Source organism: Nocardioides sp. (assembly GCF_030150155.1).
Taxonomy (GTDB): Bacteria; Actinomycetota; Actinomycetes; order Propionibacteriales; family Nocardioidaceae; genus Nocardioides.
The window spans coordinates 1-55114 of sequence record NZ_JASLGR010000032.1; the positions used below are offsets into that span (position 1 = coordinate 1).

Here is a 55114-nt window from a genome sequence, read left to right on the forward strand (position 1 = left end):
AACCTGATCCCGGCCGTGCTCGGCACCCGGGGCGAGGTCGTGGACCTGGGCCGGACCACACGGCTGTTCACCACCGGACAGGTCAAGGCACTCCGACTCCGACACCCCCACTGCCAGGGCCACGGCTGTGACAGACCAGCCTCACACTGCGAAGCCCACCACCATCACAGGTGGCTCGACGGCGGCCCGACCGACCTGACCAACGCCCTGTTGCTGTGCAGCAGGTGCCACCACCGCGCCCACGACCCCCGCCTCACCACCGAGGTCACCGACAACGGCGAGGTCCACTTCACCCCACGCGGCGGCCCGCCATGACGGGTGTGACCGGGCCACCGAGGAGGCGGCCCGGCCAGAGGATCGCCCGGCGGATCTGCCGATGGCTCGACCACTCGGTCGTCCGGTGGATCTGCCGACGGCCCGGCCAGCGGGTCGGCGTACGACGTCCGTCAGACGCCGAGGTCGAGGGCGCTGCTCAGCGTGCCCAGGACCGCGTCCAGGTCGGCGGACGTCGTGGTGGCGGCGACGTAGTAGTCGGGGCGCAGGATCAGGTGGTCGGCGCCGGTGTCGTCGAACCAGGCGGCGTAGGTGCCGTCCACGTCGATCACGTCGGCACCGGAGCCCGCGGCCCCGATCGTGACGGCGATCCCGTCGAGTCCCTTGAGCTGACGGCGGTGCTCCTCGGTGACGGCGGCACCGGCCTCGACCCGGGACAGCAACGCCCAGCCGCGGCCCACCACGTCGTCCCAGCGGCCGGTCGCGCCGTCGTGGGTGACGGTGCCCTGGCGACCGGGCAGCCCGCCGTTCTCCCCGACCCAGGCGCCCGGACCGAGCGGGTTGTCCTTCGGCCACAGCGGGCCGTCGGCCTTGATCGCGTCCCACTCCGCGGTCATCCGGGCATCGCGCTCGGCGGCGGCCTCGGGGTCGGTCACGCAGATCACCTCGCCCATCCCGACGGAGAACTCGATGAAGCCCTTCGCGTGCGGCTGCCGCTCGGAGCCGTAGCCCTCCAGCGCCGCCTCGCCGACCTTTCCGGTCAGGGCCAGGTCGAGGCGCCAGGTCAGGTTCATCACGTCACGCAGGCCCGCGCACATCCCCTCACCGGCGAACGGAGGCATCAGGTGGGCGGCGTCACCGGCGATGAACCAGCGGCCCGAGCGCCACCGCTCGGCGTACTTCGCCTGGAAGCGCCACACCACCGAGCGGTGGATCTCGGAGTTCTCCGGAGTGATGTCGAACGGAGCCAGCAGCGGCCACACCGAGTCGGGGTCGGCCCACTGCTCGGGGGTCTCCCCGGGCAGCAGCATGAACTCCCAGCGGCGGCGGTCCGGGCCGCCGCCGGGCACGACGGTGGTCGGCCGGGCGGGGTCGCAGATCTGGTAATGCACCGGGTCGTAGGCGCGCTCCTCGTGCAGGATCATGTCGGTGACGATCCAGTCGTAGTAGAACTCCAGGTCGGTCAGCTCCAGGCCGAGCGAGGTGCGCACGAAGCTGTTGGCGCCGTCGCTGCCCAGGCCGTAGCGGGCCGTGACGTGCAGGGCGTCGGCCGGGTCGAGGGCGCCGCCGGCGAAGCGGTGGAAGGTGGCCTCGACGCCGTTGTCGTCCTGGCTGATCGCGACAGCCTCGTAGCCGGCGACGAGGGTGACGCCGGGCGTGGCAGCGGCGATCTGGCGGAGACGGTCCTCCAGGAGCGGCTGGTAGAACCAGTACCGGTTGCGGAAGCCGTCGGGGTTGCGGCTGATCCAGTCGACCTCCTGGAGGGTCCGGCCGTCGGCGGTGATCATCGGGTAGCGGTCCTCGTACCAGACGATCGACGGGTCGGTTTCGGGGTCGATCCCGATGCCGTTGAGGATGCGCGCGATCTCGTGGTCGAAGGTGACGGCGCGCGGCAGCGGGAATGGCTGCGGGTGGCGCTCGACCCCGACGACGGTGTGGCCGGCCCGGCCGAGGTTGATCGCTGCGAGGAGGCCGACGGGGCCGAGCCCGACGATGACGACGTCGGCGTTGAGGTGGTCACTCATGGTGGTCTTCCCATCTGAAAAATGAACTAGTCGTCATCGGTGAATGATGATTCACTAGTGACGTGCACCACATAGTGAACGATGGTTCGGGTTTGTGCAACCATCAGGACATGGATCGCCGTACCCGCAAAGCAGAAGCCACTCGCGCCCGTCTGATCGACGCGGCGCGGCGGCTGGTGGCCGAGCACGGCCCTGATGCGGTGACGATCGCGCAGATCACGGCGGCGGCCGACCTGGGCACCGGCACGTTCTACAACTACTTCTCGACCCGCGAGGAGATCATCACCGGCGTCATCACCGACACCCTGGAGTCGATGGGTCAGCGCCTCGACGCGATGACGGCGCAGATGGCCGATCCTGCCGAGGTGTTCGCCTCCTCGTTGCGTCATCTGATGGGTACGGCGGCCTCCGACCCGGTCTGGGCCTGGTTCGTGGTCCGGATCGGTGCCGCCCACCCCGCCCTCATCGAGGTGCTCGGTCCGCGGTGCAGCCGCGACCTCCAGCGCGGCCTGGACGAGGGCCGCTTCCAGATCGACAACCTTGCGATGGCCGCCGACATGGTCTTCGGCTCCCTGCTGGCGGCGATCCACTCCTACCTCAACTCCGACCGCAGCGGTGATCAGCCCGCGCAGTACGCCGAGCTCAACCTGCGGATGGCGGGCCTCACCCCGGCCGACGCCGCCGAGGTCTGTGCCCGCCCGCTGCCGGACCTCCCGGTCCTGACGGACCTGACCGCCGCTGCCGGGACGGCACCGACCGAGACGGCGGTGGCGCCGACACCAGTGGGGGTGGGGACATGACCGACGTCCCGGAGAGCGCCAACGTCTTCTCCACCCGGGCCCTGCCCGAGGAGAACCGGGTCGCGCTGTGGGAGGACCACAACCTGCACGAGCTGATCACGCTGCGCTGTCGCACGCTCGGCGGGGGAGCGCTCGAGGCCACGATGGTCAACCGCCAGGTCGGCGAGTTCCACCTCGCCCGGGTGGAGGGCAACGCCCACGTGATCGAGCGGACCCCCGAGCTGGTCCGCACCCAGCCCTCGGACGCGATCGCGATCTACCTGACCCTCTTCGGGGAGGCGTTCTTCTATCACGAGGACGCGGTCCGCACCGTCCGTCCCGGCCAGCTCCTGATCTGCGACGTCGACCGCCCCTTCATGCGCGGCTTCTCCCAGGGCCTCGAGGAGCTGGCGATCAAGGTGCCCCGGGAGGCGTTCCGCTCCCTGACGGGGCAGGCCACCGTCGGCGTACCGCAGCTGATGGACTTCGCCCAGGGCAGCACCGAGGCCCGGACCCTGGCTCGGCTGGTCGGCCGCGCCGTCCGCTCGACCGATCCCCGCCCGATCGACGAGGGCGTGATCGGCAACCTGATCGCCGACGTCCTGACCGGCAAGCCCGCCGACACCGGCACGGTCCTGCTGGTCACCGCCCAGGCCTTCATCGACGAGCACGCCACCGAGGCCAACCTCACCGCGGCCCGGGTCGCCGACGCGGTGGGCATCTCCGAGCGCCACCTGTCACGGGTCTTCGCCACCTCGGGCGGCACGCTGCCGCAGTACATCCTCACCCGGCGCCTGGAGCGGGCCCGTTCGCTGCTGATGACCGAGCCCGAGATCACCGTCGCCGAGGTGGCGGTGCGGACCGGGTTCGGCTCGGCGACCTACTTCTCCCACGCCTTCCGTGACCGCTACGGCGAGCGGGCCACCGACGTACGTCGTCAGGCGCGGGCCCGACGGCGCTGAACCCTTGCGATCCTCCGCCAAAGGTTCGTGGATCGGCCATCTCCACCGCTGACCTCACCGCTGCGGGTGACCGCTGTCACATACTTTCGAGACAGGCAGCAACGGGGCTACCGCTACGGGAGGTGTGACGAGATGGCAGTGTTCAACGACGGGATCGTCGAGACGGAGATCCCTCAGGGCTCGATCGTCGAGACGGACGTCCTCATCGTCGGCTCCGGGCCCGCAGGATCGGCCGCCGCGCTGTTCCTCAGCGAGCTCGGCGTCGCCAACATCATGATCACGAAGTACCGCTGGACCGCGAACACGCCGCGGGCCCACATCACCAACCAGCGGGCGATGGAGATCTTCCGCGACATGGGGCTGGAGGACGAGGTTCTCGCCGACGCCACGCCGCACGAGCTGATCGGCGACACCGTCTTCTGCACCTCGATCGCGGGCGAGGAGATCGGCCGGATCCTGACCTGGGGGACCCGCCCGGACCGCGAGGCCGACTACCGGCTGGCCTCGCCGTGTCTCACGGTCGACATCCCGCAGACCTACCTGGAGCCGATCCTGGTCCGCGGTGCCACCGAGCGCGGCACCCAGACCCGGTTCTCCACCGAGTACCTCTCCCACACCCAGGACGCCGACGGGGTCACCGTCGAGTGCCGGGACCGGCTGACCGGCCACGAGTACCAGATCCGGGCCAAGTATCTGATCGGCGCCGACGGTGCCCGCTCCCAGGTCGCCGCCGACATCGACCTGCCCTACGAGGGCGCGATGGACATCGCCGGCTCGATGAACATCACCTTCAAGGCCGACATCTCCGCGCTCGTCGACAACCGCCCCTCGGTGCTCTACTGGGTGATCCAGCCCGGCTCCAACGTCGGCGGCATCGGCACCGGCCTGGTCCGGATGGTCAGGCCGTGGGACGAGTGGCTGATCGTGTGGGGCTACGACATCAACGGCCCCGAGCCGGTGCTCGACGACGAGATGGCGAAGGGGATCGTGCGGGACCTGCTCGGCATGCCCGACCTCGAGCCCGAGATCACCGGCCACTCGCTGTGGGGCGTCAACGAGATGTACGCGACCACCCTGCAGAAGGGCCGCGTCTTCTGTGCCGGCGACGCGATCCACCGGCACCCGCCGAGCAACGGCCTGGGCTCGAACACCTCGGTGCAGGACTCCTACAACCTGGCCTGGAAGCTCGCCGCGGTGTTGCGCGGCCAGGCCGGTCCGTCGCTGCTCGACACCTACACCGTCGAGCGCGCCCCGATCGCGAAGCAGATCGTCACCCGGGCCAACCGGTCGGCGCGCGAGTTCGGCGACATCTTCGAGGCGCTCGGCGTCGTCGGCCTGAGCGGTGACGAGATGGCTGCGGCGATCGAGGAGCGCAAGGCCAACACCCCCGCAGGGGAGGCCAAGCGGGCCGCACTGGTCACGGCGATGGAGACCAAGAACTACGAGTTCAACGCCCACGGCGTCGAGCTGGGCCAGTTCTACGAGTCCTCGGCCGTCGTCTCCGACGGCACCCGGCCGGTCCGTCCGGCGGGGCGTGAGGACGCCGACCTGTACTACGTCGCCTCGACCTCGCCCGGCGCGCACCTGCCGCACGCGTGGGTGGGCAACAACGTCGACCGGTTCGCCCTGATGGACCTGGCGCCCTACCGGCAGTGGACCCTGTTCACCGGGGTCGCGGGCGAGGCCTGGGCCGACGCCGCCGCGTCGGTCGCCGCCGAGCTCGGCGTACCCCTGGAGACGGTCGTGATCGGCCCCGGTCACGAGATCACCGACCTGTACTACGACTGGGCCAAGCAGCGTGAGGTCGCCGAGTCCGGCGCCGTCCTGGTCCGCCCGGACAAGTACGTCGCCTGGCGTTCTGACACGCTGGCCTCCGACCCCGTCGCGGCACTGCGCGACGCACTCACCACTGTGCTCGGGAGGGCATGACATGCAGTTCACGCACGAGACGCTGCCGCAGCGGCTCGTCTTCGCCACCGCTGACGCCGCGGCCGCGGTCAAGGCCGAGGTCGACGCCCTCGGTGGCACCCGGGTGATGCTGATCGCCTCGGACCGGGAGGCCTCGCTGGCCGACCCGATCGCATCGCAGGTGCCGGTCGTGCTGCGCTACGACGAGGTCGTCATGCACGTCCCGGTCGAGGTCGCCGAGCGCGCCCGCGCCGCTGCGGCCGAGGCCGAGGTCGACCTCCTGATCAGCGTCGGCGGCGGCTCGACCACCGGACTGGCCAAGGCGATCGCGCTGACCAGCGGGCTCCCCATCATCGCCGTGCCGACGACGTACGCCGGCTCCGAGGCGACCAACGTGTGGGGCCTGACCGAGGGCGAGACCAAGACCACCGGGGTCGACCCGAAGGTGCTGCCGGCCTCGATCGTCTACGACGCGTCGCTGCTGGTCAGCCTGCCCGCGGACCTGGTCGTGGCCAGCGGCCTCAACGCGATGGCGCACTGCATCGACGCGATGTGGGGCCCGCGGGTCGACCCGATCGACCAGGCGCTGGCCCAGGAGGGCATCCGCGGTCTGGCCGAGGGGCTGACCCGGATCTCGCAGACGACGGCCGGCGAGGCCAGCATCGAGGGCATCGAGCAGACCCTGTACGGCGCCTACCTGGCCGCCGGGGCGTTCTCCTCGGCCGGCTCGGGGATGCACCACAAGATCTGTCACGTGCTCGGCGGCATGTTCAACCTGCCGCACGCCCAGACCCACGCGGTGGTGCTGCCGTACGTGCTCGCCTTCAACGCGCCGAACGCCCCCGAGGCAGAGGCCCGGATCGCGACCGCGTTCGGCACCTCGACCGCGGTCGAGGGACTGGCGACGCTGCGCGAGCGCCTCGACGCGCCCCGGGCGCTGAAGGACTACGGCATGCCCGAGGACGGCATCGCCAAGGCCGTGCCCGCCATCCGGGCGGCGATCCCGGCCAACAACCCCACCCCGGTGACCGACGAGAATCTGACGGCGCTGCTGCGTGCCGCCTGGTCGGGCGCCCCCGCATCGGCCCCCACTGAGAACGAGAAGTCTGGAGAACTGGCATGAGCGCGAACGGTGTGCGGTCCTGGGAGGCCGTCAGCGAGGAGCAGACCGAGGTCGAGGCCAAGCTGGTCGAGACGGTGATCGCCTCGTTCGACCACTGCGAGGACGAGCGGCTGCACCAGATCATGGTGTCGCTGGTGCGCCACCTGCACTCCTTCATCCGCGACGTGCGGCTCACCGAGGAGGAGTGGGGTGCCGGGATCGAGTTCCTCACCCAGGCCGGTCACATCACCGACGACGTCCGCCAGGAGTTCATCCTGCTCTCGGACACCCTCGGTGCGTCGATGCAGACGATCAACGTCAACAACGCCGCCTACGAGGACGCCACCGAGGCCACCGTCTTCGGCCCGTTCTTCGTCGAGGACGCCCCCGAGATCGAGCTCGGCGGCGACATCGCCTTCGGTGCTCCCGGTGAGCCGTGCTGGGTCGAGGGCACCGTCACCGACACCGACGGGAACCCGCTGGCCGGGGCCCGGATCGAGGTCTGGGAGGCCGACGAGGACGGTCTCTACGACGTCCAGTACGACGCCGGCAAGCGTGCCGGTCGCGCGCACCTGTTCAGCGACGCCGAGGGACGCTACCGGTTCTGGGGCCTCACCCCGACGCCGTACCCGATCCCGAACGACGGCCCCGTCGGCAAGATGCTCGACGCCGTCGGCCGCTCGCCCCTGCGGGCCTCGCACCTGCACTTCATGGTCTCGGCCGAGGGCCGGCGCACGCTGGTGACGCACATCTTCCCGCAGGGCGACGCGATCTTGTGGAACGACTCCGTCTTCGGGGTCAAGGAGTCCCTGATCAAGGAGTTCGTGCCGCAGCCCGCCGGCACCGCCACCCCCGACGGCCGCGAGGTCGACGGCACCTGGAGCCAGGTCCGGTTCGACATCGTGCTCGCCCCGGCCGGGGCATGAGCCTGGTCGACTCCGTCCGCGACGCCGAGGTCGCCCGCAGTACGGCGATGGCCGCGGGCGACCTCGACGCGCTGGCCGACCTGCTCCACGAGGACCTGCGCTACGGCCACGCCAGCGGCCTGTGGGACACCAAGGCGGAGTACCTGGCCAAGCTCGCCGGCGGCACCCTGGTCTACCCGGCGATGACCTCGACCGAGACCGGGGTGCTGGAGGCCGACGGCCTGGTGCTGCTCTGGGTCGAGGTCGACGCCGAGGTGATCACCCCGGCCGGGCAGCGGCACATGCACAACGCCTCGCTGACGGTGTGGGACGTTCAGGGCGAGCGGCCACGGATGGTCGCCCATCAGCCGACGGTGCTGGCCTGAGCCACCTAGGCTGTGCGCATGGCGCGGGTGCTGCTGGTCGAGGACGACGACGCGATCCGCGGCACGCTGGCGCACAGCCTGAGTGAGCTCGGCCACGAGGTGACCCCGGTCGCCACCGGGGCCGACGCGATCGCGAGCTTCACCTCCGAGCCGCCCGAGGTGCTGGTGCTCGACCTCGGGCTGCCCGACACCGACGGTGCCAACGTGCTGGCGATGAGTCGGGTGATCGACGCCGTCCCGGTGATCGTGGCGACGGCGCGTGACGACGACCGCGACGTCGTACGACTGCTCGATGCCGGTGCCGACGACTACCTGATCAAGCCCTTCTCCGCGGCGCAGATGGACGCCCGGATCCGGGCCGTGCTGCGGCGTACCCACGGCAATGGCAACGGCGCCGGGGGCTCGGCCGCGGAGGTCGACGAGACCATCGCGGTCGGCGCGCTGCGGCTCGACCCGCTGCGCCACACCGTGCACCTGGACGGCGACGAGCTCGACCTGAGCCGCAAGGAGTTCGACCTGCTGCACGTCCTGATGCGTCACCCGGGCCAGGTGGTGACGAAGCAGGACCTGCTCTCCGAGGTCTGGCAGCTGCCCTGGGGCAGCGCCGACCGTACCGTCGACGTGCACCTGTCCTGGCTGCGCCGCAAGCTCGGCGAGACCGCCGCCGAGCCGCGCTTCCTGCTCACCGTGCGCGGTGTCGGGATCAAGCTCGTCGACCCGGACCGGTCATGAGCCTGCGCGCCCGGATCCTGCTGCTCGCGGTCGGCACTGCCACCCTGGTGATCGTGCTGGCCGGGGTCCCGATCGCGCTGATGCTGCGCTCGGCGGCCTACGACTCCGCCGAGCGCGACGCTCGATCGATCGCGCAGGGCACTGCCGACTACCTCTCCACCGGCACGTACGACGACGCCGTGCTGACCGAGTACCTGGAGCGCCTCAACGCCCGCGGCAGCGCCTGCGTCACCGTCGTGATGGGCGACGGCGACGTGCTCGGTGCCGCACTGCCGAAGGGCGTCCGCGCCCCGTCGAAGCCCCGCGGGGACGGCGACACCGACCACGACCAGGGCCATGCCGGGCTCGGCACCGTGACCGGGCCGACCACCGCCTCGGTCGCGGCCGGACGGGTGGTCCAGGTGCAGGCCACCAGCACCCAGGGGATCGCCACCGTCTTCGTGCTCTCACCCGACAGTGCCGTGGTCGGCACGGTGCGGTGGCGGGCGCTGGCGGTGATCGGCTCGGGGATCCTGCTGCTCGGCATCGCCACCGTCGCCGCCGAGGCGACCGCACGCAGGCTGACCCGTCCGCTGCGCCGGACGGCCGAGGCCGCGACCGCCCTGCGCTCGGGCGACCTGCTCGCCCGGGCTCCGGTCGAGGGTCCGCGCGAGGTCGCCGACGTCGCCGTCGAGCTCAACGCCCTGGCCGACCGGATCGACGAGCTGCTGGCCCACGAGCGCGAGCGCACCGCCGACCTCTCCCACCGGCTCCGCACCCCGCTGACCGCGGTCAGGCTCGGCGTCGAGGCACTGCCCGCCGGGGCGGCCCGGACGTCCCTGGAGGAGCAGATCACCGTCCTGGAGCGGGCGTTGACCCGCGGCATCCAGGACGCCCGGCGACCCCAGCGCGAAGGGCTGCACCCGCGCTGCGACGCCGTCGCGGTGGTCGCCGACCGGGTCGCGTTCTGGACCCCGCTGGCCCAGGACCAGGGCCGCGCGGTCGGGGCGCGGATGCCGTCGGGGCCGGTCGAGGTGCGGGCCGCGGCCGAGGATCTCGCGGCCGTCCTGGACGCCCTGATCGAGAACGTGATCGCCCACACCGACGAGGGCATCGGCCTGGAGGTCGCCGTCGTCGAGGTGGGCGGCGAGCCGGCCGTCGAGGTCTGGGACGAGGGGCCGGGGATCCCGCCCGAGGCGCTCTCGCGGGGCCGTAGCGACCGTGGCTCCACCGGTCTGGGCCTCGACATCGCCCGCTCGTTCGCCGTCGCCACGGGTGGGGCGCTCACCCTGGTCTCGTCCCCGGCGGCCCCGGGGCGGGCCGCTCGGCACGGCGTACGGCTGGTGCTGCGGGAGCCGTTCGAGGAGCCGTCACCGGGCTCGGCACGAGATTTGAAGAAGACTTGACGTTCCCTTGACGTAGATCTCGGGCTGCTCTCAGAGGGCCGCAGCACGATCGTCGTATGTCCAGTCGAACCCCGTCCCCCCAGTCCTCCTCGCCGATCCCGCGCAAGGCCCGGCGTTTCTTCGCTGCCTCCGTCGGTGTCGGCGCGGCGGCCTCGGTGGCCTTCGCCGTCGGAGCCGCCCAGGTCACCCCGTCGGCCGAGTCGGCCTCGGGCTCCAGTGGCTCGACGCGCTCCACGGGTACGTCGACCAGCTCGGGCACCACGAGCGGGACCGACTTCAGCCAGTACGAGGGGTACCAGGGCACTCAGGGCGGCTCGACCTCCTCGGGCTCCTCCTCGGGCTCGACGTCGGGGTCGACCTCGTCGGGCAGTGGCTCGTCCAGCACCAGCGGCTCCACCGACAGCAGCGGCTCGTCGGGCTCGTCCGGCTCGTCCGGCAGCGGCTCGTCCAGCAGCTCGGGAACGTCCCAGGGCCAGTCCGGCCAGGCGCACGGCTCGAGCCACTCCTCATGAGCACCGCCACCCGCGCCTGGCGTGACTGGTCGTGCTCGGTCTCGGTGACCGTCGCCGGCTCGGAGGCCCAGGCTGAGCGTGCCGCCGCGATCACCCGCGAGCTGATGGGCCGCGTCGACGCCGCCGTCAGCCGGTTCCGGCCCGACTCCGAGCTGGAGCGGGTCAACGACCGCCCCGGCGTGGTCGTCCCGGTCGGTGCGCTGACGCTGCACCTGGTCACGGTCGCCCTGGACGCCGCGCTCGACACCCGCGGCGCGGTCGACCCCACCCTCGGGTCGGCCCTGATCGCAGCGGGCTACGACGATCAGATCGAGACGGTCAGGGCGCGGGGCGGAGCCGCTCTCCCCGCGGAGGCAGCCGCACCGGCCGACACGTCGGCCGAAGCGCCCGGACCGTCATCACAGAACTGGCGCCGGGTCCGGGTCGACCCCACCTGGCGCCGGGTAGGAGTCCCCGAGGGCGTCCGCCTCGACCTCGGCGCGACCGCGAAGGCCTGGACCGCCGACGAGGCGGTCCGCCGGATCCAGCGACGCCTGGACGTCCCGGTCCTGGTCGCGATCGGTGGCGACCTGGCCGCCGCGGGCACGCCGGCCTCGGGGGACTGGCGGGTCGACGTCGCCGAGACCGAGGCGGCGCTCGGCACCGACCGCGCCGAGCGGATCGGCCTGAACCGCGGCGGCCTGGCGACCTCGTCGACCCTGGCCCGCCGGTGGGGCGCGCCGGGCGCCGAGGCGCACCACCTGATCGACCCGCGCACCGGTCGCCCCGCCGTCGGTGGCCTGCGGACCGCCAGCGTGTGGGCGCCGACCGCGCTGTCGGCGAACGTGATGAGCACCTGGCTGCTGGTCGACCCGGCCGGAGCCCTGGACCGTCTGCCGCGCTCGGGCTTCTCGGCCCGCCTGGTCGGCACCGACGGGGAGATCTCCCGGGTGGGCGCCTGGCCCCGTGCTGAACAGGAGGCTGCGTGATGACGATGTGGTACCTGATCCGGTCCCTGGGCTTCGTCTCCCTGATCGCCCTGACCGCGAGCACCGTGCTCGGGGCGCTGGCGACCAGCGGCGACCGCCGGATCGCCTCGATCGACGCCCGTGTCTTCCGTCAGATCCTGCACCGCTCGCTGGGCGTGCTCGGCCTGGTGGTGCTGGTCGGCCACATCGCGCTGGCGGTGGTCGACTCCTACGTCCCGCTCGGTGTGGCCGGTGCGCTGGTGCCGTTCGCCTCGGGCTACCGGCCGCTGCCGATCGCGCTCGGCGTGCTGGGGGTCTACGCCCTGATCGTGACCGCCGTCTCCGGTGCGGTGCGGCGCCAGGTGAGCGCGAGTCCCGGGGCGATCCGGTTCTGGAGGGGCGTGCACGTGGCGGCGTACGGCGGCTGGGTGCTGTCGATGGCCCACGGGATCTTCTCCGGCACCGACACCCGCGTGTGGTGGGCGATCGCGACCTACGTCGGCTGCGGCCTGGCGGTCGGTGCCGCCGTCGTCGTCCGCCTCTGCGTCCCCGCTCGCCGCACCCGCGACGTGAGCGGTCACCTCCGCCTGACAGGAGCCCTCCGATGACCACCACCCAGATCCCCGTCGCTGCTCCGGTACGCGACGACACCCCGCCGGTGCAGGGGCTCGGCGCCGCCCGGGTGCTCGCCGGGGTCCGCCCCGACCGGGCACTGCCCTACGCGCACCACCTCACCATGACCGGGGCGCTGACCCACCGCAGCCAGGAGTGGCTGGTCGAGGCCGCCCGGGAGGTCGGACTGCTCGGCCGTGGCGGTGGCGCCTTCCCGGTCGCGGTGAAGCTGGCCGCGACCCCGGCAGGGCGCTCGACCCAGGTACTGGTCAACGGCAGCGAGTCGGACCCGACCAGCTGGAAGGACCGGGTGCTGATGCGTCGCGCCCCGCACCGGGTGCTCGACGGAGCCCTGGTCGTCGCTGCCGCGCTCGGCACCCGGCACGTCACGATCGCCGCCCACGACCCCGCCTCGCTGGCCGCCCTGCAGGCGGCACGGGCCGAGCGCCGCGACGCCGCCGACGTGACGATCGTGCCGACCCCGGCCGGGTTCGTCGGCGGCGAGGCACGCTCGGTGATCCACGCCGTGGCCGGTGAGCACGCCGTCCCCGACGGCCGCCGGGTGCTGCCCACCGAGCGCGGGATCGACGGCCGACCCACCTTCGTCTCCAACGCGGAGACCTTCGCCCAGCTCGGGGTGCTGGCGCTGTCCGGCATCGCCGAGTACGCCGCTCTCGGCACGATCGGCGAGGCCGGGACCAGCCTGGTCACCCTGCTCGGCGTGCCGCACGCGGGCGTGGGGGAGGTGGTGCACGGTGCCTCGCTGGACCTGCTGACGGGGCCGCGGGCGGGGCGTCCGATGCTGCTCGGCGGGGTGCACGGTGCCTGGACGACCGCTGAGGGGCTGACCCTGGACCGGGCTTCGTTGCGCAGCCGGGGGCTCTCCTGGGGCGCGGGCGTGGTCGCCGTACTGCCCGAGAGCACGTGTGCGCTGGGTGAGGTCACCCGCGTCGCGCACTGGCTGGCAGCCTCCTCGGCGGGCCAGTGCGGGCCGTGCCTGTTCGGGCTGGCCTCGGTGGCGCGGGACCTGGTGGCGATCTACGAGGGCGGCCGGATCGACCTGGACGGGCTCCGTGCCCGGGCCGGGCTGGTCGTGGGCCGGGGTGCCTGCTCGAACCCCGACGGCACGGTGCGGTTCATCGCGACGGCCCTGGACGCCTTCGCCGACGAGGTGGAGCGGCACCGGACCGGGCACGGCTGCGGCCGTCCGATCCAGGGCTACCTGCCGGTGCCCTCGGTCTCCTCGGCGGCGTCGGGATCGCGGGTGGCGTCGTGAGCCGCCGTGCGGTGGCCGCGGAGCCGGTGCGGCTGGAGGTGGACTGGACCCGCTGCGACGGTCACGGGCTCTGCGCCCGGCTGTGGTCGGAGCGGATCGGCCTGGACCCGTGGGGCTACCCGATCCTGCCCGGTGCGGCCGGCAACCCGCCGCTCGCACTGGCCGGGGACGACCTGGAGCGTGCCAAGCAGGTGGTCAACATCTGTCCCCAGCTGGCGCTCCGTCTGACGCGGGGGTGAGGACCACCCGCTTCAGACCACGTGCCCCCGCCCTGATCGGGCGGGGGCACGTCGGTGTCGCGTGGGCGTCGGTTACTTGTCGACGCAGGTGTAGGAGCCGACCAGCGAGCCGTCGGAGTTGTGGAACTCGTACTTCACCTTCGGGTCGACGGTCACGCCGCCGGCCTTCATCGCCGGGTAGACGGCCGTCTCGCAGGAGGACTGGAGCGTCGGGTACTGCTGCTTGAGCGCCGACTCACCGGCCTTGCCGTCGATCGCCTTGGCGTAGGTGTAGCTGTAGATGATCGTGCCCGGGTCCTCGGTCTCGATCGAGATCTTGGAGTACATCCCGTCGAACGCCTTCATCAGGTTCGGGATGGACGCCTGGGCCTGCTTGGCCATCGACGTCAGCGCCTCGTGCTGCGAGCCGCTCGCGGTGGCGGTGTCGCTCGGCGTGTCGGTCGTGGTGTCGGTCGGCGTGCTGGTGGTGGAGCTGTCAGTGCTGAGCGTGCTCGACGGCGAGCTCGTGTCCGAGCTGAAGACGTCGCCCTTGGCGGAGCTGTCGCTGCTGCCGCAGCCGGTCAGCGCGACGCCGATCGCCAGCGCGGAGAAGATGGACGCGGTCGCGCGTCGTCCCGAGAAATTCACGTGATACCCCCGAAAAGTGTCCCGGAGCGCGGTCGCGCTCCGCAGGTGAACGGATTCAGGATAATCACAGGAATGTCACGGCCCCGAGCCGGCGTCCCGCTCCTCAGACCGTCGTCATCGTCCGGGCGATGCCTCGGGCCGCCATCGTCAGGGCGGTGATCAGGGTGGCGCGATGGCGGCGCAGGTCCGGGATCACCACGCCCACGGCGGCGATCACGGCGGTGTCGACGGTGACCGGGACGGCGATCGAGCAGGCGCCCAGCGTCATCTCCTCGCGGGTGGTGGCGTACCCCTCGGCGCGGACCCGGGCGAGCTGGCGGGTGAGCTGTCCCGGCGTCACGATCGTGTACGGCGTCACCGGGACCAGTCCGGCCGCGACGCGGTGCACGACGGCAGCCGGTGCGGCGGCGAGCAGCACCTTGCCGACACCGGTGGCGTACAGAGGCAGCCGCCCGCCGACCCGGCTGACCACCGGCACCGAGGCCTGCCCGGCGAGCCGGTCGAGGTAGAGCACCTCGTCGCCCTCACGGATCGCGAGGTGGACGGTGGCGCGGGTGGTGGCGTGCAGGTCGTGCAGGAACGGGGCGGCGGCGGTGCGCAGGTCGGTCTCGACGGGGGAGAGCAGCCCGAGGTGCCAGATCGTCCGCCCGATCCGGTAGCGCCGGTCGGTGCCACGGGTGAGCGCCCCACCGGCGACCAGCTCGCGCGCGATCCGCAGGGTGGTGGCCGAGGAGAGGCCCGTGCGGGCGGTCAGCTCGCTCAGGCTGAGCGTCGGGTGCTGGGCGTCGAAGGCACCCAGGACGGTCAGGGTGCGGGCTACCAGCGACGCTCCCGGCTCTGATCCGCCTGCCATCACGCTCCTCCCGCTTCTTCACTCAGTGACATTCCATCCTCGCGCCCCGGCACCGGCGGCGGCAAGGTTCGGGCCATGACGACGTACCAGAGCAGCACCCGCACCCAGGTCGCGATCGTGGGCGGGGGACCGGCCGGGCTGATGCTCTCGCGCCTGCTCCACCTGTCCGGGATCGAGTCGGTGGTGATCGACAACCGCGAGGTCGCCACCATCGAGACCACCCACCGGGCCGGGATCCTGGAGCGGGACTCGGTGCGGCTCCTGGTCGACGCCGGGATGGATCGGGTGCTGCGCGAGGGGCACCGGCACGAGGGCATCGACCTGCGCTTCGACGGGGTCAGCCACCGGATCGACTTCGAGGACCTGGTCGGCGCGAGCTGCTGGCTCTACCCGCAGACCGACGTCTTCATCGACCTGCACGCCCAGCGCAGCGCCGATCGCGCCGACCTGCGCTACGGCATCGGCGACACCGAGGTGGTCGACGTCGACACCACGACGCCCCGGGTGCGCTACACCGACGCCGACGGCGCCCGGCACGAGATCCTCGCCGACCTGGTCGTCGGCTCCGACGGCTCCCGCAGCGTCTGCCGCGCCCGGATCCCCGGTGCCACCCAGTACTTCCGCGAGTACCCGTTCGCCTGGTTCGGCATCCTGGCCGAGTCAGCGCCGAGCGCGCCGGAGCTGATCTACACCCGCTCCGAGCGCGGCTTCGCCCTGGTCAGCCAGCGCACCGACACGGTGCAGCGGCTCTACTTCCAGTGCGACCCGGCCGAGAGCACCGACGACTGGTCCGACGACCGGATCTGGGCCGAGCTGCAGGCCCGGCTCGCCGGCGAGGACGACTTCCGGCTCGTCGAGGGGCCGGTGATCGAGCGCACCGTGCTGCCCTTCCGCAGCTTCGTCCAGACCCCGATGCGGCACGGTCGGCTGCTGCTCGCCGGGGACGCCGCCCACACCGTGCCCCCGACCGGGGCCAAGGGGCTCAACCTCGCCCTGGCCGACGTCCGGGTGCTGGCCGAGGTGATCGAGCGGGCCCTGGGCCGGGGCGAGGAGGCGGCGCTGGCCGAGTACACCGACCGGGCGCTGGCGCGGGTGTGGAAGGCCCAGCACTTCTCCTACTGGATGACCACGATGCTGCACCGGATCGAGGGCGCCAGCGCGTTCGACGAGCGACGCCAGCTCGGCGAGCTGGCCGGTCTCGTCGGCTCCCGCGCCGGATCGGCGTACCTGGCCGAGGGCTACACCGGCTGGCCGCAGGGCTGAGCCGGCTCAGTCCCGCGGACCGCCGTGCATCAGACCGTCCAGACCGCCGGGCAGCGTCGCGGCCAGGGCCGGGTCGAACTCGCCGTCGACCAGCACGAAGACGACCTTCGCGGTGACGTCGCCGCGGTTGGCCCAGGCGTGGTCGGTGCCGCGCTGGACGACGATGTCGCCGGCGCCCAGGGTGACCTCGGAGTCGTCCAGGATCAGGGTGATCTCCCCCTCCAGCACGATGCCGTAGTCGATCGACGCGGTGCGGTGCACCGGCGACTGCAGGCCACGCTCGTCGAGGTGGCCGGGCTCGAACTCGTTGATCCGGATCTTGGTGCCCAGCGCCGGCGGCGGCACCGCCAGCGTGCGCTGGGTCGGCTCGTCGGCCTCCACCGCGACGATCCGCGCCGGTGCCCCCTCGGTGTTCCAGATCTCGTGGAACCGGACGCCGTCGTCGGGCAGGTGCCGGCTGACCGGGACCGGGCCGTCGGCGACGACGACGGAGACGCCCTCGGCGGTGTGGCCGGTGACGACGCGACGGGGAACGGAGGAGGAGGTGGTGTTCATGCCTGACTTTCGGGGGAGGCTTTCGGGGGAGGGAGTGCCTCCCCAGTCAGCCCGATCAGCGCCCTGGCGGCAAGGGTGTGCGGCATCGCCAGGAGCGATCACTGGCATCACCGATCAGCGCTGGTCCTCCACCGTCACGGCGACGTCGTACAGCAGCTGGCGCAGCCAGATCACGGCCGGGTCGCTCTCCCGACGCGGGTGCCAGTGCGCGGCCTCGGTGATCTCGACCGGGGCCAGCGGGGTGGTCGCCACGACCAGGTCGAGCACGTCGGCGCAGCGCCGCGCCAGCCGCGAGGGCACGAACGCGCACATGTTCGTCCCGGCCACCGCGAACGGCAGGGTGAGCAGGCTGCGCACCCGGACCAGGACGTTGCGGTCGGTCACCCCGGCCTGCTCCAGCGCCACCTCCAGCGGCCGCCGGGTGCTGCCCGCGGCGGTGAACTCGGCCACCGCGTGCGGCATCTCCTGGAGCGCCTCGGTGCTGAGCGCCCCGTCCTCCAGACGCGGGTGGTCACGTCGTACGACGCACACGAGATGGTCCGTCGAGATCGGCTGCGCGCGGCCGGGGAACTGGAACCCCAGGGGCGCGATCACCAGGTCGCGGCGCATCAGCTGGGCCTCGACCTGGTCGTGGTGCAGCTCCAACGGCTCCAGGTTGATCGAGCAGCCCGGGGCCTGCTCGGTGAGGATCCGGGTGAGCGGCTCGGCCAGGACCGTCATCGCGTACTCCGACATCGAGACGTTGAACAGCTTCGCGCTGGTCGCCGGGTCGAAGGTGCGCTGGTTGCCCAGCAGCGCCTCGGCCGCCTCGACCGCGGCGGTCACGATCGGGCGCAGTCGCTCGGCGGTCTCGGTCAGCTCGAAGCCGCGACCGGAACGCACCAGCAGCTCGTCGTCGAAGTGCTTGCGCAGCCGGGTCAGGGCGCCGCTCATCGCCGGCTGGCTGGTCAGCAGGCGCTCGCCGGCACGGGTCAGATTCCGCTCCTCCAACAGGGCGTGGAGGGAGAAGAGGAGGTTCGCGTCGACCTCGCGCAGCCGTTCGCGTGCCCCGTGCTCTCGTGTCACCATGATCATGCGATTCTAGTCGCCGCCGGTCCCGCTGACCGGACTGTGGAGGGAGGGGCGTGATGGCCCTCGGAGGAACCGATCTCAACCTGCTGCTGCCGCTCAAGGTGCTGCTGGAAGAGGGCAACGTGACCCGTGCCGGACAGCGGCTCCGGCTCAGTCAGCCGGCGATGAGCGCGGCCCTGGCGCGGCTGCGTCGCCGGTTCGACGACGAGCTGCTGGTCCGCTCGGGCCGGGAGTACGAGCTGACCCCGTTCGCCCGCGACCTGCTGCCGGAGGCACAGAACGCGGTCCGCCTGGTCGGCGTCGCGCTGGACCTGGAGGACGAGTTCGAGCCGAGCATCAGCCATCGCACGTTCCGGCTGGCGATGAGCGACTACGCGCTCTCGGCGATCCACGAGCCGCTGGTCAGGATGGTCGAGGCCGAGGCGCCCGGCGTCCGCCTCACGATCGACAACCTGGAGGCCGGGGCGCACCTGTCCGAGCGCGTCCTGGTCGACCACGACGTCGTGCTGGCGCCGATGCGGACCGGCTTCCCGGGCGTCTCCCGCCCGCTGTGGACCGACCGGATGGTGGTCCTGGTGGACCGGCGCAACCCGCGGCTGCGCGACGGCGCCCTGACCCTGGACGACCTGCGGTCGCTGCCGTACGCCGCCGGGTCCTTCGGCACCGGGATCCAGACGCCGGTCGACCGGGTCTTCGGCGAGGTCAACATCGAGCATCGTCCGGTCCTCCAGGTGTTCGGCTTCCTGCCGTTGCCGTTCGTGATCGAGGGCACCGACATGTACGCGGTCGTGCCTGAGAAGCTGGCCGCCCTGCACGCGCAGGGAGACGGCCCGCTGACGATGGTGGAGCCGCCCTTCGGGGAGGTGCTGCTCGCCGAGGGGTACTGGTTCTCCGAGCATCGCCTCGCCGATCCGGCGTACCGCTGGATCTTCGGCAGGCTCGAGGCGGCGGCCGCCGAGGTGCGCTGAGCACACCGGGTGCACCACGGCCCGGCCTGACGCTGTCAGGCCGGGCCGTGTGCTGGTGCTGTCTACTGCCAGTGGTTGGCGTTGGCGGCGCCGTCGGGTCCGGCGTGGTAGCCGACGAACATGCCGTCGGGGTCACGTTCGGCCCGGATCTGCTGCAGCCGCTCCCAGGCCTCGTCGGAGAGGAAGCGGACCTGGCGCCGGGACAGGTCGCCGTCGCCGAGGTACTGGCCGACGGTGACCGGCTGGAGGTCGGCCATCGCGCCCTCGAGCCAGGCCCGGTTCTGTTCGTCCTCGGCCGGGTCCTCCCAGACCACGTAGGCGGCCAGGTAGATCTCGGACTGCACCGAGAACGCCATCTCGGGCAGCGCCCGCAGCGGTGCCATCGAGAACCAGATGGTGAACGCCTTCGGCGTCGGAAGCGTCGTGTACGCCGCCTTCGCGGCGGGCACCACCTCGGCCGGCGTACCCGCCAGCCAGGCGTTGTCGACCACCCAGCGGTGGCCCTCCGGGTTGTCCTCGAGCTGGCGGGCACGCTGCTCGGTGATCGTGGTCGGCTGGGCGTCCTTGAACGCCAGCGCCCGCGGCAGCGCCGGGTTGTCCCGGAACGGCGCCAGCGCAGCGTCGGCCTGCTCGGCGTCGTCGACCAGTGCCAGACCGGTCACCATCAGCACCGGGTCGGGGCCGAAGGCGGGGTCGACCTTGGTCAGCGCGACGATCTCGACGGTGTCGGCGATCTCGGCGTGGATGCCCTGGAGCCAGGTCATCACCTCGTCGTACTCGTCGATGGTGAAGACCTGCGCGGTGTGTCCGAGGTACGCCGGCTCGGGCAGGGTCCGCAGGTGGAAACGGGTGACCACGCCGAAGAAGCCCGGCCCGGCACCGCGGGCGGCCCAGTACAGGTCGGAGTTCTGGGTGGCGTCGGCGCGGACCAGCTCACCGGCGGCGGTGACCACGTCGATCGCCTCGACGTACTCCGCGGCCCAGCCCCAGCCGCGGGCGTTCCAGCCCTGGCCGCCCTGGAGCAGGAAGCCGCCGATCCCGACGGTGGGGCAGTGCCCGCCGACGAAGAACCGGCCGCGCTCGGAGAGGTACGGCCCGAGCTCGGAGCCGCCCTGGACGGCGGGGGAGGCCGAGACGATCTCCGTCGCGGGGTCGTAGGAGATCTCCTTGAGCGCGCCGAGGTCGATCACCAGCGCGTCGGCGCGGACCGACCACTGTGCCCAGGAGTGACCGCCGGAGCGGACCGCGACCGTCCAGCCGCGCTGCCGGGCGAGCCTGACACCGGCGACGACGTCGGCCTCCGAGGCGACCTTGAGCACCGCCGCGGGACGGCGGTCGGCGGGCAGGCGGCGGTTGAAGACCCGGTCGACCACGGCGTCGGCGAAGCCGGGGTCGCCATCGATCAGGAGGGTGCCGTCGAAGTGCGGCAGGGCGGTGGTCGGCTGGTCGCTCATGCCGGCTCCACCAGTGCGTTGAGGGTGTCGCCCATCAGCTTGCCCGGGTTCTCGTCGGGGTCGGTGCCGGGGTTGATCTCCCAGTCGGCCAGCTTGAGGGAGTTGTCCAGGACCATCTTCACGCGGGGGTAGCGGCGCTCCATGAAGGCCGGCAGTGCGGCGTCGATCTCGTCACCCGAGGTCAGCATCTCGGCCAGGATGACGGCGTCCTCGGAGCACATCGCGGCGCCCTGGGCGATCAGCGGCGGGCAGGCGTGCGCGGCGTCGCCGATGATGATCGTGCGGCCCCGGAACCAGGGCTCGTCGACGCAGATCGCCTCGATCCACTGGTAGTTGACCATCGCGTCGTCGGCCAGGCTGTCGCGGACCTCGCCCCAGGTGCCGCCGTAGCCGGCGCCGTGCTCCTTGAACTCGCGGCCGCGCGGGCCCTCGCCGACCATCGACCGGTCGAGGTTCTCCTCGAGCAGGAAGGCGTAGCAGAGCTCGTCGGAGATCGGGGTGTAGCCGGCCTTGTACTTCGGGCCGCCGTAGTACATCTCCGAGCAGTCCATCCCGGGCGTGCGCCGGGCGACGGTGCGCCAGATGCCCATCCCGACCGGGTACGGCTCGGTGGTGATGCCCATCATCGAGCGCACCTTGGAGCGGATCCCGTCGGCGCCGACGAGCAGGTCGACGGTCTCGGTGGTGCCGTCGGAGAGGGTGACGGTGACCCCGTCGCCGTGGTCGTCGAAGGCGTCGATCGTCGTGCTCAGCCGTACGTCGACACCCGCCGCGACCACCGCGTCGGCGAGCACGTCGGCGATGTCGGAGCGGACCGCACCCATCGTCGCGGGCAGGTCGGCGCCACCCATCGGGGGCGTGGGGATCTCCACGATCAGGTCGCCGTCGGCCTGGCGCAGGCGCAGCTTGTTGAACGGGTAGGCCTTCTCCGCGAGCTGGTCGTAGACCCCCACCGAGGCGAACGCCTTGAGGGCGTTGCCCTGCACGGTGATCCCGTGACCGGCGCCGCGCAGGGTGTCGCGCTGCTCGACGAGCACGACCGCGACCCCGCGCTGGGCGAGAGCGAGTGAGAGAACGCCGCCGGTGATACCGCCGCCGACGATGAGGACCCGGCTGATGCGGGACTCGGACATAAGGCCTCCTTGTGTGTCTTGCCTCACAGGTAAGCGGTCGGGGCGCGATGGCGGAACCCATGCCGGTGTGATGCCAACCATCGCCGCCGTCGACCCCTGTGCAGACGAATGGCAGGCATCCATACAGGTTCTTTGCCCTCCCTTCAGCGGATGCGACAGCATCCCGGCGTGACGACAGTCACACGATCTCGGATGCGAAGCGGCTGCAAGGGCCGTCCGTTCACGAAGGAGCAGAAATGAGCCAGGATCTCAGCGCAGAGAGTCGCTCGGAGCAGTTCACCCGCCAGCACTCCGGCCGTCGGATCGGGAAGATCGCGGCGTTCGGTGCCGTCATCGCCCTGACCGGCTCGGCGCTCGTCGGGTGCGGCAGCTCGGACTCGTCCGGTGCCTCCGGCGGCAGCACGCCGTCGTCGGCCTCGACGATCAGCCCGGAGGCGCAGACCGCGCTGGACGCGGCGTACAAGGGCCTCGGCTCCGACCTCGCCTCCGTCCCGGCGGTGACGCCGAAGTCGGGCGTGAACTTCTACGTCATCTCCTGCGGTGAGTCGGTCTCCAGCTGCTCGGCCCCGACCGCGGCGATGATGGACGCGGCCAAGGCCGCCGGCTGGTCGGCCCACATGGCCGACGGCAAGCTCAGCCCCGACGGCTTCTCCGCCGCGATCCGCCAGGCCATCGCCGGCGGCGCCAACGTGATCGTCCCGGTCGGCTTCGACTGCATGGCCGCCCAGGCCGCCTTCAAGGAGGCCAAGGCCGCCGGCATCACCGTCGTCGGTGTGGGCGGTCCCGACGACTGCACCCCGAAGCTGTGGGCCTCGGAGCGTCTGTGGATGGACGGCTACGACTCGGAGAAGATGTGGGGCAGCTTCGGCACCCTGGGTGCCGACTGGGCCTACGGCCAGACCAACGGCTCGATGAAGGCGATCACCCTGACCGCCTCCACCAACTCCTGGGGTCCGTGGATCACCAACGGCTTCAACGCCGAGGCGAAGAAGCTCGGCGCCACGATCGTCAAGAACATCGACATCGCCGACCCCGAGACCGCTGACGGCTCCTTCACCCAGAAGGTCACCACCGCGCTGCTGGCCAACCCCGACGTCAACGTCCTCGAGGTCCCCGTCGGTGGCTGGCTCACCTCGGGTCTCTACCAGGCGATCGTGTCCTCGGGGGCAAAGAACCTGACCATCGTGGTCGCGGGCCAGACCGACAACTCGGTGATGGACCTGCTCCGCAGCGGCACCAAGAGCGGCCTCACGCTGGGCGCCGCCACCCAGGCCCAGACCTGGGGCGCGTGGGGCTCGATCGACACCGCGATCCGCGTCCTCGCGGGTCAGGACCCGATCGAGATCGGTGACCAGATCCAGGTCGTCGACGCCACCCACAACCTTCCGACCTCGGGGCCGTACGACGGCACCGTGGACTGGAAGAAGGCGCTGCTCACCTCGTGGGGCAAGGCCTGATCGTGTCCTCCGCATCACACCAGGCAGCGGCCGGGGAGACCTCCTCGGCCGCTGGCCGGCCTCACGGGGCTGACGACGTCGCACTGCGGCTGACCGGGCTCAACAAGAGCTTCGGCACCGTCCATGTGCTCAAGGACGCCTCACTGACCGTCCGCCGCGGCACCGTGCACGCCCTGCTGGGCGGCAACGGGTCGGGCAAGAGCACCACCATCAAGATCCTTGCCGGGGTCTACCCCTCCGACTCCGGCGACCTCGAGGTCCGCGGCGAGCGCTACGACCTCGACGGCTACCTGCCGGCCACCGCCGAGCGCGCCGGCCTCCGCTTCGTCCACCAGGACCTGGGGCTCTTCGACGACCTCAGCATCGAGGAGAACTTCGGCCTCGACGCCGGCTACCCGCGCACCCGCACCGGCGGCATCGACTGGCGCACCCTGCGGGCCAAGGTCGCCCGACTGCTGGAGGCCTACGGCATCGAGGGCACCCCGCAGACCCCGGTCAACCAGCTGCGTCCGGCCGACCGGACCCTGGTCGCGATCGCCCGGGCGCTCCAGGACGACGAGTCCGGTGAGTGCGTCGTCGTACTCGACGAGCCGACCGCATCGCTGGGCAAGAAGGAGTCCGAGGAGCTGCTCGGCCACGTCCGCCGTCGCGCCGACCTGGGCCAGACCTTCATCATCGTCAGCCACCGGATGGCCGAGGTGCTCTCGGTCGCCCAGGACTTCACCGTCTTCCGCGACGGGAAGGTCGTCGGCGAGTTGGTCGACGCCACCCCGACCGAGGACGAGATCATCTCGATCATGGCCGGCCGTGCCGTCGCCGCGCTGCGCCCGACCGGCTCGATCAGCCACGCCACCACCGAGCCGGTGCTGGAGATGCGCGGCATCGGTGCCGGCCCCGTCGACGCCGTCGACCTGACCGTGCACAAGGGCGAGATCGTCGGCATCGCCGGTCTGGCCGGATCGGGCCGTTCCACCCTGCTCTCGGTGGTGTTCGGCGACCGTCGTCCCGAGCGCGGCCAGATGCTGCTGGGCGGCGAGCCCTACGCCCCGCGCTCGATCGGCGCGGCGATGGAGGCCGGCGTCGCCCTGGTTCCCGAGGACCGTGGCCACGAGGCGGCCTTCGCCGACCTCACCACCGACGAGAACATCGCGATGAGCGTGCTCGACCGGCTCCGCCGCCGCGGCTGGATGCGGCGCAGCGAGTCGCGGGCCAACGCCGAGCGACTGATCGCGAAGTTCGGCGTCAAGGTCGCCGGACCCGACGCGCTCTTCTCCTCGATGTCGGGCGGCAACCAGCAGAAGGTCGTGCTGGCCCGCTGGATGCAGCGCGACCCGCGTCTGATCCTGCTCGACGAGCCCACCCAGGGCGTCGACGTGATGTCGCGCGCCGACATCTACGGGGTGATCCGGGAGGCGGCCGCCGACAACGGTGCCTGCGTCCTGATCGCCTCCAGCGACCTCAGCGAGCTGCACGCCCTGTGCGACCGGATCCTCGTCCTGGGCGAGGGCCGCCTCACGCACGAGGTCGCCGCGGCCGAGGTCAGTGTCGACGAGCTTTCCGCGTTCGTCCTGACCGCCACCACCCCCTCGATGACCACGGAAGGGTCTCCGTCATGACCGACACCTCGCTCGCCCCCGCGAGCTCCACCACGAAGCGCTTCGCCGCCGGCGACGTGCTCCGCTTCCTGGAGAGCTACGCCCTGGTCGTGATCACGCTCGCCGTGATCGTCTTCTTCTCGGTGGCCCCGTCCTCGCACGTCGCCTTCCCCACGGTGAACAACGCCAACGTGGTGCTGGGCAACAACTCGGTCGTGCTGCTGCTCGCCCTGGCCGCGCTCTTCCCGCTGGTCAGCGGCTTCTTCGACTTCTCGCTGGGGTCGACGGCGGTCTTCTCCTCGGTGCTGTGCGCCGGGCTCCAGATGAAGTCGAACATGCCGCTGTGGCTGGCGATCGTGATCCCGCTGCTGGTCTCGCTCGTGATCGGGCTGCTCAACGGCCTGTTCGTGACGAAGTTCAAGATGAGCCCGTTCGTCACCACCCTGGGCATGTCCACGCTGCTGTCGGGCATCACGATCTGGTACTGCGAGGGCCGCACCTTCGTGCTCAACGGCGACTCCGCCCTGATCTCGTTCGGCTCGGCCCGCTGGTTCAGCCTGCCGGCGGTCTTCTTCGTCGTGCTGATCGTCGCCGCCGGTGTCTGGTACTACTTCCGCCACACGCCGCACGGCCGCTCGCTCTACGCGATCGGCTCCAACGCCACCAGCGCCCGCCTGGTCGGCGTCCCGGTGGACCGCAACGTGTGGACGGCCTTCGTCACCTCGGCCCTGATCGCCGGTGCGGCCGGCATCATGCAGCTCGGTCGCCAGGGCAGCGCCACGGCCGTCGACGGGGGAGCGCTGCTCTTCCCGGCCCTGGCCGCCGTCTTCCTCGGCGCCACCGCGATCACGCCCGGCTTCTTCAACGTGATCGGCACCGTGATCAGCGCCATCTTCGTCTCCGTCGCGGTCAGCGGCCTGACCCTGATGGGCGCCTCCGGCTGGGCGACCAACGTCTTCAACGGCGCCGCCCTGCTGGTCGCGGTCGGCCTGTCGACGTACCTCGGTCGACGCAAGCTCGGCGGCAAGGACTAGCTCCGTACGCAGTGCCGTGCTGATGCCTGGCATCGCACCTGATGCGTTCCGCCGCCGCGGACTCTCGCCCTAGCGTGAAAGTCCACCCCCTCCCCCCTTTCCCCACCCTCAGGAGAACCTTCATGCCGTACGTCGTCACCGCCACCTGGACCGCTCAGCCCGGCCAGGAGGACGTCGTCCTCGACGCCATCACCAAGCTCGGCCCGCTCTCGCGTGCCGAGGAGGGCAACCAGTACTACCAGGCGTTCCAGGACCCGGCCGAGCCCAGCATCTTCCGCCTCTTCGAGGTCTACGACGACGAGGCCGCCGCGCAGGCGCACTGGGCCTCGGAGCACTTCGCGACCTACGGCGCGGGCCAGGCCATCCCCGCGCTCGCCACCCGCGAGCGTGCGTTCTACGAGACGATCGGCTGACCGTCCGATGAGGCTCGCAGCTTTCCGCCGTCCCGACGAGCCCGACGGCACCCGGCACGTCGGGCTGGTGGTCGGTGACCGCTCCCGGTGGTGGCTGCACCCGTTCGCCGAGGGCACCGACATGATCGCCCTGCTGGCCGCCCCGCTCGCCGAGCGCGAGGCGGCGGCCGACCTGGCGGCTCAGTCCGACGGCCTGCAGGCGTCCGACGTCGTGCTGCTCCCACCGGTGTACCCCACCGCGATGCGTGACTTCCTCACCTTCGAGGCCCATGTGGACGGCATGGAGCGCGGTCACGGTGGCCCGGGTGCACCGGCGGAGTGGTACGAGGCCCCGGTCTTTCTCTTCATGGCACCGCACGCCGTCACCGGTCCGTACGACGACATCGCGCTGCCCCCGGACACGCAGCGCTTCGACTTCGAGCTCGAGATCGCCGCGGTGATGTGCCGCGACGTGCGCAACGTGACCCCGGAGCAGGCCCGGGAGGCGATCGGCGGCTACTGCGTCATGAACGACTGGTCGGCGCGCGACGTCCAGGGCCGGGAGATGAAGCTCAAGCTCGGCCCCTCCAAGGGCAAGGACTTCGCCACCACGATCGGTCCGTGGATCGTCACCGCCGACGAGCTGGAGGCGTTCCGCGACCCCGAGGGCGTGCTCGACCTGGAGATGACCGTCAAGGTCAACGGCGTCGAAGTCGGCGCCGACCGCTCCGGTCACATGGGCTGGTCCTTCGAGCAGCTCGTCTCGCACGCCTCGCGGGCGTCGTGGGTCAAGGCCGGCGAGGTCTTCGGCTCGGGCACCTGCGCTTCGGGGTCCCTGGCGGAGTCCTGGGGCCGCACCGGCACGCTGCTGCCACCGCCGCTCCAGGTCGGCGACGTCGTCGAGATGTCCATCGCCCGGATCGGCACCATCACCAACACCGTCACCGCGCCCGGCGAGAGCGTCGCGCCGGTGGCACCAGCGCGTCGTCGTACGCGTGAGGAGGAATCTGCATGACCACCCCCGCCCCGGTGGTGACCCGCAACCCCGCCACCGGCGAGGTGCTGGCGACCTACCCGTCCCACGACGAGGCCGGCATCGAGGCCGCGATCGCGCAGACCCATGCGGCCTTCGCGCTCTGGTCCCGCACGCCCCTGGCCGACCGGCTGGCGCTGCTGCGCACCGTCGGTGGGCTGATCACCGAGCGTCGTACGGAGTTCGCTGCCCTGATCACCGCCGAGATGGGCAAGCCGATCTGCGAGGCGCTCGGCGAGGTCGACAAGTGCGCCTGGAACTGCGAGGTCGTCGCCGACCTCGCCCCGGGCTGGCTGGCCGACCACGAGATCGTCTCAGGCGCCTCGCGCTCGTGGCTGTCGTACGAGCCGCTCGGTGTCGTCTTCGCCGTGATGCCGTGGAACTTCCCGTTCTGGCAGGTGCTCCGGTTCGCCTCGGCCGCCCTGGCCGCCGGTGACACCGCCCTGCTCAAGCACAGTCCCGACGTGACCGGCTCCGCACTGGCGATCGAGCAGCTCTTCGCCGATGCCGCGGCCGCGCACGGCGCCCCCGCCGGGCTGTTCCGCAGCGTCGTGGTCGCCGCCGAGGACGTCGCGGAGGTCTCGCGCCGGATCGTCGAGGACGACCGGATCGCCGCGGTCACGCTCACCGGCTCCGAGCGGGCCGGTGCCGCGCTGGCGTCGACCGCCGCCGCCCAGATCAAGAAGTCGGTGCTCGAGCTCGGCGGCTCCGACCCGTTCGTGGTGCTGGCCGACGCCGACGTCGCCGCGGCCGCGACCACCGCGGTCAAGGCCCGGTTCAACAACACCGGCCAGAGCTGTGTCTGCGCCAAGCGGTTCATCGTGCACGAGTCGATCGCCGACGAGTTCGTCACCCGCTTCCTCGAAGGCGTCGCCCTGCTGCGGCTCGGCGACCCGACCGACCCCGCCACCACGATCGGCCCGATGGCGCGCGACGATCTCCGGGCTCAGATCCTGCGCCAGATCGAGGCCTCGGTCGCCGAGGGCGCCCAGCTCGTCACCGGCGGTGCCGCGATCGACGCCCCCGGCTCCTGGATCGAGCCGACCGTGCTCGACCACGTCACCCCGGGGATGACCGCCTTCGTCGAGGAGACCTTCGGCCCGGTCGCGGCGATCGCCCGCGCCCGCGACGACGCCCACGCCATCGAGCTCGCCAACGACACCACCTTCGGCCTCGGTGCCTCGGTCTGGGGCGCCACCGAGCACGCCCTGGAGGTGGGTCGCCAAATCCGCTCCGGTGCGCTCTTCGTCAACGCGATGGTCGCCTCCGACCCGCGGATCCCGTTCGGCGGGGTCGGCCGGTCCGGCTACGGCCGCGAGCTGTCGGCCGAGGGTGTGCGCGAGTTCACCAACGTCCGCACGATGGTGGTGGCCTGATGGCGACGCTGAGGTTCGACCACGTCGGCCTCACCGTCGCCGACCTGCCGGCCATGATCGAGTGGTACGCCGCCGCGTTCGACCTCCACGTCGAGTTCGAGTTCCGGCTCGACCACGTCGACTTCGCCGGCACCGTGCTGCGCTCGGCCGACGGCTGGGGGATCGAGCTGCTGCACCGCCCCGAGGGGGTGCGCGGTCTCCAGGCCGGCAACCCGGTCGAGGCGGCGCTCACCCACGGCTACGGGCACTTCGCCCTCGACGTGGTCGGCGTCGACGCCACCTACGAGCACCTGATCGGCCTCGGTGCCAGTGACCGGATGAGCCCGCGTCCCTCGCCCGAGCCCGGGGTCCGGATGGCCTACGTGGCCGACCCCGAGGGCAACCTGATCGAGCTGCTCGACCGCACCACCCCCGAACCCGCAGGAGCACACGCATGAGCACCACCACCGGTCGCCTGGCCGGCAAGATCGCCCTGATCACCGGCGTCGGCGGCGGGATGGGCGTGGCCGCGGCCCGCCGCTTCGCCGCCGAGGGCGCCCGCGTCGTCGGCTGCGACTTCAACGCCGAGGGCGCTGCGGCCACCGAAGCGCTGGTCCGCGCCGAGGGCGGCGAGATCACCGTCATGGGCGGGGTCGACCTGGGCGACGCCGAGGCGGCCCGGGCCTGGGTGGACGCTGCGGTGGCGACGTACGGCGGCATCGACGTGCTCTACAACAACGCCTCCACCCAGCGGTTCGCCCCGATCGAGAAGCTCTCGATCGAGGACTGGGACTTCACCATGCGCAACGAGCTCGACCTGGTCTTCTACACGGTCAAGGCCGCGTGGCCGCACCTCAAGGAGCACGGCGGCGGCTCGATCATCAACGTCGGCTCGATCGCCGCGATCCGCGGCGTCGAGTTCATGGCCCAGAACGCACACAGCACCGCCAAGGGCGGGGTCATCTCCCTCACCCTCCAGCTCGTCGTCGAGGGCGGCCCGCACGGCATCCGCGCCAACACGATCAGCCCCGGCATGACCGAGACCCCGAACACCGCACCGCTGCTGGCCGACCCGCCGCAGCGGATGAAGGACGTCGTCCTGGACCGCATCCCGCTGGGGCGCCACGGACAGCCCGACGACATCGTCAACGCCGCGATCTTCCTGGCCAGCGACGAGTCGTCGTGGATCAGCGGCACCAACATCATCATCGACGGCGGCGCGTCGGTCCTCGGCTGAGCACCGCCCCGCGACAGGAGAAACACCATGAGTCACCTCAACGAGCACGGCATCACCCACCTGCGCCACGTCGACCTGGCGGTGCCCGACTACGACACCCAGCGCGAGTTCTACCTCGACCTGTGGGGCCTCGACGAGATCGGCACCGACGGCGACCTGTCCTACCTGGGCACCGCCGGCTCCCCGGAGCAGTACTCGGTCCGGCTGCGCAAGGCCGCCGAGAAGCGCCTCGACCTGATCGCCTTCGGCGCGGCTTCGGCCGAGGCGGTCGACGCCCTCGCCGCCAAGCTCGGCACCGAGGGCGTCCAGCTGATCAGCGAGCCCGGCACGCTGCAGACCGCCGGTGGCGGCTACGGCTTCCGGTTCTTCGACATCGACGGCCGCACCGTCGAGATCAGCTCCGACGTGGAGACCAAGTCCTACCGCGAGATCGAGGAGGGCGAGGCCATCCCGGTCCGGATCTCGCACGCGGTGATCAACTCCGAGGACCCGGGCCGCACCCGCGACTTCTACGCCACGGCGCTCGGCTTCAAGCTCACCGACACCCTGGCCAGCGAGCACATGGGCGAGCTGATGCACTTCATGCGCTGCAATGACTGGCACCACTCCCTGGCGATCGCCCGCGGCCCGCACGCCTCGGTGCACCACGTCTCCTTCGAGATGCGTGGTCTGGACGAGTACATGCGCGGAACCGGTCGGGTGATGCGCGCCGGGATCCGCAAGATCTGGGGCCCGGGCCGGCACAACGCCGGCAACAACACCTTCACCTACTTCCTCGACCCGTCGGGGAACACGATGGAGATGACCACCGAGCTGCAGCGGCTCACCACCGACGAGTGGCACCCGAGCATCTACGACGTCGACGACCCGATGACGCAGGACGTGTGGGGCACCGCCGACCCGATGAGCGAGATCATCGCGCAGGCGTCGTTCAACGACGTCGACCGCGGTCTCTTCGTCGCTCCGCCGGTCTGAGCGCGGGCAGACGAGGGGGTACGCCGATGCGCGTGCAGGACAAGATCGTGGTCGTCACGGGCGCTGCCCGGGGCCAGGGTGCGGCCGAGGCCGTCGCCCTGGCGGCCGAGGGTGCCACCGTGATCGCCACCGACGTGCTCGAGTTCGAGGCGGTGCCCGCGGGGCTGGCCGGACGGATCGTCCAGCGTCACCTCGACGTCACCGACGCCGCGGGCTGGACCGAGCTGGCCGACTGGGTCCAGACCGAGTTCGGCCGGGTCGACGCGCTGGTGAACAACGCCGGCGTCGCGGCCCGGGAGCGGCTGCCGGAGATCTCGCTGGAGGCGTGGAACACGGTCTTCGCGATCAACGTCACCGGTCCGATGCTCGGCATCCAGGCACTGGTGCCGCTGATGCCGGCCGGATCCTCGATCGTGAACATCTGTTCCATCGCCGGCATCTCGGGCCATGCCGCGTCGGCGTACACGTCGAGCAAGTGGGCGCTGCGAGGCCTGACCCGCTCGGCCTCCCTGGAGCTGGGCACCACCCGCGGGATCAGGGTCAACGCCGTGATGCCAGGGCTGGTCGACACCCCGATGATGGCCAACGCCTCACCGGCGTTCAGCGAGGCGGCACTGGCGGAGATCCCGCTCGGCCGCCAGGGTGTGCCCGCCGACATCGCCCCGACCATCGTCTTCCTGGTCTCCGACGACTCGTCGTACTACAACGGCGCCGAGCTGGTGATCGACGGTGGCATGTCGGCCCACGTCACGCACAAGCGGATCGCCGACGCGACCCGCCCGGGCGCTCCGGGCGCCCCGGCCGCTCCGGTCACGCCGTAGCGGCCTCGCCACGCACCTGCACCCCCACCTCCCGCACCACGTCGAGCAGCCAGACCAGTCCGGCCTCGTCGGCGGTGTGGGGGTGCCAGTGGGCCGCCTCGACCAGCGGCGCCATCTGCAGGGGCGTGGTGACCGTACGCAGTCCCAGCTCGGGGCCCATCTGCTGGGCGATCCGGGCCGGGACGAAGGCGAACAGGTCGGTCCCGGACAGCAGGAACGGGATCGCCAGCAGGCCCGGTGCCTGCACCCGGCGCTGCGGCGTCACCCCCGCCATCGCCAGGGCGTCGTCGGCGGGGGTGAGCACGCCACTGCCGAACGACGCCGACAGGTAGGGCAGATCGCCCATCTCCTGCAGGGAGAGCTTCTCGGAGGTGACCGGACCGTGCTCGCTCACGACGCAGACGAACTCGTCGCGGAAGACCGTCATCCGCTGACCGGGGATGCCGCGGCGCGCCCCGCCGATGATCAGGTCGCGGCGCATCAGGTGATGGCCCAGGTCGTCGCTGGGGATGGTGTCGAAGTCGACCTCGACCCCCGGTGCCAGCGCCGTCAGCCGCTGCTCCAGGGCGGCACCGATCACGAACATCGCATAGTCCGACGTCGAGATCCGGAACCGTCGGGTGCTCGTGGCGGGGTCGAAGGCGCGCGAGGCCTCCAGGGTGCGGCGTACCTGCGCGACGGCCTCGTGCACCAGGGGCAGCAGCTCCTCGGCGACCGGCGAGAGCACGAAGCCGCGACCCACCCGGATCAGCAGCTCGTCCCCGGTGACCCGGCGCAACCGGGTCAGGGTGCTGCTCATCGCGGGCTGCGTGGTGCCGATCCGCTCGGCCGCCCGGGTGAGGTTCTGCTCGTCGAGGACCGCCTCCAGGGCCACCAGGAGGTTGAGGTCGATCCGGCGCAGGTCTACAGCCACAGCGCAGACCGTAGGCCGTCGTGGGGCCTGCGCGCTACGGGTTCTGCTGAGGAGTTCCGATGAGTCTGGCGGGCACCGACCTCAACCTGCTGGTGGCCCTCCAGGCCCTGCTGGAGGAGGGCAACGTGACCCGGGCGGGGGAGCGGATCGGGATGAGCCAGCCGGCGATGAGCGCCGCGCTGCGCAAGCTGCGCCGCCGGTTCGGCGACGAGCTGCTGATCAAGGTCGGGCGCGACCTGGAGCTCACCCCGTTGGCCCGCACCCTGCTGCCGCAGGTGCAGCACACCATGCCGATGATCGAGCAGGCCTTCGGCCTCGGGAAGCGTTTCCGGCCGACCCAGAGCCGGCGCCGGTTCGTGATCGGCGCCTCCGACTACGCGATGGTCGTGCTCGGCCCCGAGCTGCGCCGCCGGCTCCGCGACGAGGCCCCCGGGGTGGCGGTCGAGTGGCGTCCGCTGCCGCCCGACCTGATCGCCCGGCCGCAGGGGCTCCAGGACGCCGACGCCTTCATCGCCCCGCGCGGGCTCGGCCTGGAGGCCGAGTCGGTGGACCTCTTCGAGGACCACTTCGTGCTGGTGCTGGACCCCGGCCACCGGGCGCTGCGCCACGGCCGGCTCGAGGTCGACCAGCTCGCCCGGGTGACCTGGGCGCGGGCCGAGCTCGGCGTCGACCACCTCAACCCCGCCGACCGGCAGCTCTCCGAGCTCGGCCTGGAGCACGGTGCCGGGGTGACCACCCGCGGGTGGCTGCCGCTGCCGTTCCTGGTGCGCGGCACCGAGCTGGTCGCGATCATGCCCGGACGGCTGGCCCGCGCCACCGCGGGCCTGGCCGGGCTGGCGACGGTGGCGCCGCCGTTCGGCACCGTCCGGCTCCGCGAGGCGCTGTGGTGGCACGCCCGCCGCGACCACGACCCGGGGCATCGGTGGCTGCGCGCCCTGCTCGTCCAGATCGGGGCCGAGGTCGGCGTACCCATCGAATCGGAGCATGGGAGCCATGCCGATGAGTGACTTCCGTCACAGTTCGCCGGGCGTTTGGCTGTCGTTCGGTAGCAGCGGGTCAGCCCGCACCGATCGATAGGAGCCACACGCAATGCCTCTCTCCCCCCTCAGGTCCCCTCTCGGAGGGACCCGGACCTCGATCCGTTGGTCGACGACCGCCCGCGTGGCCGTCGCCGGCGCACTCGGCGGGCTCGCTCTGGGCGTTCTGCCCGTCGCCGGCGCCACCGCCGCGACGACGAGGGTCAGCTGCACCGGCAGTGGCACCGTCACGGCCGGTGTGCTCACCGTCGCCAGCGGCGAGACCTGCACGGTCTCGGCGCGGACCACCCTCGACAAGCTCGTGGTCGCCTCCGGCGGTGCGATCCAGGCCCCCGCGGGCTACGACGTCACCCTGACCGTCGACGGTGTCGAGCAGGGCCAGTCTTGGTCGAGCATCAACGACATCGCCGGGACGCTTCAGGCGGGCACGTACGTCGGCAGCGGCGACGGCGGGGTCGTGCTGAGCGTCACCACGCAGCACACCAAGGCCAGCTCGAAGATCAACTTCCCGATCCGGCAGGCCCTGTACGTCGACGCGAACGGTGTCGACGACTCGCGCTCGGTCGCCGCCAGCTGGCTGGGCGGCACCCCCGGAGCGACCAAGGCGAACAAGTTCGCCGTCACCTCCACCGGCTCGACGTTCAACGGCGTCTGGGTCGACGGTGCCACCTACGCCCTCAACCAGCCCACCATCAGTCTGACCGGCAACGGCCGCGACGACTTCGTCGGCGACGGTGCCGCCGTGGTCGGTGAGAACAAGGCCAACGTCACCCTCGACGGCGCCAAGATCACCAACAAGGGCGTGGTGCGCACCGGTGTCGTCTCCGACTCCGGCGCCAACGTCGTGGTGAAGAACTCCACGATCGACGTCGCCGGCGGCACGCTGCCCAGCGACTACGTCGCCAACGTCGACTTCGACACCATGATCGCCTCGCCCTGGATGCTCGGTCAGGCCGGAACCAACCGCGCCACCCTGCTGATGGGCGACGACTCCAAGGCGTCCTACGTCAACACCAGCATCACCGCCGCCGACTGGGGCGCGCTGTCGACCGACAAGGGCTCCGGCGTGGAGCTCAACGCGATCAACTCCCACGTCGCCACGACGAAGTCGGGCTACGGCACGTACGCCATCGGCAGCGCCACCGGCGAGTACCTCGGCACCGACTTCGACGTGGTCAGCTACCTGTCCATCTCGGCCAACGGCTCCAACGTGATCCACTTCGGCGACTCCACCGCCACCGACGTCGCCCGGGTCAACACCACCAGCAAGCTCGGCCTCACCGCCGCCGAGCTCTCCGCCCTCAAGGAGCGCAGCCCGAAGCTGACCTCCCAGCGGATCGGCTTCATGACCTGGGCCGGTGACAACACCGTCAACGTCGACGGCGGCACCGTGGTCCACACCGGCAACGCGATCTTCGAGGACAAGTCGGAGACCGGCACCACGACGTACAACGTCACCGGCACCGCCGCCGAGGCCCCGTCCCTGACGACCGACAACGGCGTCGTCGTCCAGGTGATGAACCAGGACGACCCGGGCCCGTTCCCGCCGGCCACCTACAACGACCCGACGTCGGTCACCCAGACCGCCTCGGACGCCTCCCTGGCCAACGCCTCGCTCACCGCCCGGACCAACGCCAACCTGACCGGAACCTCGGTCAAGGGTGACTTCTTCAACGGTGTCACCACCGCGAAGAACCTGGTCGTCACCCTGAACGACAGCACCGTCAAGGGCCGGATCAGCTCCACCAAGGCCGTCCACGCCGGCACCGTCAACGAGGCCAACTACGACCGCATCGGGATGGTCACCAACACCGTCCAGGCGCCGGTCAACGCCGGTGTGATCGCGTCCCTGACCAAGGGCTCGACCTGGACCGTCACCGGGACGTCGTACCTGACCAGCCTGTCGGTCGACGCCACCTCGACCCTGCGCGGCGTCGGCGGCAAGGCCGTCACCATCACTCAGGGCTCGATGACCTACACGCCGGCCCAGCTGGCCGGCCAGACCATCACCGGCACCGCCTCGGCCCCGATCGTGGTCAGCGTCGCCGACGGTGCGATCGCCTCGAAGGCCACCGTCTCGGTCGCCAACACCACCGCCGGCACCGCCGGCGTGGCGAAGGTCAAGGTCGTCGACGCCGACGGCGAGGCCGCTGTCGGCTCGGTCGCGGTCACGGTCGACGGTGCCTCCGCCGGCACCGCCACCCTGAACGCCTCAGGTGCGGCCACGGTCGCGCTGCCCGCCTCGATCGCCGCGGGTCGTCACACCGTGAAGGTCACCTACGCCGGCAGCAGCGCTGTCGCCGGCACCTCGGCCAGCACCACCTACACGGTCGCCAAGGCCGCCTCCGCCACCGCCCTCAAGGCTGCCGCGAAGGTCCGCAAGGGCACCCGGGCCAAGGTCACCGTGACCGTCTCGGCCAAGGTCAAGGCCACCGGCACGGTCCAGATCCTCAAGGGATCCAAGGTCATCGCCACCGGCACCCTGATCACCAGCTCGGCCGGCAAGGTCACCGTGACCCTGCCGCGGTTCACCAAGGCCGGCGCGGTCAAGCTCCGTGCCGTCTACACCGGCAACGGCTCCGTCGCCGGTTCGTCCAGCTCGACCGTCACGATCAAGGTCGTGAAGTGAGCCCCACCCCATGACCGTCCCCACGGTCTCCTGCCCGACCCCGGTCCGTCCCTGTGACGGGCCGGGGTCCGGCGCGTGAAAGGAACACCATGCGTCTCGCCACCCTCACCCACGCCGGCCGCACCGTCGCGGCGGTCCTTGACCCCGCCTCCGGCCTGGCCCACGAGATCCCTGACGTCGACCTCGACACCCTGATCCGCTCCGGGCTGCCTGCGGCCCTGGAGCGCGGGGCGGCGGCCCTGGCCGGTGGGACCGGGCAGACCGGGCGGGGCGTGCCGGTGGCCGACGTACGGCTGGAGCTGCCGTACCGTCCCGCCGCGATCCGTGACTTCGTCACCTTCGAGTCGCACGTGGAGGGCGTCCGGCGCTCGATCGAGGGGTCACCGGGAGTGCCCGAGGCCTGGTACGACGCTCCGACGTTCTACTTCACCAACCCGCACGCGCTCTACGGACCCGGGGTTGAGGTGCCGCGGCCGGCGTCCTCGCAGCGGCTCGACTTCGAGCTCGAGGTCGGTGTCGTGCTCGGTGCGGGCGGCTCCTCGCTCTCGGTGGCCGAGGCCGAGGCGGCGATCTTCGGCTACACGATCGTCAACGACTGGTCGGCCCGCGACCTCCAGTCCCGCGAGATGCAGGTCGGGCTGGGCCCGGCCAAGGGCAAGGACTTCGCCACCTCGATCGGGCCCTGGATCGTCACCGCCGACGAGGTCGCCGGGTACGTCGACGCCGACGGGTTCCTCTCGCTGGAGTGCTCGGTCTCCGTCAACGGCCACCGTGTCGGCGGCGACCTGCTCTCGAACATGGGCTGGACCTTCCCGCAGATGATCGCCTACGCCTCCCGCGACTCGCTGGTGGTGCCCGGCGACCTGCTCGCCTCGGGCACCACCGGGGGCGGCGGCTGCCTCGCCGAGCTCTGGGGCCGGGCGGGGGAGATGGTGCCGCCACCGCTGGAGCCCGGCGACGAGGTGACGATGGTGGTCGAGGGTCTGGGAACGCTCGCCGGGACGGTCCGGCGCGGCTAGGTCACCGTTCGTCGAAGGCAGGGGGAGTCTGGGTGATCACGCCGTACCACCCCAGTCCCTCGTAGGTCTCGTAGCCCGGGGTCAGGGAGAAGCCGACCATCGTGCCGTCCTCGAGCCGGTAGACGCCCGCCCTGTCCCCGGCACCGCGTGCCAGGTCGATCCGCTCCGTGAGCTGGCCGCGGTCGTCGGAGGCGGCCAGGACGGTGCCCCGCCGGTCCACCAGGAGGACCCGGGTGCGAGAGCGCTCCTCGGGGTCGAGGTGGGCGCCGGTGACGATGGCGTGCGCCTGGGGCGCGAAGTCGAAGAAGATCCCGAGCGCGCCGATCACCTCGCCGTTCGCGTCGGCACCGGCGCGGACGGCGGTCGAGTACGTCGCCACGGTGGCATCGCCCAGCGCCGGGACGCGGGCGACGTCCACGACGGCGAACTCCCCGCCGTTCCGGGTCTGGAGCGCCTGGGTGAACCACTCCTCGCCGGAGACGTCGCGACCGATCACGCCGCCGTAGCGGTCGGGGCGGCCGTGGGCGACCACCCGCCCGTCGGCGTCGGCGATCCACAGGTCCAGATAGACCGTGTACGACGACAGGATCACGCCCAGCCGGTCGCAGGCGTGTGCCACCCGCTCAGGGGAGGGATCGGCACAGGCCTCGACCACCGCCGCGTCGGTGGCCCACCAGCGGACGTCGCAGGAGCGCTCGTAGAGGTTGCGGTCGATCAGCTCGATCACGTGCAGGGCCAGGTCGGAGAGCCGGGTGCCGCGCACCTGCATCACCAGCAGGTCGCCGAGCTTCTTGAGTTCGTCGACGAGAGGCGCCATTTCGGTGTCGAGCTGCGCGGAGAGGGCGGCGACCTCGTCGGCGACGGCCCTGATCTCCTTGGCCACGACACCGAAGCCGGCCCCGCTGGGGCCGGCGTGGGCCGCCTCGATGGAGGCGTTGATGGCGAGCATCCGGGTGGCGGTGGCGACCCCGGCCACGCTGCCCAGCTTCTCCCGGGTCAGGCCCGAGATGTCGCTCGCGATCCGTACAACTCTTTCTGGCACAGTCTGCAAGATAGGACGAAGTCGGGGCTCGGGCCCTGACCAGCGGTGAGAATTAACGGCGCCGAAACCGCATCCCGGACCGTCCCGGGACGTGCGTCCCGCTCGACGCCGGGACCGGCCCGCTCGGGTGCCCGAGGCGGATACCACCCATCATCACGTGCCCCGTTCCCCGACCACGTGACCCACGGCACAGTGGCGGACATGTTCGAGTACTTCTCCGGTCCCAAGTACGTCTGGAACCTGGGCGTCAACGCGACGCTCAACAACGGTGGTCTGATCGACGAGGTCGATCGGGCTTGCCGGCCGGCCCAGGAGGCCGCCGACGTCGACTCGGGTTCCAAGCTCTTCATGGCCTCGTGGAAGGCCGTCGCCGACCAGCTCGCCGACCAGGCGCGTGCCTCCGAGGCCGCCGGCCACCTGCGCACCGCCGGTGCGGAGTGGTACCGCTCGGCGCTCTACGTCTGCCAGGCCGAGCGGATGCTGTCCAACTCCGACCCGGCCCGACGCGAGTTCTACCAGCAGGCGCTCGACGCCTTCGAGAAGGTCTTCGAGATCGCCGACCCGGCCACCAGCCGGGTCGCGATCCCCTACAAGGACACGACGCTGCCGGCGTACTTCTCCAACGCCTCGACCGACGGCGAGCCGGTGCCGTGCGTGATCATGTGGAACGGCCTGGACTCCACCAAGGAGCACATGTACACCTCGGGGTGGGCCCAGGAGATGCGCCAGCGCGGTGTCTCGGTGCTGATGATCGACAACCCCGGCTCCGGTGAGGCCCTGCGGTTCGGTGGCCTGACCTCCCAGATCGAGTCCGAGGAGTGGGCGAGCGCCCAGATCGACTGGCTCGAGACCCGCTCCGACGTCGACCACGCCAAGATCGGCCTGGCCGGATGGTCACTGGGCGGCTACTACGTGCCGCGCGCGGCGGCGTTCGAGAAGCGGATCGCCTTCATCGCGGTCTGGGGCGCGAACCACAACTGGGGCGAGGTGCAGAAGAAGCGGCAGCAGCGCGAGGGCGAGAACCCGGTGCCGCACTACTGGGAGCACGTCCTGTGGGTGTGGGGCTTCGACGACGTCGACTCCTTCATCGAGTACGCCGAGGGGGTCAACCTCAACGGCGTGGTCGAGAAGATCACGGTGCCGTTCCTGATCGCCCACGGCGCCAACGACCGGCAGATCTCCGTGGACTACGCCCACCAGTCCTACGACCAGGCGGTCAACAGCCCGAAGCGTGAGCTGCGGATCTTCACCGTGGAGGAGGGCGCGGCCGAGCACGTCGGCCTCGACCACATGCCGCACATCAACGCGTTCATCGCGGACTGGGTGAGCGACACCCTGGCCGAGCTCGACGCCTGAGCCGCCCTGGGCTCGGGCCGCGCACGAACGGCACCGAGCCCAGCGGCCGTCGCTCAGTCCTCGATGACCGCCTGGCCCCGCTCCCGCAGCCCGGCCAGCCCGCCGCGCATCGCGGCGATCTTCTCCGGGGCATGGCCGGTCCACCCGGTCAGCTCGCCGAGGACCCGCAGCGGCTGCCGGCTCCGATAGGACAGCGTCGGGTTGCCCTGAAACTTCTTGTCGGTGACGTTCGGGTCGTCCTCGTACTCCCCGGTCGGCTCCACCCGGTAGATCCGTCCGGGTCCCTCGCCGACGGCCAGCTCGGCGCCCCACGTCGCCGCGTCCAGGGTGGCGGTGAAGTAGATGTAGTTCATCCTCCGGCCCGCCTCGAAGTTCGACTCCCGGCCCGCGACCAGCTCGTCCCCCGGGGCCAGATCGGCCTTGGTGCCGTGCAGGAACACGCCGTCGGCGTACGGCTCGAACGGCACCGGCTCCGGCGAGGTCGCCATGACTACCGCGACACCGACGGCAGCTGGGCCGGACGGAAGGTCCAGTCGGTCGGCAGCGCGATCCCGTCCAGGCCGATCGCCTGGTAGATCAGCCGGTAGGCGTCGGGGTTCATCCGGCGCTGCTGGTCGAACATCCGGTGCAGGTTCGCCCACAGTGGGATGCTCCGCTCCGAGCCGAGGTACTCGCCTTCGCCGGTGCCGGGCAGCACGTTCGGCTGGAGCCCGGCCGCCGAGAGCAGGCGGCGCGGCCGCTCGTCCATGATCATCACGATGAAGTCGGCGCCGTTGGCCTGCGCCGCGGTGACGATGCCGTGGTACAGCGCTGCCGAGCACAACGCGGTGTTCCCCCGCGACCGCCGTACGGCGATGGTGCCGACGTCCCAGGTGCGCTCGGGATCGACCCCCGCCGCCCGGGCCGACCGCTCCCCGTCGACCTGCCACGGCTCCCGGCCGACGTCGTTGAGGGTCTTGAGCCCCGCCGGGCCGGGCGTGATGAAGCGGGTGGTGGCCAGGGCCTCGCCGGACTCGTCCAGCACCGTCATGAACCCGGTCTGGTCGGCGTACGGGCCGTATTCGGCCTCCAGCTCCTCGTCGGTGTTGCCGTAGAAGGTGAAGAAGACCTCGGCCTCGCACGCCAAGGCTGCCTCCAGCTCGGCTCCGACCGGGTTCAGCACGAACCTCAAGGGTGCAGTGGTCAACGTTCTCTCCTTCGCTCTGAGGGGGACTCCGAGGGGGACTCTGAGGGGGACTCCGGCGACGACTCGTGGCTGCGTCGGGGAGCGGGGGCCGAGACGGACCAGGCCCGCACCCACGACGCGAGCTCGGTGGCCGGCATCGGCCGGGCCAGGTGGTAGCCCTGGAGGCAGTCGATGCCGAGGTCGATCAGGACGTTCATGGTGTGGGCGTCCTCGACGCCCTCGGCGACGGTGCGCATGTCGAGGGCGTGGGCGAGCTGGATCGTCGAGGCGACGATCTTGCGGCTGCGTTCCTCGGTGGCGATGTCGCGCACCAGCGACCTGTCGATCTTGAGCTCCTGGACCGGCAGGTTCCGCAGGTGGGTCAGGGAGGAGAAGCCGGTGCCGTAGTCGTCGATCGAGATCTGCAGGCCCCGGCGGCGGGCGTCGAGCAGGATGTCGCGGGCGCGCTGCGGGTCGGCCAGGAACGAGTCCTCGGTGACCTCCAGGATGAGCCGGTCCGCGTCGACCTGCCACTCCTCCAGGGTCGCGTAGAGGCGGGGCAGGAACGCATGGCTGAGCAGCTCCGGCGGGGCGCAGTTGAGGGCGAGCCGCAGGTCGAGACCCTGCTCGGTGAGCCAGGTCAGGTCGCTGATCGCGTGCACCGCGATGACGTCGGAGAGCCGCCCCATCAGCCCCACCCGGCGGGCGGTGGGCAGGAACGCGATCGGGCTGAGCAGGCCGTGACTGGGGTGACGCCAGCGCACCAGCGCCTCGAACGCGTACGGCGTCATGGTGTGGACGTCGACCTGGGGCTGGTACCAGACCTCGATCTGGCCCTCGGTCAGCCCCTTGCGCAGGTCCTCGGCGAGCTCGAGCCGAGAGCGGGAGAACTCGTCCAGGTGGGCGTCGTACAGCGCCGCACCCGAGCGGGAGCTCTTCGCCTGGTACATCGCCACGTCGGCTCGACGCAGCACCTCGCCGCTGTCCAGCTCGGCGTCGTCGGCCTCGACGGCGGTGATCCCGATCGAGCCCGACACCGAGATCTCGATGCCGTCGACCACGATCGGGTCGGCGATCACCTTGAGCAGCTGGTGGGCGGTCTCGACCAGCTCGATCTTGTCCCGGCTCTCCACCAGGATCGCGAACTCGTCGCCGCCGAGCCGGGCGACCATCACGTCGTTCTCCAGGGTGAACTGCATCCGCTCGGAGACCAGGGTCAGCACGATGTCGCCGGCGTGGTGGCCCAGGGCGTCGTTGATCTCCTTGAAGCCGTCCAGGTCGAGCAGCATCAGGGCCAGCGGGCGGCCACCGTGCAGCGACTCCTGGAGTCGGGCCCGCACCGCGCGCCGGTTCGGCAGCTTGGTCAGGTCGTCGGTCTGGGACAGCGCCAGCGCCTCGGTGGCATGGTTCGCGTCGCGCAGCGCCAGCACCATCCGGTAGCCGACCGCGAGCATGGTCAGCACCGCCGGCGGCACCGTGTAGTAGGTCAGGGTCTCGTCGGTCGGCAGGGTGAGCACCGCCAGGGCGACCAGCCCGGCCCCGACCAGCGGCTGGCTGCCGGCACTGCGTGGCATCGTGCGCACCCGTGGATGGGTGGGCTGGCAGGCGGCGCTGACCAGCAGGGCCCAGGCACCGCCCCACAGCGCGATGCTGACAGTGCCGAAGTGGTACGTCGGCGCCGTCACGGTCAACGCGAACGTGGAGTCGGCGCACGCCAGCACGGCGAACCCGATCCCGAGCATCACGGTGGTGCGCAGGTCGGTGCGGATCCGCAGCAGCGCCTGGCCCAGCACGACCAGGGCCAGCAGGAGGTCGACCAGCGGGTACATCACCGCCAGCAGCAGCGGCAGCCCCTCCTCCCCGGAGGCGAGCCGGACCGGGAGCACCAGCAGCAGCGCCGCCAGGCAGAACGAGGCGCCGCAGATCACCGCAGCGTCGAGCCAGGAGCGCGAGGGCCGCAGCCGCTTCCAGCCGGCGTCGAAGATCAGGAACCCGACCAGGCCCAGATAGGAGCTGAGGAAGAACCACTCACCCGGCGCGGGGAAGTCACGCTGCTCGTCCAGGCTGGCGGCGTTGACCACCATCGACCCCATCGACCACAGCCCGACCGCACCGGCCAGCAGCAGCAGCGGCACCCGCCGGGAGCGGAACAGCCGCGCCGCCAGCAGCAGTCGACAGATCAGCAGCGGGAAGAAGGCAGCGAGCGTCACCAGCAGGATCGTCTGCCCGGTGCGGTACGACGCCCGCTCGGCGATCTGGTTGGTGACCAGGCCCCCGACCAGGACGATCCAGCTCAGCTTCGCCAGCAGTCGGTGGACGGTGGCGGTCCGGCCCCGCAACCCGGGCGGCGTGGGCGTCGTCGGCTGGCTCATCGGGCTCACAGGACTCGCGGGGCTCATCGGGCCGGCTCCGTCAGGCTCGCCAGCACCAGGTCGACGTCGGCCTCGGTGGTGGTGGGATTGACGAAGCACAGCCGAAGAACTGTCTCACCCGCATGCCGGGTCGGCGTCACCAGCCCCAGGCCGCTGAGCCGGGCCGCCTCCGACCAGCGGGCGTAGTCCTCGGCGCTCCAGCCCAGCCGCCGGAAGAGCACCACCGAGAGCTGCGGGTCGGTGACGATCTCCAGCACCGGGTGGGCCTCGATCTGCTTGGCCGCGTAGCCGGCACAGGCCAGGCAGCGCTCCACGGCGTCGACGTAGGCGTCGGTGCCGTAGGCCAGCAGCGAGACCCACAGCGGCAGCCCGCGGGCCCGCCGGGTGAGATGGATCGTGTAGTCCGACGGGTTGCTGGCCTCGTCGTCGTTGACCGCATCGAGGTAGTGCGCGTGCTGGCGGTGCGCGGCCCGCGCCCGAGCCGGCTCGCGGTAGAGCACCGCGGCGCAGTCGATCGGGGTGAAGAGCCACTTGTGCGGGTCGATCGTGACCGAGCTGGAGCGTTCGATGCCGGCGAAGAGGGGCCGGTGCGAGGCCGCGAGCAGTGCGGCGCCGCCGTACGCCGCGTCGACGTGGAGCCACAGGCCACGCTCGGCACAGAGGTCGGCGATCGCGTCGAGCTCGTCGACCGCACCGGTGTTGGTGGCGCCGGCACTGGTCACCACCGCGACCACGTTGGCCGGATCGAGCTGGTCCAGCACGGGGCGCAGGTCGGAGGCCTCCAGTGCGGTGTCGACGGTCCCGGCCAGCACGACCTGGCAGCCCATGATCTCCGCGGCGGCCCGCACCGAGGCGTGCGCGGAGGCGGCCGCGACCACGATCTCGGGGGCACGGCCGGCCGCGTTGGTGCGCCCGTGCCGGGCGGCGACCAGGGCGCTCAGGTTGGCCGTCGAGCCGCCACTGGTGAACGCGCCGTGGGCCTGTGCGGGGTAGCCGACCACGTCGCGGAGCCAGCCGATCGCCTCGTCCTCGGCGCCGACCACGGCACCGGCCTCCAGCTCGCTGCCGCCGTAGACGGCCGCGGCCGACAGCGCGGCGTCGGCGAGCACCGAGACCGGGGTCGGGGCACCGCCGACGAACGCGAGGTAGCGCGGATGGTCGGTCGGGAAGGCGGTGGGCAGGACGGTGTCACGCAGCGTCCGCCAGGCGTCGTGGGCTCCGATACCGCTCGATGTCAGGTGGGGGAGGACATCGCTGCGGCCGGAGCGGGGTCTGGGCACCGGGGGCGGTCCGGTGAGACGCGCCGCGATCCAGTCCGCGACCTCGGTCATCGCGTCGTGATCTTGGGCGACAAACTCGTGCACGTCGGCCTCGTGAGAATCGGGGGAAGTGGGATCGACCGTTGCCATTGTGGCAGTTCTGACACCAAGTAAACGAAGTTCGTCCGAACTGGAGGTCGCGGCGGCATCGTTTACGTGCTGTTCGCCTGCTGGGTGGCGGGGCGTTCTCATCGTCTTCTTAGGTTCGGGCAGAACGGCCCGGGAGCGGCCCGGGCTTCGGACGAGAGAAGTCACGATGTCTCGCATCTCAGCTCGGGCGCGCCTCACGCGCGTGTGTGCCGGCGTCGCTGCCCTGGCGGTGGCAGGAACCGGCGCGGTGTACGCCGCCGGCGGACTCAGCCAGCCCGGCGGGGCCACCCGCCACCACGGCGACCAGACCGCTGCGGTCGCCTCCCAGATCAAGTACGGCAAGGCGAAGAACGTCCTGCTCTTCATCGGCGACGGGATGGGTGACTCCGAGATCACCGTCGCGCGCAACTACCTGGTCGGGGCCTCGGGCACGCTGAACGGTCTGGACAGCCTCCCGCTGACCGGTCAGTACACGACGTACGCACTGCACAAGGGCGACGACCCACTGACCGACGCCGACGACACCGGCAAGCCGGACTACGTCACCGACTCCGCTGCCTCGGGCACCGGCTGGGGACCGGCACGAAGTCCTACAACGGGGCGATCAGCGTCGGCCTGGACGGCACCACCACCCACCAGACGATGCTGGAGTGGGCCAAGGCCCGCGGCCTCAAGACCGGCGACATCACCACCGCCGAGGTCCAGGACGCCACCCCGGCCGTCCAGCTCGCCCACGTCGCCGACCGTGGCTGCTACATGCCCGGCACCGACAAGACGAAGACCGTCACCGTCGACGGCAAGGCCCAGTTCAAGGGCATGGTGAACTGCCCGAAGCAGTCGCTCTCGATCGAGGAGCAGATCGTCAAGACCCGCGCCGACGTGGTGATGGGCGGCGGTCGCGGCTGGTTCAACGCCACCCAGGCCGACGGCAAGACGGTGTACGACGCGGCCAAGGCGGCGGGCTACCAGATCCCCGAGACCAAGGCCGACCTGGACAAGATCACCAGCGCCAACCAGACCAAGCCGGTCCTCGGCCTGTTCGCCTCGGGCAACTTCCAGACCCGGTTCAAGGCCACCCCGGCGACCGCTGACGGCTACAGCAAGAAGGCCGCCCGCTGCCAGACCAACGACGTCGCCCCCGACGGCTCGGCGACCACCTGGCCGGGCACCCAGCCGACCCTGGCCGAGATGACGAAGAAGTCCATCGACCTGTTGGACAACTCGAAGGGCTTCTTCCTCCAGGTCGAGGGCGCCTCGATCGACAAGCAGGACCACGCCGCCAACCCGTGCGGCCAGATCGGTGAGACCAAGGACCTCGACGAGGCCGTCAAGGTCGGCATGGACTTCGCCAAGAAGCACGGCGACACCCTCGTGATCGTCACCGCCGACCACGCCCACACCAGCCAGATCATCAACGCCGAGGACATCAACCCGGCCTCGCCGAGCACCATCCCGCTGGCCGGCACCTACAACCTGCTCACCGCCGACGACACCGTCGAGACGGTCGCCTACGGCACCGCCCAGCTCGGCGGCTCCCAGCAGCACACCGGCACCCAGCTCCGGGTGGCCGGCTACGGCCCCGGTGCCGCCAACGTGGTCGGCCTCTCCGACCAGACCGACCTCTTCGCGACCGTCGAGCGCACGCTCAGCGGTGTCGGCGTGGACAAGGCCCCGCCGGTGGCCGGCAAGCCGCAGGTCTGCACCCGGGCACCGCAGGTGCTGCGTGACCTGCAGGCGAAGCTGGCCAAGGCCAAGAAGAAGCACAACAAGTCCAAGATCGCCACGCTGAAGGGCCAGATCGCCGGGGTCAAGAGCCTCGCGAAGCTCTGCTGAGCCGGTCTCGACACCGTCGCGTCCGCCCGGTCTCGGAGGAGGCCGGGCGGACGTGCGTCTCGGGGTCGGGGCTCTGCCCAACGGGACCTACTTCGCAGTAATCGGCGCATTTCCCCTACTAATGACGCTGATTCTTGTCGTTTCCGCCAAGCGCATTGACGTGCTTGCGCGGCGGCGCGTTGAATCCGTTCCAATCGAACCCCAAGGACTCACCATGACTTCTGTCGAGCCCACGCTCACCCCCGGCGACAAGTACGCCGGCGACCCCGTCTTCGACCTGCATGTCGGCGGCAAGATGGCGATCACCGCGACCGCCTCCGTCGCTGACCGCGAGGCCCTCTCGATGGCGTACACCCCGGGTGTGGCCCGGGTCTGCACCGCGATCGCCGAGGAGCCCGAGCTCGTCGAGCGCTACACCTGGGTGTCGAACACCGTCGCCGTCGTCACCGACGGCACCGCCGTCCTCGGCCTGGGTGACATCGGCCCGTCGGCCGCGATGCCGGTGATGGAGGGCAAGGCGGTGCTGTTCAAGGAGTTCGGTGGCGTCGACGCCATCCCGATCTGCCTGGCCACGACCGACACCGAGGAGATCATCGAGACCGTCGTGCGGATGGCCCCGAGCTTCGGCGGCATCAACCTCGAGGACATCTCCGCGCCGCGCTGCTTCGAGATCGAGGACCGGCTCAAGGAGCTGCTCGACATCCCGGTCTTCCACGACGACCAGCACGGCACCGCCGTGGTCACCCTGGCCGCGCTGATGAACGCACTGAAGCTGACCGGGCGCACGCCGGGCACGACCCGCGTCGTGATCTCCGGCGCCGGTGCTGCCGGTGTCGCGGTGGCCAAGATCCTGGCCGAGTACGGCATCGGTGACATCTGCGTCCTGGACCGCTCCGGCATCGTCGCCTCCACCCGGGCCGACATCGCTGCGGGCGAGTCGCCCTCGAAGAAGGCGTTGGCCGAGATGACCGCCGACCGCAACGGTCGCTCCGGTGGCCTGGCCGAGGCCCTCGACGGCGCCGACGTCTACATCGGCGTCTCGGGCGGCACCGTCCCCGAGGAGCTGGTGGCCACGATGGCCGCCGACGCGATCATCTTCGCGATGGCCAACCCGAACCCGGAGATCCACCCCGACGTCGCGCACAAGTACGCCCGCGTCGTGGCCACCGGACGGTCGGACTTCCCGAACCAGATCAACAACGTGCTGGCCTTCCCGGGCATCTTCCGGGGCACCTTCGACGCCCGCGCCAAGGCGATCACCGAGGTGATGAAGCTCGCCGCCGCGACCGCCCTGGCCTCGCTGGTGGGCGAGGAGCTGGCCGAGGACTACATCATCCCGGCACCGTTCGACCCGCGCGTGGGCCCGGCGGTCGCGACCGCCGTCGCCGCTGCCGCCAAGGCCGGGGCCTGAGCCCTGGCTTTGGGCTGAGGGATCAAAAGAGTACGTCGGCGCGATCGGCCTCGAGGTCGAGCAGCACCTGCTTGCGGGCCATCCCGCCGGCGTACCCGGTCAGCGAGCCGTTCGACCCGATCACCCGGTGGCACGGGATCACCACCGGGATCGGGTTGCGGCCGTTGGCCAGACCGACGGCACGGGACGCGGCGTTGGTCCGCCCCAGCCGCCGCGCGACCTCGCCGTAGCTGGCGGTCTGGCCCCAGCCGATCCGCAGCAGCTCGGCCCAGACCTCCTGCTGGAAGGCGGTGCCGTGCGGGGCGAGCGGGAGGTCGAAATCCCGGCGTTCGCCGGCGAAGTACTCGCCCAGCTGGCGGGCAGCCGCGACCAGGACCGCGGCGGTGTCGTCGTGCTCGCCGAGGTCGATGTGTGCGGCATCGTCGGTGTGCGCCGGCTTGCGGAAGGGCGAGAACTCGATCGCCGTCAGGGCGCCGTCGGGATGCTCGGCGGTACGTGCCGCGACCAGGCGCAGCTCGCCGATCGGGGAGTCGATCACGGTCCACATGTCAGTGACCTCCACAGGTGGATGAGGGCGTAGGAACGCCAGGGCTTCCAGGTCTCGGGCTCGGGTGGTGCGGCGTCGGAGCCTATGTCGGCGTCGGGGGCGCTGAGCCGCTGCAGCGCGTGCCGCACCCCGACATCGGTCGGCAGGAACACGTCCGGGTCGCCGAGCGCCCGCATCGCGACGTAGTCGGCCGTCCACGGCCCGATCCCGGGCACGGCCAGCAGTGCCGACCGTACGTCGTCACGGGCCGCCCCACGCGACAGGTCGATCCGACCGTCGGCCAGGCGGGCCGCCAGCTCGCCGAGTGCTCGGGCCCGTGCCCGCGGCATCGCGAACTCCTCGGGTGCCAGCCCCGCGATCGTGGCGGCGTCGGGGAAGAGGTGGGTCAGGCCGGGGACGCCGGTCTCGATCGGGGTGCCGTGAGCGGCGACCAGCCGGCCGGCCAGGGTGCGGGCCGCGACCACGGTGACCTGCTGGCCCAGCACGCCTCGGATCGCGAGCTCGTCGCCGTCCACGTGGCCCGGCACCCGCAGCCCCGGTGCCTGGGCCAGGAGCGGGGCGAGCAGTGGATCGGAGCCCAGGGCCGACGCCACGGCGACCGGGTCGCAGTCGGCGTCCAGGAGACGACGTACGCGCTCGACGGCGGCTGCGGTGTCGCGCAGGTCGTCGAGGCGGAACCGGGCGGCGACGTAGCCGGTCCCGGCACCGGTCGGATCGCCCCGGTCGCCCCGGTCGGCCCGGTCGGCGAGATCCTTCAGGTCCAGCTCGACGGTGCCCCAGGAGTGCGGTAGCCGCAGGGTGCGGGCGTAGCCGGTCGCGGTGGCGACCTCGATCCCGGGCACGGCGCGCAGCCCCAGGAACGCGAGCAGGTCGGCGCCCGCGAACGGGGTTCGTACCGCCAGCCGCAGTGCCAGGGTGCCGGCCCGGGCGCCGTGGGGCGAGCGACGGCGGCCGCGCAGCTCGGTGGGGCTGGCGGCGTACACCTCCCGTACGGTGTCGTTGAACTGCCGGACGCTGGAGAAGCCGCTGGCGAAGGCGATCTCGGTGAAGGTCAGGTCGCTGGCCTCGATCAGGGTGCGGGCGGTCTGCGCTCGCCGTGCCCGGGCCAGGGCGAGCGGTCCGGCACCGAGCTCGGCGAGCAGGAGACGGTGCAGCTGCCGCTCGGAGTAGCCCAGCCGGGTGGCCAGCCCGACCACCCCGGACCGATCGACGACGCCGTCGGCGATCAGCCGCATCGCGCGGCCGGCCAGATCGGCCCGCAGGTCCCAGTCGGGGCTGCCCGGGGTGGCGTCGGGCAGGCACCGCTTGCAGGCGCGGTAGCCCGCCGCCTGCGCGCTGGCCGCACTCGGGTGGAACGTCACGTTCCGCGCTGCCGGGGTGCGGGCCGGACACGACGGCCGACAGTAGATCCCGGTGGTCGCCACGGCCGTCCAGAAGACCCCGTCGAAGCGCCGGTCGCGGCTGCTCACGGCCCGGTAGCAGGCGTCGGGGTCGAGGGGGACGGTGGAGCTCATGGCTCCATCCTGACGCGTGGGGTGGCGCCAGGCACGCGGGAATCGGACACGACGGTGGCCGGGGTGGCGCGAGTCCTCGGGAGGCAGGCGGCGGCGACGGGACAGGTGAAATGACAACTGGCCCGGATCCAGGGGATCCGGGCCAGTTGGCTTGTACCCCGGAAGAGATTTGAACTCTCGTTACCGCCGTGAGAGGGCGACGTCCTAGGCCGCTAGACGACCGGGGCATTTGTTTGCCGTGAGGCGAACAGGAGTAATCAAACACGGTTTTCGCCGATCACGCCAATCGGCGACGCATCACGCTCGGCAACACGCCCCCCAGTAGAGTCGGGACCGTGCTTCTGGAGACGTCGGTGTTCTCCGACCTCTCGCTCTGGTTCAGGCGCGAGGGGCTCGAGATCGTCATGCTGGTGACGGGCTCCGTGCTGCTCGCACGGTTCGTCACGTGGGGGGCCGAGTACCTCACCGCGCGGATCGACGCGGTCGAGGCGGGCGGCGACAACCTGGTGCGTTCCGAGGACGCCAAGCGCAAGCACGCGCTCACCCAGGTGCTGTCCTGGGTCGTCGTCGTGCTGATCTACGTCCTCGCCGGGATCAGTGTCATCCAGATCCTCGGCTTCGACCTGGCCACCATCGTCCCGGCCGCCACCGTGGCCGGTGTCGCGCTCGGCTTCGGTGCCCAGCGGATCGTGCAGGACCTGCTCGCAGGCTTCTTCCTCTTCGCCGAGCGGCAGTACGGCTACGGCGACCTGGTCCGGATCGCGGTGACCGGCATCGGCGCCCCGGTGATCGGCACCGTCGAGGAGGTCAGCCTGCGCACCACCACCGTCCGCACCCCGGCCGGTGAGGTCGTGATCACCCCGAACGGCCAGATCGTGCAGACCACGAACCTGTCGCGCGGCTGGGCACGTGCCGTGATCGACGTACCGGTGCCGGTGACCGTCGACGTCAACCGGGTCAACGAGATCCTCAAGGACGTCGGGGTGGCCGCCTTCCGTGACCCCGACCTGCGCCCGCTGCTGCTCGACAAGCCGTCGGTGATGGGCGTGGAGTCGATCGACCTCGACCAGTTCCAGGTCCGGATCGTGGCCCGCACCCTGCCCGGCAAGCAGTTCGACGTCGGTCGCATCCTGCGCGGCATGATCACCCGCGCCCTGCTCGACGAGGGCATCCGACTCTCGGCCCAGATCGCCACCGGCGAGCCGACGGGGAACGCATGAGCACGTTCCGCTGGCCCGAGCGTGGCCCCCGTCCCTCGACCGCGGCCCTCGGCGCGATCTTCCTGGTCGCGTTCGTGGTCTACCTGTTCGTCAAGCCCGCCGACGTCGCCACGACGCCGGTCAGCAACACCCCCGCACCGACCGCCTCGAAGTCCGCCGAGCCGACGCCGACCGAGGAGCCGACGCCCACCCGGACGCCGTCGTCCACGCCGAGCGCGACCACCGAGCCGACGTCGGGATCGAGCAGCACGCCGACCTCCTCGCCCTCGGCGAGCCGGACGCCGTCGTCCACGCCGACCAGCAGTGCGACACCGAGCACCACCCCGACGCCGAGCGCTACCCCGAGCGCGACACCGAGCGATCAGCCCTCCGAGACGCCGACCGACCAGATCCTGCCCTGAGCCACCACCCCAGGAGCAGGCTCGCGGCGGGGCGTCGTGGAGGCGGGCGAGCTCGCCCCTCGTCTGAGTGACCTCGGGCCGCTACGGTCGAGGCATGGGCGCGGGATGCGAGCACGACCGGGAGACGGCGTACACCGTCGACGCCTCGCGGGTCACCTTCGGTGAGGGGTCGCTGAGCGAGGTGGGGGAGCGGCTGCGGCGCTACCTGCCCACCGGTGGCACCGTCGCGGTGATGACCGACGCGCGGCTGCGCGAGACGGCGTGGGTCGCCGAGGTGACGGCCTCCCTGCGCGAGGCCGGGTTCGCGACCGTGGTGTTCGACGCCACCGCGGTGGAGCCGACCGACGTCTCGATCGCCGAGGCGGTCGCCTTCGCCCGGACCGAACGGCCCGACGCGTACGTCTCCGTCGGCGGCGGCTCGGTGATCGACACCGCGAAGCTCGCCAACCTGCTCGGCACCCACGACGGCGAGCTGATCGACTACGTCAACGCACCGCTCGGTGCCGCCCGGCCGGTGCCGGGCCCGCTGCGCCCGCACCTGGCCTGCCCGACCACGTCGGGGACCGGCTCCGAGGTGACCCCGATGGCGATCTTCGACCTGCTCGACGCGCACGCCAAGACGGGGGTCTCCTCGCCGCTGCTGCGCCCTACCGAGGCCGTCGTCGACCCGCGGGTGACGCAGACGCTGCCGCCGCAGGTGGTGGCGGCCTCCGGCCTCGACGTGCTCTGCCATGCCCTGGAGTCGCTGACCGCGCGGCCCTACACCGCCCGCTCGGCGGCGTCCCCGCGCAGCGCCCGCCCCGCCTCCCAGGGCGCCAACCCGTGGAGCGACCTGGGCTGCCGGGAGGCGCTCACCCTGATCGGCACCCACCTGCGCGACGCGGTCGCCGGTGACCCTGAGGCGCGGCACCGGATGATGTGGGCCGCGACCCTGGCCGGGATCGCCTTCGGCAACGCGGGGGTCCACGTCCCGCACGCGATGGCGTACGCCGTCGCCGGCCGGGTCCGCGACTACCGTCCCGACGGCTATCCGGGTCTCGAGCCGATGGTGCCGCACGGGTTCGCCGTCGCACTGACGGCCCCGGCGGCGTTCCGGGCGCTGGCTGCGACCAGCCCGGAGCGGCACCTGCTCGGCGCCCGCCTGCTGGCCCCGGCCTACACCGCCGACGCCGGCCAGGGTGAGGCTGGTGACGCGCTGGCTGAGGCGGTCGCGGTGCTGATGCGCGATGTCGGCGCCCCGAACGGGCTCGCCGGGGTGGGCTATGGCGTGGACGACGTACCGGATCTGGTGGCGGGGGCGGCGCCGCAGCGCCGCCTGCTCGACAATGCCCCTATGGCGATCCACGAACCCGAGCTGGCCGACATCTTCTCCGCGGCGGTGACGTGCTGGTGAGCGAGCGCGCCGTCCGGCCCCTGCGGGCCGATTACCCCCACCTGGTGCCGTTCGGGACCCGGTGGATGGACAACGACATCTACGGCCACGTGAACAACGTGACCTACTACAGCTACTTCGACACCGTGGCGAACGCTTTCATGATCGAGAACGGCCTGGAGATCCACGACGGTCCGGTGATCGGCGTGGTGGCCGAGTCCACCTGCCGCTACCACGCCGAGATCGCCTTCCCGGACCGGCTGGAGGTCGGGCTGCGGGTCGACCGGCTGGGCACCAGCGCCGTCACCTGGGGGATCGGGATCTTCAAGGTGGGCGTCGAGGAGGCGGTGGCGAACGGGCAGTTCGTGCACGTCATCGTGGATCGGGTGACGCGCCGCCCGGTGCCGATCGCCGAGGGCCTGCGGGCGGCGATGGCGAAGATCCTCAATCCTCGGGTTACCGATCAGTAACTTAACGGCGTATGCTCGCCGGTATGGCACTCAAGCGCGACATTTACGACGAGGACCACGAGGACTTCCGCGCCTCGGTCCGACAGTGGATCGAGCGTTCGGTCCTGCCGAACACCGAGCAGTACATCGCCGACAAGGCACTGCCGCGGGAGTTCTGGCTGGAGGCCGGCGCTAACGGTTTCCTCGGCCTGAGCATCCCCGAGGAGTACGGCGGCGCCGGTGCCGACGACTTCCGGTTCAACGCCGTCGTCGGCGAGGAGCTGGCCAAGGTCAACGCCGCGATGCCCACCTGCATGGGCATCCACACCGACATCACCCTGCCCTACCTGCTCACCCTCGGCACCGAGGAGCAGAAGAAGCGCTGGCTCCCCGGCGTCGCGTCGGGTGAGCTCCTGCTCGCCATCGGCATGACCGAGCCGTCGGGCGGCTCCGACCTCGCCGCCCTCAAGACCAACGCGGTCCGCGACGGCGACGAGTGGGTGATCAACGGCTCCAAGACGTTCATCACCAACGGCTACTCCGCCGACCTGGTGATCACCGCCGTGCGCACCGACCCGGAGAAGGGCGCCAAGGGCATCACCCTCTTCGGCATCGAGGCGACCAAGGAGGGCTTCAGCCGCGGCCGCAAGCTCGACAAGGTCGGCATGGAGGAGTCCGACACCGCCGAGCTGTTCTTCGAGAACGTGCGCGTCACCGACGCCGAGATCGTTGGCCAGCTCAACATGGGCTTCATCCACATGATGCAGAAGCTGCCGCAGGAGCGACTCTCCTGCGCGGTGGCCAACGTCGCCCACGCGAAGCAGATCCTGGTCGAGACGCTGCAGTACACCAAGGACCGCAAGGCCTTCGGCCAGTCCATCGGCAACTTCCAGCACAACAAGTTCCTGCTGGCCGAGCTGTTCACGCAGATCGAGGTCGCCGAGGCGTACATGGACAAGTGCGTCGCCGCGCACGCGGAGAAGGAGCTCACCGCCGTCGAGGCCGCCAAGGCCAAGTGGTACTCCTCGCAGGTCCAGTCCGAGGTCCTCGACCACTGCGTCCAGCTGCACGGTGGCTACGGCTTCATGAACGAGTACCGCGTGGCCCGCGCGTGGCGCGACGCCCGCGTCACGAAGATCTGGGCCGGCTCGAACGAGATCATGAAGGAGCTCATCGGCCGCGAGCTCGGCCTGTAGCCCCGAGTCGGCGCGAACGCACGGTTTGCGCAGGCTCACCTACGTTGCGACCCATCGTTCCGCGAGGAACGATGGGTCGCATGTCTTCCACCGCCGACGCCACTGAGATCGAGCACGAGCACGGTGAGACCGAGGGTCTCTCGAATCGGCTGAACTGGCTGCGCGCCGGGGTCCTGGGCGCCAACGACGGCATCGTCTCCGTCGCCGGCATCGTCATGGGTGTCGCGGGCGCGACCTCCGACCGCGGGTCGCTGGTGATCGCCGGCACGGCGGCCCTCGTGGCCGGTGCGCTCTCGATGGCCACCGGCGAGTACGTCTCCGTGTCGACGCAGCGCGATGCCGAGCTGGCCCTCATCGAGGCCGAGAAGCACGACCTCGCCCGCATGCCCGAGGAGGAGCTCGAGCACCTCACCTCGATCCTCGAGGGCAAGGGCCTGTCGAGCGCCGTCGCGCGGCAGGCGGCTGAGGAGCTGACCGCGAAGGACGTGCTTCGCGCTCACGCGGAGTTCGAGTTCGGCATCGACATCGACGACGTCACCAACCCGTGGAACGCGGCCCTGGCGTCGATGGTCTCCTTCACCATCGGCGGGCTGCTCCCGATGCTCACGATCCTGCTCCCCGCGGCCCTGCGCATCTGGGTGAC

General features: G+C 71.3%; 54 protein-coding genes, 1 tRNA gene and 1 pseudogene. 40 read left to right on the forward strand and 16 right to left on the reverse strand.

The window, feature by feature from the left end; genetic code table 11:
• On the forward strand, nucleotides 1-315 hold a 315-nt coding region (locus tag Q1V88_RS09770), incomplete at its 5' end, for an HNH endonuclease signature motif containing protein (protein ID WP_300680889.1).
• Between the two features lie 131 nt (nucleotides 316-446).
• Here Q1V88_RS09770 and Q1V88_RS09775 read toward each other — a convergent pair.
• Nucleotides 447-2018: a bifunctional 3-(3-hydroxy-phenyl)propionate/3-hydroxycinnamic acid hydroxylase gene (locus Q1V88_RS09775; protein ID WP_300680891.1), complete on the reverse strand. Its 1572-nt coding sequence runs from the start codon at nucleotides 2016-2018 to the stop codon at nucleotides 447-449.
• Nucleotides 2019-2128: 110 nt separating this feature from the next.
• On the opposite strand from Q1V88_RS09775, the gene Q1V88_RS09780 reads away from it, so the two are divergent.
• From Q1V88_RS09780 to Q1V88_RS09840, 13 genes are all read left to right on the forward strand, one after another.
• Nucleotides 2129-2818 carry a TetR/AcrR family transcriptional regulator gene (locus Q1V88_RS09780; RefSeq protein ID WP_300680893.1) on the forward strand — a complete coding sequence of 230 codons (690 nt, stop codon included), beginning with the start codon at nucleotides 2129-2131 and terminating at the stop codon, nucleotides 2816-2818.
• Nucleotides 2815-3759 (forward strand): AraC family transcriptional regulator, encoded by a 945-nt coding sequence (locus tag Q1V88_RS09785; protein WP_300680895.1) that lies wholly within the window; start codon nucleotides 2815-2817, stop codon nucleotides 3757-3759. Before Q1V88_RS09780 ends, Q1V88_RS09785 begins: the two co-directional genes overlap by 4 nt.
• Before the next feature lie 132 nt (nucleotides 3760-3891).
• Nucleotides 3892-5688 (forward strand): FAD-dependent monooxygenase, encoded by a 1797-nt coding sequence (locus Q1V88_RS09790; RefSeq protein WP_300680897.1) that lies wholly within the window; start codon nucleotides 3892-3894, stop codon nucleotides 5686-5688.
• A 1-nt stretch (nucleotide 5689) separates the two neighbouring features.
• The gene (locus tag Q1V88_RS09795) at nucleotides 5690-6790 is read left to right on the forward strand and encodes a maleylacetate reductase (RefSeq protein ID WP_300680899.1); all 1101 of its coding nucleotides are present in this window, start codon (nucleotides 5690-5692) and stop codon (nucleotides 6788-6790) included.
• Nucleotides 6787-7695 (forward strand): intradiol ring-cleavage dioxygenase, encoded by a 909-nt coding sequence (locus tag Q1V88_RS09800; protein WP_300680901.1) that lies wholly within the window; start codon nucleotides 6787-6789, stop codon nucleotides 7693-7695. Before Q1V88_RS09795 ends, Q1V88_RS09800 begins: the two co-directional genes overlap by 4 nt.
• Nucleotides 7692-8060: a nuclear transport factor 2 family protein gene (locus Q1V88_RS09805; RefSeq protein WP_300680903.1), complete on the forward strand. Its 369-nt coding sequence runs from the start codon at nucleotides 7692-7694 to the stop codon at nucleotides 8058-8060. The genes Q1V88_RS09800 and Q1V88_RS09805 overlap by 4 nt, the downstream gene beginning before the upstream one ends.
• A gap of 18 nt (nucleotides 8061-8078) precedes the next feature.
• Nucleotides 8079-8792: a response regulator transcription factor gene (locus tag Q1V88_RS09810; RefSeq protein ID WP_300680905.1), complete on the forward strand. Its 714-nt coding sequence runs from the start codon at nucleotides 8079-8081 to the stop codon at nucleotides 8790-8792.
• On the forward strand, nucleotides 8789-10177 hold the full coding sequence (locus tag Q1V88_RS09815) for a HAMP domain-containing sensor histidine kinase (protein WP_300680907.1): 1389 nt from the start codon (nucleotides 8789-8791) through the stop codon (nucleotides 10175-10177). The genes Q1V88_RS09810 and Q1V88_RS09815 overlap by 4 nt, the downstream gene beginning before the upstream one ends.
• Nucleotides 10178-10233: 56 nt before the next feature.
• The gene (locus Q1V88_RS09820; protein ID WP_300680909.1) at nucleotides 10234-10689 is read left to right on the forward strand and encodes a hypothetical protein; all 456 of its coding nucleotides are present in this window, start codon (nucleotides 10234-10236) and stop codon (nucleotides 10687-10689) included.
• Nucleotides 10686-11657, forward strand: a complete 972-nt coding sequence (locus Q1V88_RS09825) for an FAD:protein FMN transferase (protein ID WP_300680910.1) — start codon at nucleotides 10686-10688, stop codon at nucleotides 11655-11657. Before Q1V88_RS09820 ends, Q1V88_RS09825 begins: the two co-directional genes overlap by 4 nt.
• Nucleotides 11657-12244 (forward strand): ferric reductase, encoded by a 588-nt coding sequence (locus tag Q1V88_RS09830; RefSeq protein WP_300680912.1) that lies wholly within the window; start codon nucleotides 11657-11659, stop codon nucleotides 12242-12244. The genes Q1V88_RS09825 and Q1V88_RS09830 overlap by 1 nt, the downstream gene beginning before the upstream one ends.
• Nucleotides 12241-13524 carry an NADH-ubiquinone oxidoreductase-F iron-sulfur binding region domain-containing protein gene (locus Q1V88_RS09835; RefSeq protein ID WP_300680914.1) on the forward strand — a complete coding sequence of 428 codons (1284 nt, stop codon included), beginning with the start codon at nucleotides 12241-12243 and terminating at the stop codon, nucleotides 13522-13524. The genes Q1V88_RS09830 and Q1V88_RS09835 overlap by 4 nt, the downstream gene beginning before the upstream one ends.
• Complete coding sequence (locus tag Q1V88_RS09840; RefSeq protein ID WP_300680916.1) at nucleotides 13521-13763, forward strand: ferredoxin; 243 nt, start codon at nucleotides 13521-13523, stop codon at nucleotides 13761-13763. Before Q1V88_RS09835 ends, Q1V88_RS09840 begins: the two co-directional genes overlap by 4 nt.
• 72 nt (nucleotides 13764-13835) lie before the next feature.
• On the opposite strand, the gene Q1V88_RS09845 is transcribed toward Q1V88_RS09840, so the two are convergent.
• Nucleotides 13836-14144 carry a hypothetical protein gene (locus Q1V88_RS09845; RefSeq protein ID WP_300680918.1) on the reverse strand — a complete coding sequence of 103 codons (309 nt, stop codon included), beginning with the start codon at nucleotides 14142-14144 and terminating at the stop codon, nucleotides 13836-13838.
• On the opposite strand from Q1V88_RS09845, the gene Q1V88_RS09850 reads away from it, so the two are divergent.
• Nucleotides 14137-14394, forward strand: a complete 258-nt coding sequence (locus tag Q1V88_RS09850; RefSeq protein ID WP_300680920.1) for a hypothetical protein — start codon at nucleotides 14137-14139, stop codon at nucleotides 14392-14394. The two genes, Q1V88_RS09845 and Q1V88_RS09850, sit on opposite strands and share 8 nt — an antisense overlap.
• A gap of 99 nt (nucleotides 14395-14493) precedes the next feature.
• Here Q1V88_RS09850 and Q1V88_RS09855 read toward each other — a convergent pair whose 3' ends face one another.
• Nucleotides 14494-15243, reverse strand: a complete 750-nt coding sequence (locus Q1V88_RS09855; protein WP_300680922.1) for an IclR family transcriptional regulator — start codon at nucleotides 15241-15243, stop codon at nucleotides 14494-14496.
• A 75-nt stretch (nucleotides 15244-15318) separates the two neighbouring features.
• Between Q1V88_RS09855 and Q1V88_RS09860 the strand changes: the two genes are divergently transcribed.
• The gene (locus tag Q1V88_RS09860) at nucleotides 15319-16506 is read left to right on the forward strand and encodes a 4-hydroxybenzoate 3-monooxygenase (RefSeq protein WP_300680924.1); all 1188 of its coding nucleotides are present in this window, start codon (nucleotides 15319-15321) and stop codon (nucleotides 16504-16506) included.
• Nucleotides 16507-16512: 6 nt separating this feature from the next.
• On the opposite strand, the gene Q1V88_RS09865 is transcribed toward Q1V88_RS09860, so the two are convergent.
• On the reverse strand, nucleotides 16513-17061 hold the full coding sequence (locus Q1V88_RS09865) for a cupin domain-containing protein (RefSeq protein ID WP_300680926.1): 549 nt from the start codon (nucleotides 17059-17061) through the stop codon (nucleotides 16513-16515).
• A gap of 114 nt (nucleotides 17062-17175) precedes the next feature.
• Entirely contained in the window at nucleotides 17176-18129 is a 954-nt protein-coding gene (locus Q1V88_RS09870) for a LysR family transcriptional regulator (protein ID WP_300680928.1), read from the reverse strand.
• 59 nt (nucleotides 18130-18188) lie between these two features.
• On the opposite strand from Q1V88_RS09870, the gene Q1V88_RS09875 reads away from it, so the two are divergent.
• Nucleotides 18189-19100 (forward strand): LysR family transcriptional regulator, encoded by a 912-nt coding sequence (locus Q1V88_RS09875; RefSeq protein WP_300680929.1) that lies wholly within the window; start codon nucleotides 18189-18191, stop codon nucleotides 19098-19100.
• 62 nt (nucleotides 19101-19162) lie between these two features.
• On the opposite strand, the gene Q1V88_RS09880 is transcribed toward Q1V88_RS09875, so the two are convergent.
• Both Q1V88_RS09880 and Q1V88_RS09885 read right to left on the reverse strand, forming a co-directional pair.
• Nucleotides 19163-20554: an FAD-binding oxidoreductase gene (locus Q1V88_RS09880; RefSeq protein ID WP_300680931.1), complete on the reverse strand. Its 1392-nt coding sequence runs from the start codon at nucleotides 20552-20554 to the stop codon at nucleotides 19163-19165.
• A complete protein-coding gene (locus tag Q1V88_RS09885; protein WP_300680933.1) occupies nucleotides 20551-21687 on the reverse strand; it encodes an FAD-dependent monooxygenase in 1137 nt (378 codons plus the stop codon). The genes Q1V88_RS09880 and Q1V88_RS09885 overlap by 4 nt, the downstream gene beginning before the upstream one ends.
• Nucleotides 21688-21923: 236 nt before the next feature.
• Here Q1V88_RS09885 and Q1V88_RS09890 point away from each other — a divergent pair, with 236 nt between their 5' ends.
• The 10 genes from Q1V88_RS09890 to Q1V88_RS09935 all read left to right on the forward strand — a co-directional run bounded on the left by Q1V88_RS09890 (nucleotide 21924) and on the right by Q1V88_RS09935 (nucleotide 31586).
• Nucleotides 21924-23144 (forward strand): substrate-binding domain-containing protein, encoded by a 1221-nt coding sequence (locus tag Q1V88_RS09890; RefSeq protein ID WP_300680935.1) that lies wholly within the window; start codon nucleotides 21924-21926, stop codon nucleotides 23142-23144.
• A 2-nt stretch (nucleotides 23145-23146) separates the two neighbouring features.
• Nucleotides 23147-24760, forward strand: coding sequence for a sugar ABC transporter ATP-binding protein (locus tag Q1V88_RS09895; RefSeq protein ID WP_300680936.1), 1614 nt, complete (start codon nucleotides 23147-23149; stop codon nucleotides 24758-24760).
• Entirely contained in the window at nucleotides 24757-25773 is a 1017-nt protein-coding gene (locus Q1V88_RS09900) for an ABC transporter permease (RefSeq protein WP_300680938.1), read from the forward strand. Before Q1V88_RS09895 ends, Q1V88_RS09900 begins: the two co-directional genes overlap by 4 nt.
• A 122-nt stretch (nucleotides 25774-25895) precedes the next feature.
• Nucleotides 25896-26186 (forward strand): putative quinol monooxygenase, encoded by a 291-nt coding sequence (locus Q1V88_RS09905; RefSeq protein WP_300680940.1) that lies wholly within the window; start codon nucleotides 25896-25898, stop codon nucleotides 26184-26186.
• Between the two features lie 7 nt (nucleotides 26187-26193).
• Entirely contained in the window at nucleotides 26194-27180 is a 987-nt protein-coding gene (locus Q1V88_RS09910) for a fumarylacetoacetate hydrolase family protein (RefSeq protein ID WP_300680942.1), read from the forward strand.
• Nucleotides 27177-28574, forward strand: coding sequence for an aldehyde dehydrogenase family protein (locus Q1V88_RS09915; protein ID WP_300680944.1), 1398 nt, complete (start codon nucleotides 27177-27179; stop codon nucleotides 28572-28574). Before Q1V88_RS09910 ends, Q1V88_RS09915 begins: the two co-directional genes overlap by 4 nt.
• On the forward strand, nucleotides 28574-29011 hold the full coding sequence (locus Q1V88_RS09920) for a VOC family protein (RefSeq protein WP_300680946.1): 438 nt from the start codon (nucleotides 28574-28576) through the stop codon (nucleotides 29009-29011). The genes Q1V88_RS09915 and Q1V88_RS09920 overlap by 1 nt, the downstream gene beginning before the upstream one ends.
• Complete coding sequence (locus Q1V88_RS09925) at nucleotides 29008-29790, forward strand: SDR family oxidoreductase (RefSeq protein WP_300680948.1); 783 nt, start codon at nucleotides 29008-29010, stop codon at nucleotides 29788-29790. Before Q1V88_RS09920 ends, Q1V88_RS09925 begins: the two co-directional genes overlap by 4 nt.
• A gap of 27 nt (nucleotides 29791-29817) precedes the next feature.
• Nucleotides 29818-30765 carry a VOC family protein gene (locus tag Q1V88_RS09930; protein WP_300680950.1) on the forward strand — a complete coding sequence of 316 codons (948 nt, stop codon included), beginning with the start codon at nucleotides 29818-29820 and terminating at the stop codon, nucleotides 30763-30765.
• Nucleotides 30766-30791: 26 nt separating this feature from the next.
• Entirely contained in the window at nucleotides 30792-31586 is a 795-nt protein-coding gene (locus tag Q1V88_RS09935) for an SDR family oxidoreductase (protein WP_300680952.1), read from the forward strand.
• Here the strand turns inward: Q1V88_RS09935 and Q1V88_RS09940 are convergent.
• A complete protein-coding gene (locus Q1V88_RS09940) occupies nucleotides 31576-32499 on the reverse strand; it encodes a LysR family transcriptional regulator (RefSeq protein WP_300680954.1) in 924 nt (307 codons plus the stop codon). The two genes, Q1V88_RS09935 and Q1V88_RS09940, sit on opposite strands and share 11 nt — an antisense overlap.
• A 59-nt stretch (nucleotides 32500-32558) precedes the next feature.
• Between Q1V88_RS09940 and Q1V88_RS09945 the strand changes: the two genes are divergently transcribed.
• The 3 genes from Q1V88_RS09945 (at nucleotide 32559) to Q1V88_RS09955 (ending at nucleotide 37184) form a co-directional block, all read left to right on the forward strand.
• A complete protein-coding gene (locus tag Q1V88_RS09945) occupies nucleotides 32559-33506 on the forward strand; it encodes a LysR family transcriptional regulator (protein WP_300680956.1) in 948 nt (315 codons plus the stop codon).
• Nucleotides 33507-33660: 154 nt separating this feature from the next.
• The gene (locus Q1V88_RS09950) at nucleotides 33661-36165 is read left to right on the forward strand and encodes an Ig-like domain-containing protein (RefSeq protein WP_300680958.1); all 2505 of its coding nucleotides are present in this window, start codon (nucleotides 33661-33663) and stop codon (nucleotides 36163-36165) included.
• 89 nt (nucleotides 36166-36254) lie between these two features.
• A complete protein-coding gene (locus Q1V88_RS09955) occupies nucleotides 36255-37184 on the forward strand; it encodes a fumarylacetoacetate hydrolase family protein (RefSeq protein WP_300680960.1) in 930 nt (309 codons plus the stop codon).
• Nucleotide 37185: 1 nt separating this feature from the next.
• Here the strand turns inward: Q1V88_RS09955 and Q1V88_RS09960 are convergent, their stop codons facing one another.
• Complete coding sequence (locus Q1V88_RS09960; protein ID WP_300680962.1) at nucleotides 37186-38226, reverse strand: methyl-accepting chemotaxis protein; 1041 nt, start codon at nucleotides 38224-38226, stop codon at nucleotides 37186-37188.
• A 201-nt stretch (nucleotides 38227-38427) separates the two neighbouring features.
• On the opposite strand from Q1V88_RS09960, the gene Q1V88_RS09965 reads away from it, so the two are divergent.
• Nucleotides 38428-39582 (forward strand): alpha/beta hydrolase, encoded by a 1155-nt coding sequence (locus Q1V88_RS09965; RefSeq protein WP_300680964.1) that lies wholly within the window; start codon nucleotides 38428-38430, stop codon nucleotides 39580-39582.
• Between the two features lie 53 nt (nucleotides 39583-39635).
• On the opposite strand, the gene arr is transcribed toward Q1V88_RS09965, so the two are convergent.
• The 4 genes from arr to Q1V88_RS09985 are packed head-to-tail and all read right to left on the reverse strand — an operon-like array spanning nucleotide 39636 to nucleotide 44450.
• Complete coding sequence (arr, locus tag Q1V88_RS09970) at nucleotides 39636-40070, reverse strand: NAD(+)--rifampin ADP-ribosyltransferase (RefSeq protein ID WP_300680966.1); 435 nt, start codon at nucleotides 40068-40070, stop codon at nucleotides 39636-39638.
• A gap of 2 nt (nucleotides 40071-40072) precedes the next feature.
• Complete coding sequence (locus Q1V88_RS09975) at nucleotides 40073-40768, reverse strand: hypothetical protein (RefSeq protein WP_300680968.1); 696 nt, start codon at nucleotides 40766-40768, stop codon at nucleotides 40073-40075.
• Complete coding sequence (locus Q1V88_RS09980; protein WP_300680970.1) at nucleotides 40765-43119, reverse strand: bifunctional diguanylate cyclase/phosphodiesterase; 2355 nt, start codon at nucleotides 43117-43119, stop codon at nucleotides 40765-40767. Before Q1V88_RS09980 ends, Q1V88_RS09975 begins: the two co-directional genes overlap by 4 nt.
• A gap of 23 nt (nucleotides 43120-43142) precedes the next feature.
• Nucleotides 43143-44450 carry an aminotransferase class V-fold PLP-dependent enzyme gene (locus Q1V88_RS09985; protein WP_300680972.1) on the reverse strand — a complete coding sequence of 436 codons (1308 nt, stop codon included), beginning with the start codon at nucleotides 44448-44450 and terminating at the stop codon, nucleotides 43143-43145.
• A gap of 244 nt (nucleotides 44451-44694) precedes the next feature.
• Between Q1V88_RS09985 and Q1V88_RS19580 the strand changes: the two are divergent.
• The 3 genes and pseudogenes from Q1V88_RS19580 to Q1V88_RS09995 form a co-directional block, all read left to right on the forward strand.
• A pseudogene (locus Q1V88_RS19580) lies at nucleotides 44695-45090 on the forward strand (alkaline phosphatase); the annotation flags it as partial.
• A gap of 8 nt (nucleotides 45091-45098) precedes the next feature.
• On the forward strand, nucleotides 45099-46361 hold the full coding sequence (locus tag Q1V88_RS09990) for an alkaline phosphatase (RefSeq protein WP_300680990.1): 1263 nt from the start codon (nucleotides 45099-45101) through the stop codon (nucleotides 46359-46361).
• 214 nt (nucleotides 46362-46575) lie between these two features.
• Nucleotides 46576-47772 carry an NADP-dependent malic enzyme gene (locus Q1V88_RS09995; protein WP_300680974.1) on the forward strand — a complete coding sequence of 399 codons (1197 nt, stop codon included), beginning with the start codon at nucleotides 46576-46578 and terminating at the stop codon, nucleotides 47770-47772.
• A gap of 22 nt (nucleotides 47773-47794) precedes the next feature.
• Here Q1V88_RS09995 and Q1V88_RS10000 read toward each other — a convergent pair whose 3' ends face one another.
• The 3 genes from Q1V88_RS10000 to Q1V88_RS10010 form a co-directional block, all read right to left on the reverse strand.
• Complete coding sequence (locus Q1V88_RS10000; protein WP_366914075.1) at nucleotides 47795-48334, reverse strand: methylated-DNA--[protein]-cysteine S-methyltransferase; 540 nt, start codon at nucleotides 48332-48334, stop codon at nucleotides 47795-47797.
• The gene (locus tag Q1V88_RS10005) at nucleotides 48307-49833 is read right to left on the reverse strand and encodes an AlkA N-terminal domain-containing protein (RefSeq protein ID WP_300680976.1); all 1527 of its coding nucleotides are present in this window, start codon (nucleotides 49831-49833) and stop codon (nucleotides 48307-48309) included. Before Q1V88_RS10005 ends, Q1V88_RS10000 begins: the two co-directional genes overlap by 28 nt.
• 154 nt (nucleotides 49834-49987) lie before the next feature.
• Nucleotides 49988-50060 (reverse strand) — tRNA-Glu (locus Q1V88_RS10010).
• A gap of 108 nt (nucleotides 50061-50168) precedes the next feature.
• Here Q1V88_RS10010 and Q1V88_RS10015 point away from each other — a divergent pair.
• The 6 genes from Q1V88_RS10015 to Q1V88_RS10040 form a co-directional block, all read left to right on the forward strand.
• Nucleotides 50169-51053 (forward strand): mechanosensitive ion channel family protein, encoded by an 885-nt coding sequence (locus tag Q1V88_RS10015; protein ID WP_300680978.1) that lies wholly within the window; start codon nucleotides 50169-50171, stop codon nucleotides 51051-51053.
• Nucleotides 51050-51454 (forward strand): hypothetical protein, encoded by a 405-nt coding sequence (locus Q1V88_RS10020; RefSeq protein ID WP_300680980.1) that lies wholly within the window; start codon nucleotides 51050-51052, stop codon nucleotides 51452-51454. The genes Q1V88_RS10015 and Q1V88_RS10020 overlap by 4 nt, the downstream gene beginning before the upstream one ends.
• A gap of 94 nt (nucleotides 51455-51548) precedes the next feature.
• Nucleotides 51549-52847 carry a hydroxyacid-oxoacid transhydrogenase gene (locus tag Q1V88_RS10025; protein ID WP_300680982.1) on the forward strand — a complete coding sequence of 433 codons (1299 nt, stop codon included), beginning with the start codon at nucleotides 51549-51551 and terminating at the stop codon, nucleotides 52845-52847.
• Nucleotides 52844-53296 (forward strand): thioesterase family protein, encoded by a 453-nt coding sequence (locus tag Q1V88_RS10030; RefSeq protein ID WP_300680984.1) that lies wholly within the window; start codon nucleotides 52844-52846, stop codon nucleotides 53294-53296. The genes Q1V88_RS10025 and Q1V88_RS10030 overlap by 4 nt, the downstream gene beginning before the upstream one ends.
• Before the next feature lie 23 nt (nucleotides 53297-53319).
• Nucleotides 53320-54471 (forward strand): acyl-CoA dehydrogenase family protein, encoded by a 1152-nt coding sequence (locus Q1V88_RS10035; protein WP_300680986.1) that lies wholly within the window; start codon nucleotides 53320-53322, stop codon nucleotides 54469-54471.
• Nucleotides 54472-54551: 80 nt separating this feature from the next.
• Nucleotides 54552-55114: VIT family protein (locus tag Q1V88_RS10040; protein WP_300680988.1), on the forward strand; the 563-nt coding region annotated here is incomplete at its 3' end.

Coding starts and splice junctions, on each gene's coding strand:
- Q1V88_RS09775 (WP_300680891.1), bottom strand. CDS start 2,018: ATGAGTGACCACCTCAACGCCGACGTCGTCATCGTCGGGCTCGGCCCC.
- Q1V88_RS09780 (WP_300680893.1), top strand. CDS start 2,129: ATGGATCGCCGTACCCGCAAAGCAGAAGCCACTCGCGCCCGTCTGATC.
- Q1V88_RS09785 (WP_300680895.1), top strand. CDS start 2,815: ATGACCGACGTCCCGGAGAGCGCCAACGTCTTCTCCACCCGGGCCCTG.
- Q1V88_RS09790 (WP_300680897.1), top strand. CDS start 3,892: ATGGCAGTGTTCAACGACGGGATCGTCGAGACGGAGATCCCTCAGGGC.
- Q1V88_RS09795 (WP_300680899.1), top strand. CDS start 5,690: ATGCAGTTCACGCACGAGACGCTGCCGCAGCGGCTCGTCTTCGCCACC.
- Q1V88_RS09800 (WP_300680901.1), top strand. CDS start 6,787: ATGAGCGCGAACGGTGTGCGGTCCTGGGAGGCCGTCAGCGAGGAGCAG.
- Q1V88_RS09805 (WP_300680903.1), top strand. CDS start 7,692: ATGAGCCTGGTCGACTCCGTCCGCGACGCCGAGGTCGCCCGCAGTACG.
- Q1V88_RS09810 (WP_300680905.1), top strand. CDS start 8,079: ATGGCGCGGGTGCTGCTGGTCGAGGACGACGACGCGATCCGCGGCACG.
- Q1V88_RS09815 (WP_300680907.1), top strand. CDS start 8,789: ATGAGCCTGCGCGCCCGGATCCTGCTGCTCGCGGTCGGCACTGCCACC.
- Q1V88_RS09820 (WP_300680909.1), top strand. CDS start 10,234: ATGTCCAGTCGAACCCCGTCCCCCCAGTCCTCCTCGCCGATCCCGCGC.
- Q1V88_RS09825 (WP_300680910.1), top strand. CDS start 10,686: ATGAGCACCGCCACCCGCGCCTGGCGTGACTGGTCGTGCTCGGTCTCG.
- Q1V88_RS09830 (WP_300680912.1), top strand. CDS start 11,657: ATGACGATGTGGTACCTGATCCGGTCCCTGGGCTTCGTCTCCCTGATC.
- Q1V88_RS09835 (WP_300680914.1), top strand. CDS start 12,241: ATGACCACCACCCAGATCCCCGTCGCTGCTCCGGTACGCGACGACACC.
- Q1V88_RS09845 (WP_300680918.1), bottom strand. CDS start 14,144: ATGGCCAAGCAGGCCCAGGCGTCCATCCCGAACCTGATGAAGGCGTTC.
- Q1V88_RS09855 (WP_300680922.1), bottom strand. CDS start 15,243: ATGGCAGGCGGATCAGAGCCGGGAGCGTCGCTGGTAGCCCGCACCCTG.
- Q1V88_RS09860 (WP_300680924.1), top strand. CDS start 15,319: ATGACGACGTACCAGAGCAGCACCCGCACCCAGGTCGCGATCGTGGGC.
- Q1V88_RS09865 (WP_300680926.1), bottom strand. CDS start 17,061: ATGAACACCACCTCCTCCTCCGTTCCCCGTCGCGTCGTCACCGGCCAC.
- Q1V88_RS09870 (WP_300680928.1), bottom strand. CDS start 18,129: ATGGTGACACGAGAGCACGGGGCACGCGAACGGCTGCGCGAGGTCGAC.
- Q1V88_RS09875 (WP_300680929.1), top strand. CDS start 18,189: ATGGCCCTCGGAGGAACCGATCTCAACCTGCTGCTGCCGCTCAAGGTG.
- Q1V88_RS09880 (WP_300680931.1), bottom strand. CDS start 20,554: ATGAGCGACCAGCCGACCACCGCCCTGCCGCACTTCGACGGCACCCTC.
- Q1V88_RS09885 (WP_300680933.1), bottom strand. CDS start 21,687: ATGTCCGAGTCCCGCATCAGCCGGGTCCTCATCGTCGGCGGCGGTATC.
- Q1V88_RS09890 (WP_300680935.1), top strand. CDS start 21,924: ATGAGCCAGGATCTCAGCGCAGAGAGTCGCTCGGAGCAGTTCACCCGC.
- Q1V88_RS09900 (WP_300680938.1), top strand. CDS start 24,757: ATGACCGACACCTCGCTCGCCCCCGCGAGCTCCACCACGAAGCGCTTC.
- Q1V88_RS09905 (WP_300680940.1), top strand. CDS start 25,896: ATGCCGTACGTCGTCACCGCCACCTGGACCGCTCAGCCCGGCCAGGAG.
- Q1V88_RS09910 (WP_300680942.1), top strand. CDS start 26,194: ATGAGGCTCGCAGCTTTCCGCCGTCCCGACGAGCCCGACGGCACCCGG.
- Q1V88_RS09915 (WP_300680944.1), top strand. CDS start 27,177: ATGACCACCCCCGCCCCGGTGGTGACCCGCAACCCCGCCACCGGCGAG.
- Q1V88_RS09920 (WP_300680946.1), top strand. CDS start 28,574: ATGGCGACGCTGAGGTTCGACCACGTCGGCCTCACCGTCGCCGACCTG.
- Q1V88_RS09925 (WP_300680948.1), top strand. CDS start 29,008: ATGAGCACCACCACCGGTCGCCTGGCCGGCAAGATCGCCCTGATCACC.
- Q1V88_RS09930 (WP_300680950.1), top strand. CDS start 29,818: ATGAGTCACCTCAACGAGCACGGCATCACCCACCTGCGCCACGTCGAC.
- Q1V88_RS09935 (WP_300680952.1), top strand. CDS start 30,792: ATGCGCGTGCAGGACAAGATCGTGGTCGTCACGGGCGCTGCCCGGGGC.
- Q1V88_RS09945 (WP_300680956.1), top strand. CDS start 32,559: ATGAGTCTGGCGGGCACCGACCTCAACCTGCTGGTGGCCCTCCAGGCC.
- Q1V88_RS09955 (WP_300680960.1), top strand. CDS start 36,255: ATGCGTCTCGCCACCCTCACCCACGCCGGCCGCACCGTCGCGGCGGTC.
- Q1V88_RS09965 (WP_300680964.1), top strand. CDS start 38,428: ATGTTCGAGTACTTCTCCGGTCCCAAGTACGTCTGGAACCTGGGCGTC.
- arr (WP_300680966.1), bottom strand. CDS start 40,070: ATGGCGACCTCGCCGGAGCCGGTGCCGTTCGAGCCGTACGCCGACGGC.
- Q1V88_RS09980 (WP_300680970.1), bottom strand. CDS start 43,119: ATGAGCCAGCCGACGACGCCCACGCCGCCCGGGTTGCGGGGCCGGACC.
- Q1V88_RS09985 (WP_300680972.1), bottom strand. CDS start 44,450: ATGACCGAGGTCGCGGACTGGATCGCGGCGCGTCTCACCGGACCGCCC.
- Q1V88_RS09995 (WP_300680974.1), top strand. CDS start 46,576: ATGACTTCTGTCGAGCCCACGCTCACCCCCGGCGACAAGTACGCCGGC.
- Q1V88_RS10005 (WP_300680976.1), bottom strand. CDS start 49,833: ATGAGCTCCACCGTCCCCCTCGACCCCGACGCCTGCTACCGGGCCGTG.
- Q1V88_RS10020 (WP_300680980.1), top strand. CDS start 51,050: ATGAGCACGTTCCGCTGGCCCGAGCGTGGCCCCCGTCCCTCGACCGCG.
- Q1V88_RS10025 (WP_300680982.1), top strand. CDS start 51,549: ATGGGCGCGGGATGCGAGCACGACCGGGAGACGGCGTACACCGTCGAC.
- Q1V88_RS10035 (WP_300680986.1), top strand. CDS start 53,320: ATGGCACTCAAGCGCGACATTTACGACGAGGACCACGAGGACTTCCGC.